Consider the following 57,671-nt stretch of genomic DNA (forward strand, 5'->3'; position numbering starts at 1 on the left):
TACATACCGTTTCTTTTTTTTCAATCTAAGCGCTAATGGTTGTTTGACGTTTATATCAACGGGTTTAGTTTCGCTATTCGCAATGATTTTTGCCATTATGAGCCCCCCTGTTTATATCAAATATAACTTACAATGCATAAACCATTTACACATAGTAATCTATTTACAATTAGTAAATACTGTATTTCTAGTATACATAGAGAGGTCCCGTTTTTGCAAGCGTTTTCTTTATTTTCAAAAAATAAAAAAGACAAAATTTTAGTTTTTTCTCTCTCTTTTTCATTTGTATTACAAAGTTAATAAATCTAGTTTAAAACTTGGCTACATGATCCTATAAATAGAGGCTCTTTCTTCTTTGCTGAATCATAAAAATGATCAACAATGTCCATCATATAGACACCGTGTTCAGCGGGAGCTATCGGTTCCTCATTAAAGATAATACAGTTTACAAAGTGTTCAAATTCATTCTTATAGAATGTGTTCTTATCTATTTTCGGACTTATATCCACACACGTACCGTTTATTTCAGAATAGATTTGTAAGCTGCCATTTATCAAACTGGCTCCGCCTTTTGTACCAATTAATTCTACGAAGGTTTTCTCTTCTGCTATATTGGCCGCCCAACTAAATTCAAAACTCACTGTACGTCCACCCATAAGATTTAAAAATCCTACGGCACTATCTTCAACATTATAGATTCCGTTAATGCTCCTGCTGTATCCCGGGCGATCTCGGGATAATGTTTTATCGTAGTTTGTAACGGCGGAACCCATTATGTATGATGGATCAGGCATACCCATTAAATACAAGACTAAATCCAAATAATGTACACCTAAATCAATCATCACACCTCCACCAGAAAGCTCCTTATTCGTAAACCATGTCCCCCTGCCTGGTATACCGCTTCTTCTAATCCAACCAGCTTTTGCTTGATAGATCTCTCCTAAAAATCCTTTATCAATATAATCTTTTAAGAATACCGCTTCATTTGTAAATCTATTATTTAATCCAACCATTACCTTTTTCCCTGATTTATTTTTCGCATCCAAAATACGTTTTGCTTCCTTCGCATTGATCGCTAATGGTTTTTCACAATGGACATTTACACCATTCATTAATGCAAAAATCGCTATTTCAGCATGTAACGAATTTGGAGTACAAATGCTGACAATATCTAAATTTTCTTTTCTTATCATTTCAACATAATCATCGTACACATTTTCAATCCCGTATTCACTTCCTACTTTTTTGGCCTTTTCTTTATTTACGTCACATATAGAAACAATTTCAATATTAGGAACATTACTATATCCTGATATATGCTTTCTTTCAGCATTTCTTCCGGCACCAATTAATCCATATCTAAGATTTCTAAACATACTATTTTCCTCCTAAACTAATAAGTTTTTCATATATGAAATTGTATAATTCACACCTTTTTCTCCTAATTCTCCAGTCCAAATGAGGGAATGTGGTTCGATACTAAGCCCTCCATCATATCCTTTTACTCTTAATAGAGAAAGAAAAGTTTTCCAATCTGTCTGATCAAGCCCTGCTGGCGGATCATCTACTCTTTTTCCATCTACCATTAATGAACCTTTTAAATGAACATGTTGGAAACGATCACCCCAGTCCATCGTTTCTTTTAAGTAATCTCCTCCATCATAACGACAGTGTGAAGGATCATATTTGATTCCTAACTCTGTTACATGTCCATGAACCACTTTCCAAGCCTCTGGTGTGTTAACAAAGTTGCCCTTCCGGCAATTATAAGTAGAAACAGTGACATTCTTTGATTTTGCAAATTCAACTAATCTCGATAAAAATCGAATTGCAGCCGTACAATTCTCGTAATAAGAAAGATCGGGAACATAGTTAACCCCGCAAACAAAATTCGAACAATTTAACTCACTTGCTGCATCAATCAATTTAAAACATTTCTCAAGTTCGCTCTCAATTACCTGACCTTTTTGATCAATACGCAAAGATTTCCACCTACCAATGGATCCAACCTGAATGTCATATTGTTCGACCCATTTTTTAAGCTGAAATCGATCGTTATAAAAACCTTCAACATCATGACCATCATTAATACAAAACTCCAAAAATTGAAGTCCTTTGTCCTTTGCACTTTGAAAACTTTCTTCAGTTGGCTTTGCAATGATTCCTAAGTTCATTTTCTGGCACCCTTTCAAAAGTTAAATTCTCATTATTTTTTAGTAATGTTAAATCTAATCTTCTGTTCATTTCTTTTTCAATGAGGTCGATAAAATTTTTATCAACTTCGGTTATTAACGCTTTTTGGTATATTTCAACTAACAGTGTCGTACTAAGGTTTTTCATTAAACTCTCTCCTCACAAAAATCCTATAAATCAATGGTTTATTATTTATAAATGATTTATTTTATGTTAACATTTTTACAGAAATCAATCAACTAATTTTCAGAAAATGATTGATTATTTTCACAAACTTTCTATTAGACCTAACTTGTCCTAATGTATATAAAATTTATTTTTTACCATTAAAAACATCAGCTATATGAGGGAATCCCATTTAACTGATGTTCTTCAAACATTCATGTAGTTACTAAACAATTTTATATATTATTCTTTTTCTAACTTGAGTTCATTTTTGATGAATGCATGATATGCAAAAAACATAATAATAAAGCTTAATAAACTACCACTAAAAAATGGGATTAATCCAGGTATATGATTCATAAGAAACAATACAGCCAAAACTCCTGCACACATTGATACTGTTGAAAAAGGGTTTAGTATCATTAATAAAAATGAGACTTTCAATACTTGTATGAGTTTCATTTCATAATGAATAAAAACTGGAATTACATATAGAAGTGTAAGGGAATACAGAAGACTTACAGTTAAAAGCAAATAATAAAAAATATGTAACCATCCACCTCTAAGTTGATCTATTATTCTTAAATCTATGTATAAAATGACTCCTAAAAACATGATAATAAGTCCTAGAACATTACTTTTTAGAAAATTCGTTTTAAATGCTAACCAAAACGTTTTAAAAACAGGGATATTAACCTCTTTCATGATCCACTTTCTAATGATAGAGAACATGGCAATAGTTGCTGGAAAAAATCCAAAAGCAATTAAACCTACGATGGTAAACAATATCCAGAGAAGATTGACATAAGCAAATTTCATAATCCAATTACAAATTCTATAAATCGCCCACATAACGCCTTCCATGATTCCACCTCTTTTCTACATTTTCACTTTTAAAAAGATAATAAGCTATATTTTTACACCAGTTAAATAGTTTACTTAATGTAAATTATTTAACTATAATTCTATCACACTCGAAACAACCCTTCAATTATCATTTTGATTATTCTGTAAATTAAAAGATAGAAGGTGCATCGCTTAACGAAAGCCTTCTGAATGAAAATATGATTGAAGAACTTGGTACACAGCTTACCATTTATCCCCGTTTAAACTTTTACATTACAGGTCAACAGCACATCTGAACCCCATATTTCCTGTAGAACTATCAGGTGTGTTCTTTGTTCTAGCTGCTACTCTATAACGATTGCAGTACGATTGATGGCAGAGGTACGAGCCACCTTTCATTATTTTTTCAGTTCCATGCTCGGAGCCCTTTGGATTTAGTATAACCTTCTCATTTGGATGAACATTTTGAAACCAATCCGAGCACCATTCCCATACATTTCCTGCTACATTGTACAACCCAAATTCGTTAGGCTGGAATGCATCAACTGGTGCTGTTGTTACGTAGCCATCTTTTGCTGTATTTTTCACTGGGAATTCCCCTTGCCAAATATTACATAGATGTTTTTTCTTATGTGTTAATTTATCGCCCCATGGATACCTTTTTTGAACGAGGCCGCCACGAGCAGCATACTCCCACTCAGCTTCCGTTAATAGCCTTTTTCCTGACCATTTGCAGTAAGCGACAGCATCGTTCCACGATACATGGATAACAGGATGGTTCATTTTATCTTCAATTGTAGAATCTAGCCCTTCTGGTTGTTTCCAACTAGCTCCTTTTACCGCTAGCCACCATGGTGTTTGTTGTGGGGAACCAACCACTTGACGCTTTGCTTCATCTGATATGAATAAATGAAATACAAATGACCAACCGAACTTTTCTGCATCCGTCTTGTAACCGGTCTCTTCAATAAATTCTTTAAAATGTTCGTTTGTAACTGCAAAGCGATCTACGGCAAATGGCTTGACATATACATTCCTAACTGGCCCTTCCCCATCTGCTTCTAATCCATCTTTATCATTTGTTCCCATTAGGAACTCTCCACCAGGAAGTTCGATAAGATTTTCATCATGCCTGCGTTTGGTAGATTTCATAACTATTCTAGGCTCTATTTTTTCCATCATTAGGCTACCATTTAGATTCCGTTTAGCTGAGCAACATGCTTTCTCATTCATACGATCACCTCGTAATTTAATCATTTAACAAAATACAAACTCTGTTATGTAAACCTCTGATTCTTATAATTGTTATTATACTAAAGTTAGATAGGGGGTGTCTCAAGGTCTGTTTCGGCCTTGGACACCCCCTTTGCTTTATTTTATATCTAGTGATGTCCCACTGGACTTTCATACGCCATGAATGAATTGATTCTCGGTCGTTTATTCTTCTCTGCCTTACTCCCAGGGAAAGTAACTTTCAATTCCTCCCCCTCAACTGCAGGGTCCTGCTCTCTCGAAGTCAAAATACTAATTAATTTTTGGCGATACTCTTCTCTTTTTTCAGGTTCTTTTTTGACGAGATTCTTAAGTTCATTAGGATCTTCTTTTATATTGAAAAGTAGCTCATATCCGTCTGTTTCATACCAAATATATTTCCAGTCCCTGTCTGTTACCATTAATGTACGATGACGGTCCCTGCCAAATTCTCCTAATAAAAATTCTCTAACCGATTGAGAAGTGTCTTTCACAAGCGGAAGTAAACTTCTACCATCAATTCCTTCTGGGATCACACCACCGCCAATATCAACGAGTGTTGGCAAAATATCCTGTAAGCCGACCATCGAATGATTTATACTTTCCGCTTTCCATTCCGTTCCTAAACGTTCATCGCCTTGATAAGGAGGCGTAATAATTAATGGAATATTACAAGAGCCTTTTAAGAAAGTAGATTTTGCCCAAAGGTTATGATCACCTAAGTTGTCACCATGATCCGCTGTAAAAACAATCCACGTATTATCTAACATTCCCTCTTCCGATAACGTACCAATGATACGATTAATTTGTCTGTCAATATGTGTAACCGATGCATAAAACGCACGTTTTGCTTGTTCCTTTTGATGTTTTGTCTTCCCTTTTCCAAAAGCTAGACTCATTTGATGATAGATAGGATGTTCCTCAACCCAATCCCCCATCGCAGATTCAGGTATTTCCTCCCCTTCATACACATAAAGATCGTTCATCAATGGTGTTAGTGGTGGATGTGGAGCTGTGAATGAAGTCCATAAAAATAACGGCCTCGTCCAATCACGTCGTTTTATTTGTTTACATGCTTGTTCGCCAATCCACTCTGTTGGATGTAAATGATCTGGTAAATGCCACGGTGAAACCGCATATTCATTCATCGATAGTCCGTGCGCAAATGCTTTTCCTGGATAACCTTGCTCCGCTAACCAAATTTCATAATCGTCGAGTTGCTTGTTTTCACCAAGTAATCTACCTTCCTCACAAAGAAGCATTTCTTCGAAGCCGTAATGTTTTCTTTCTGGATAAACGTGCATCTTTCCAACTACTTTCGTTTGATACCCTGCGTCGCGAAGCTGTTGTGGCAATGTATCTTGAACAGGGAGCTCAAATCCTGCACGATATTCTTTTAACCCTAAACGATCTCCTTCTAGACCTGTCATCATCGTTGCTCGAGCCGGAATACAAACAGGTGTTGGCGAATAAGCCTGGCTAAACCTCACGCCATGCTCTGCTAGTTTATCAATGTGAGGAGTTTGAATCGCCGGATGACCAGCACAACCTAATAAGTCTGCTCTTAAATGGTCACACGTGATAAAAATGATATTGGGCTTTATACTTTTATTATTACTACTCATTTCATCCCTTCTTTCTATTATTCTTTAATTCATTAATGATGGTAAAAACGTAATAATTTGTGGGAACAAAAGAAACAAAGCAATAATCGCAAAATCTGCAAAAATAAAAGGAACCGCACCTTTATAAATGTCCCTAAGATCACTTCCTGGTACTGTCCCTTTAAGAATGAATAAACTCATTCCAAAAGGAGGAGTAACTAGTGCCACTTCCACTAAAAAGACAAGTAACACACCAAACCATATAGGATCGTATCCTAATGCGATGACCGCTGGAAAAATAATAGGAAGTGTCAAGAACATCGCAGAGATCATTTCGATAAACATCCCTAAAATCAAGTACAATAATATGATTCCCAGTATAATAACGATCGGTTCTACTGGTAGAGATACTAAAAACTGTGACAAGGTGGTTGGAATTCGAGAGACGGATAAAAAATAACTAAAAACAAATGCCCCTCCTACCAAAATAAAAATCATACACGTCGTTTTCATCGTTTCAATCATACTGTTCTTCATAATTTCCCATTTGAATCCATGTTTCAATAGGACCATCACGAACACCACAAAGGCCCCCATTCCCCCAGCTTCTGTAGGTGTAAAAATACCGGAGTATAACCCAGCAACAATCGTAAAGACCAATATAGCAAAAGGACCTATCCCTTTTAACGACATCATCTTTTCTTTAAATGTCGTGTTAGGTTGTGCAGGTGCGATGTCTGGTTTTCTTTTTACTAAAATATAAACCAATATCATATAAACTGTGGCTGCGACAATGCCAGGGAGCAGCCCTCCGATCAATAGCTGCCCAATAGACTGTTGTGTAATAATGGCAAAGACAATCATTAATATACTAGGTGGAATCATAACGGCTAATGGGCCAACAGAGGCAACAACACCATAAGCTAACTTTTTATCCACGCCCGTTTTCACCATTTCTGGAAAGGCAATCTTCGATAATGTCGCTGTCGAAGCGGGACCTGAACCTGAAACGGCACCAAACCCTGCTCCTCCAAAAATCGTTACTTGCGCCATTCCACCAGGCAAATGCCCCACCCACTTTTTGGCCGTATCAAATAGTTGAGTGACAATTCCACAATAGTAAGCCAAAAAGCCCATTAGGATAAATAACGGGATTGCCGTAAAATTATAATCAGAAAGAGCTTCATAAAAGGTGTTCCCCATAATAGAAAAGCTAGATCCGGAACCTCTTATTAATGCGAACCCAAGAAACCCAACAAGAATCATAACAAAACCAACAGGAACCCTTAAAAAAACAAGGATCACCATGACTATTAAACCTAGTACTCCGATAAGCTGTGGATCAAGATTCATACCCTTTCCCCCCTTATGTAAGTAATAAACAAACTACGAAACCAACTGTTCGTCTTGCTTCTTTTTGTTTTCTTCTTTGACAAAGAGACATACGAATATATCGAGCAATAACCTTATACAAAGAGTCGCCATTCCTAATGTAATAAAGGCTTTAGAAGGCCATAGAGGCAGTTTTAATAAACTATTCGCATTATAATCTTGATTAACAAAGGAGGACCACGCCTGTAATCCGCTTTGCCACGCAATGATTCCAATCACAAACAACCCTACACCATACCCCAACAAGTGAAAAAATTTCTGGAATTTCTCAGGCAAATAGTCGGTCACCACTTCAACTGTGATATTCCCCTTTTGACCTTGAACATAGGAAAATCCTAGAGCAACTAATGCCACAAAACATTGAACAACCATTTCATAAACACCGACAATAGGAGCACCAAAAACATTTCTCATAAAAATATTAATGGTGATTAGAAACATAATAAAAAACACGAGAAATCCACCAATAAGTAAAAAGGTAAGCTCTAGTTTCATAAACGATCTGTTGATTGTGTTAAGCACTTTTCCCATTTATAGAACCCCTTCCTTTACCACACTCTTTATTCTATATATAGTTCTCAAGGTAAGCTGTATTAGAAGCAGCTTACCTTAAGAGATGAATCTATTACTTAAATGGGTTTTCTTGTTCGTATTTCTCAACTAGTTCTTTATACGTATTTAAAACATCTTCACCAGGTAATCCCTTGTCTTCTTGCTCTTTGATCCATTCATCCCAGACATGTGTTGTAATAATATCCATCATAAAATTCAAATCCTCTTCAGTTGGCTCCACAATGGTCCCACCTGCTTCAATGAATTTCTCTTCATACTCTTCTTCCGTCACTTGATAGAGCGTGTGGAACGATTCAGGCTGAAATTCCTCTTTTACTTCCTCAATAACCGCTTGAAGATCGGCAGGTAAACTGTCCCAAACCGTTTTATTCATCGTATACAGACCCGTTGTCGTTCCCATCGGTAATTTCCATGCATGTTTGGCAGATTCATGAAGACCGAAACTCATTGCTCCTTGAGCGGAGAAAAGCACAGTATCAACAATCCCTCTCGTTAATGCATCATACGCATCAGTTAAATTCATGCCAACTGGAACCATCCCTAACTCTCCTGCTATTTTTGCTTGAGTTGGAGAATTCGTAAGAACCTGTTGTCCTTTCAAATCATCGAAACTAGTTAGAGAATCTGTTGAAATGAAATACATAGGAGGAGCTCCAAAGTTCCCAATGTTTACATTTCCATGATTCTCAAGTTCTTGGTTCACTTCAGGAATTAGTTGGCGAAGCTCATTTGACGCTTTAACCGCAGTCCATGCATTTTCATGTAACCCAGGATTTGAAGCAATCGTATTTAACGGTAGCTTCCCAGATTGCCATGAAGGAAACACAACAGCAACGTCAGCTATTCCATTGCCAACCGCATCAATTACGTCAAAACCATCAGACAAACCACCATTGTAATAACGTTCAAATTCAATTTGTCCTTCACTTCTCTCCTCGATTTCATCCAAATACGCATCCCATGCTAGAGTTAAAGGAATACCAGGAGGGGAATGGGTACTAGCTATTAAGTTTATGGTTTCCCTAGATTCAGCTTCTTGACCAGGATTCTCTTCGCTAGTCGTCGTCTCTGTGTTTGTGCTTGATGAACAACCGATTAACCCAAAAAGCGCCAATGAAAGAATAAGACTTTTAGATAGTTTTTTCATACATATAACCCCTTTTTTATTATTTTTTGATAACGCTTTCAATTAATCTTATAAAAGAAAACCCTTTCATACCTATTTAACTACTCACATCCTTTTTTAATTTATAAGTTTATTGTAAATTCAATTATCAATATCGTCTTTGACGAATTTTCTGAATTCTTAGCATATTTTATTCTCTCTTTATCTATCTTCTAATACGAGTAGCTTTCGCTTTCTAGTAACAACAAAAAAGGTGTAAATCACCTAAGGCAGACGCTAAAGTGAATTACACCATCATTCATTTAATTTTATTTAGATTCAGTTCCAGCCATAGTTTTATTCAACTGCTGGTATGCTTCATTTATTTCAGTTATAATTTCTTTACCTCCAGTAGATTTCCACTCTTCAACAGCCTTTTCAATTGCTTCCATCGGCTCTTCCCCTTTAATAACGTTCACCATAGTTTCCATCCACCGGTTATTAATAGTCGTACCAATAGTAATTTCTGTTTTAGAAACAAGCCCAACAGCAGGATTGTTCACGAGATATTTTTCGTTATTTTTAGTAAAGGAATGAAGAGCAGCAGCTTCCTCCGCATCTGTCGTTTTCAGGATCATATACTTAGGATCATTCCGCCTTAAAAAAGAAAAAAGCAATTGAGACGGGGCATCTTTGGCTGCAGCTTCAAGGGACTGATAGTTATCATCTGAAATTCTCGCATAGTGAATTCCTTCAATCCCATGACTTAACAAATCATGCCCCTCATCTGAAAGCATATAATCTAACATTCCTAATATTTTTTCCTGTTTTTTTAAATCGATATTTGCATTAATCACAATTTTATGTTTTCCTGTCCTTGCAAAAATTCCACGTTCCTGATTTGGCCCAATTAAGGGAGAGAGCTGGACTAGTTCTGCTTCTGGTGAATTTCTTACTAATGCTGGTATGGAAACGGTATGAAAAAGCCGAGCAATTCCTAATTGATTTCCTTGTAGCATCCGATAAGAATCATTATCTAAGTTGTAAAGAAAATCTGGATCAAGTACTCCCTCAGCATAGGCTTTTCTTAAAAAGCCAATAAAATCTTTTATCTCGTTCGTTTGGATTTGCATCGGAAATAGCTTTCCATTATCATCTATCCCCCAACCATTAACTAGTCCAAATCCCGCCATGAAAAACAAAGCTGTATCTCCAAAACCAAAATTCCCCATAGGATTAATATCTAGTGTAAAGCCGATTGTATCTTGATTACCTGAATTATTTGGGTCTTCGTTTACAAATACTTTAGCAACTTCGTAAAACTCGTCAACAGTTTCAGGCATCTCCAATCCAAGAGTGTCTAACCAGTCTTTACGAATAACAATTGATTCTAAAACCTCTGGAATATATACTGGAAAACCAAAGTATTGATCCTCAGGATTGTAGAGCTGATAAGCTGTTTCAGGGATATATGTAAAAAGATTAGGATAGTCGCTAATATAAGGTTTCACATCCATAAAAACACCGCGATCACGCCATCGTAGAAACTGGTCATTTGTCACAAAAAACACATCAGGAAATTTATTAGAAGCTGCAGCAACATTTAACTTTTCTTCGTAGATTGGCGTGGGAACCCACTCAATATTCAACTCCATCCCTAAACGTTTATTTAATTCTTGTATGACAGGATGATTGGAATTCCACCCTCCTGATGTATAGCTCCTAATCATTATGTTGATTGTTGTTTTTTCATCCACTTCATCTTCGGTTCTATTATCCAACCATGAGCATCCGATCAGATTACTTATTAAAACTAAGATACAAAAAGAAGACAACCATTTCTGCATTTTGATTATCCTCCTTCTCCAAATTTTTACAACCAAACGATTTACTTACAAGTTATTCGACGGACCGCTAGATTGGCAAACGAACGAAAACAACGGTTTCTTCATCGTGGTTGGCTGCAATACTTACCCCGTATTGCTTGCCATACTTAAGTACAATTCGACAATGCACATTGGCAATTCCTAAACTTTGTTGCTTACGGTATTCCTCATGTACATTATCTGTAATAGAAGAAATTTTTCTATTCAGTATTTCGATTTTCTTATCATCTATTTTTAAACCTGTATTCGTAATTTTGATGACCAACTCCCCATCTTCGTCATGTGCCGAAACAATAATTGACCCTTTTCCATCATTTGGTTCAATTGCATATTTGATCGCATTTTCCACAAGAGGCTGAATCATCAATTTTATGACAGTACACTCTAAAAATTTGTCGTCTACATTTATTTGACTATGAAAAGTAACAGGAAACCTTACTTGAATAAGTGCTAAATAATGTTTGAGATGTTCCAGTTCCTCCCTAAGTGTAACTACTTTCGTTACATTTTTCGCTGTGTAACGATAGAAGTCAGCTAAATTGCGAGACATTGTAACGATTTGAGAAACATCTTCCATATAAGCAATACTTTTTATGATATCCAAAGAATTGTAGAGAAAGTGTGGATCTATTTGATTTTGTAACGCTTGAATAATCGCTTCCTTTTCTCTTAATAATAGATTTGCTTCCCTTAATTCCAAGGAAGTAACATTACTAAGTAATTCATCAATTTGTTCAACCATATTATTAAAACTGCGATTTAAATGAAAAATTTCGTCATTGCCAGACATTTCTGGTGCACGAACATGTAAATCTCCTTTTTCTACACGTAACATAAATTGTTTCAAATCTAAAATAGGCTTTACAAAACGATTTGTAATCCAAGGAACAATGATCACAATACTTACAACAATGATGAGAAGTGTTATTAAGATGATATTAGGTGTATTTTGCATAGCAGAAGCCATTTTATCTAATGGTACCGTGTATACAAAAGTCCAACCTGTTGATTCTGACTTAGAAATAGAGACTAGCTGCCTCTGACCGTACACGTTTTGAATCGAGGCTTTTTCTTCAGAGGATAAATTAAATTCGACGAGATCTGTCTCGGATCGTGAAATTCCAAGCCAATCATAGTTTTCGTGATAAACAATCAAATCATCTTCAGAAATAGCAAAAAAACTACCTTCAGAAACTAAATTGGCATTATCAAATATTCTTTCCAATTCATTTAGTTCAAGATCAATCACTAGCTTACCAAGCAACTCTAATGTAACTATACTATAGACGGGAACCTCGATTGACACGACCCGAACGTCGTTAACAATCGGATAATTAATAATATGTGTCGGTAATACCCTTATATCATGATGAAAAGAGTTACTGTACCAGGGCTCCCCTGTATAGGAATGATTCCCTGATAACGGGAGGTTTGTCATTTCAAGAACTTTCAAGTCAGTAGTAACTAAAAACATCCCCACAATTTCAGGATAATTTAAGGCAATATTTTTTCTCAGTTCATTTTGGATTGAATCGATTTCACTTGTACTAAATTCTCGTTCATTTTTCATCCATGATTGTAACAGGTCACCAGTCAACAAGGACGATGTTGATTTGCCTAATTGAACCATATAAAATTCAATATGTTGATTTAAGCGTAATGTTGCTTCATTCGAAAGTCGGTAAAAATCATGTTTTACACTTTGAGTATAATTCACATAAGAAATGGAAGCCATTAAAAAAACAGACAGTAAGGCTACTGTAAAAAAAGCAACAATTAATTTCGTTTTTATTGATAGTTGTTGGTGTAACTTGTAAAAGAGATCTTTCATAAGTTCATAATCTTCCTATATTCTTTTGGGGAATACCCATTTATCTGCTTAAATACCCGATTGAAATGAGGTGGTGAAATAAATCCAACCATTTCAGCTATTTCGTAGATTTTCAAATCATTTTCCGTAAGTAATTCCTTCGCTTTGTTTATTCTTACTGTATTTAAATAGTTTACAAACGTTTGTCCAGTATGTTTTTTAAAAAGCAGACTAAAATGGGACACACTTATATTAAAGCGATCTGTTACGTCCATCATACTCAAGTCTTTATAGTAATTTTGTTGTAAGAATTCACACGCATTTCGAATAACGCTTCTTGAATCATTTTTAAGAAGATCTGTTGAACACTTCATCCATTGTTCAAGTAATTGCTGAAAATGACTACGCACGCCTTCCTTCTCCACATCACATAAAATCTTTCGTTCAAAGTCTGGAAAAATACTCACAATTAGGTCGTTCATTTTGCCTGAGAATATTTTCAATAATACATGACGCTCACCAACACTGAGAGTTTTTGTATCATAGAGAGATTTGATTAGTTTCAAAAGTTCCTTCAAAAAATCATGACCACTATGATCTTGTATTTGATTTATAAACTCTTGAATTTCTAATAGAAAAGCATGCATAGTATGGTGATATTTCAACCGATCTATAGTACCCTTTAACGCATTGAGAACCTCTGATTCAATAACTGGTTTAAGTAAAAAATCAGAGACGCCGTAGCGGATTGCTTGTTGCGCATATTCAAACTGATCATAACCAGTGACAATAATCGGGATGATAGGCAAATTACGCTCTTTAATTTCCTGAACAAGCCACAGTCCATCTTTTTTAGGCATCTTGATATCAGTTATCACAATGGTTGGCCATACCTCAAATATTAAATCAAGAGCTTCTTCGCCATTTCCAGCTTCTGCGACTACTTCATAACCACCGTCTATACTTTCTACCATTTTTACCATTGCTCCACGAATCCACTGTTCATCCTCGACAACCATTACTTGATACATTTTCATCACCACACATTATAGAAATTGCGAGAAATAAGGAAAAACTAACAGTAAGCGTTTTCATTCTTAGGTTGGAAAGCATCTACACTACTCGTTGAATAAGTAAATGATACTCTTATTTTTGTGATACTAAAATTTATTATAGCATAATAAATTTTAGAAAAATCAGCAAATTAATTATTTAGTCCTATCATAGACCTTCCTATTCTATTTAACGCTCTGCTACCTCCCCCACAGACTTAATCCTTAGTCATGTTTGATTCTACACATACTTCACTAGTTTCCCTTGTTAACGTTTTGTAAAAACCTCAAGGAAACCAATACTCTATAATTTAGAGAACTGGTTTCCTTAATCTTTACAATCTAGTTACTAATCTTTTAGATGTGAACGAAAGGTCTAGCCATCATTCAACTACAAACGTTGAGACCAATTCCTCACTATTTTTGAAACCGATTCTAACTGCTTTTGCCCGAATCGTCATTTTTCCCTTTTCAAGAGTAAGTGGCCCTTGATAAATTTTCAAACGTGGGGCGGGACCTTCTTCGGTTGTATAAATGATTGTAGCACCTAATGTCGCACTATAAAGCATAATGGCACATGAAAATGACCGCCATTTATCACCTCTACACCTGGAAAACGATCATTAATCGGAATAAATAGCGGGTCTACTGTCCCATGCCGAAAGAGGAGTTTCAAACTGATAATCCGTTTTAAAATTATTCGTACAATAATATCCATCATTCGTAAATATTCCGTGAACGTTTTTACATACGCTGGAGGGACTACTGTATATGGGGTTGGTAATTCTGGCGTGAATTCATTTTCATGCGTTGTCCGCATTTGATGAGCCCCAATATATGTCGGATAATTGGAAATTTGGAGATAATAAATGTATAAAAAACACCAACTGCTAAGTGTGTTGGACTATTACAACCTAAGCTGCTCCTGCCCCTACATCTTTTTTCGTACTAAGCTGGACTTTATAATAAAAGAACGTTGCTACCACTACGATCCCTGCACAAACGAGATACATCATTTGATAATTTGTATAAAAAGCAACAATACCGAGTAAGACGGCTCCTACTCCCATACCGATATCAAAAAATAAATAGAATGTCGAAGTGGCCACACCTCTCCTTTCACTTGGAGAAGAGGCCGTAACAAGTGTAATAAAGCTTGGTTGAAGGGTCCCATAGCCTATGCCTATGACTGCCCCCATCGCAAGAAATGCAAATGGACTTTGTACAAAACTTAAGCCTACCCACCCTAAAAAATAGATAACAAGAGACGGATACACAACATAATTTGCACCAAATTTATCAAAGATCCTTCCTGTAAAGCTGCGTGTCGCAATCAACATAACCGCATACATCACAAAAAAATAACCAGCAATATTCCCCAGCCCAAGACTCTCAGCATAAATAGGAACATAAGATTGAATCGTCGATTGTGCTAATATTAAAACAAAGCAAACAAATGCGATTGGTAATGCCTTTTTTTCAATCATGCTTTCCCATTTTAATTTCCGCTTAGTCTTGTCAAAATTAGGAACAGGAACTTCCTCTACTTTCGCCATTTTTGCAAATAGAAAAGCTGCAATTGTATAAACTGAACAAATAGCAAACAGGACAGTGAAGTTATATGTTGAAACAATCATTAATCCTATTAATGGCCCTAACACCATGGATAAGCTCATAGATAAGGTAAAGTAACTGATTCCTTCCCCTTTTCGGCTAGCTGACGGGATCTCTGATGCGATGGCCATTGTAGCAGTGGACACCATTCCAAATGCAGCACCATGTAAAATGCGTAATACTAATAGAAGAAAAATACTATTAATACCTAAATACGCTATGTTTGTAATAGCAAATAAAAGTAAGGAAGCGATTAAGATTTTCTTCTTCCCTAATTCATCTATCCACTTCCCTGCAAAAAATCTTACGAAGATAGCCCCTAGCGTAAAAGCCATTAACGTGAGCCCTATCTCTTTTTCACTTTGTTTTAATACATTAATAACATAAAGCGGCAACGTCGTGATTAACGTGTTGACTGTCATAAACAGAAAAAAATTACATAAACACATGCCAATAAAATCGCGATTCCATAACGGTACTTGTTTTTCCATTTCCTCTCCACCCTCAAACGTATTTCTATCGTTACGTCCTAAGTAGAAAAAACTTTCCAAAGGAAAGCAACGTTCCTTTGGAAAGTCCCTGACGGATTCTAAACGTCTACGTGTTACTTACCAGCTTTTTCATGAATACTATCAAACTGTGCTGTATTAAAGATGTTATGCTCTGACCACGCATCGTTTGGATTCTCTTCTACTGGCCATAATTTCGGTCCATAATCCGGCGCAAAGTATAATGGTGAACCTCCATAAATTTCAACGCGGTTTCCACCTGGTTCAATTGCATACGTCGTGAACGCCTCACCTAATGCATGTTTAAACGGTTTCATTTCTAATCGGTAGCCATTGTCTACCACATAGTCAGCTGTTTCTAGTACTTGATCACGATTTTCTACCGCGTAACAAATATGATTTAAGTTTCCATGTTCCTTTTTAAAGTCAGCAAACATTGCTACTTCATGGTTCAAACTAGATACGGCTAGAATGGAACCAACTTCTGTTCCATTTGGCAGAACGACACCTTCATTGTATTTAAATCCGAGCTCTTGATAATATTGATTGTGACGAGAGACATCACTGCTCCAAAGCGTAACATGGTCTAAACGTCTTACGGATGCACCGCGGCTTGGATTTTTTTGTGGACGAGAGCGCCATTTACTTTGCTTCTCCTCTGGAATGACAGCTAAATCAACATCCCAGAAAATTTCTTCTAAATGGCCTTCTGGTGATAAAAATTGATATGCTCTTCCATGTCCAAGGTCGCCTTCAATCCAGCCTTTTCCATATCCTTTGCTTTCAATGAACTGAACAGCTTCTTGCAAATCTTCTTCACTTTCTGCACGCCAGCCAATATGTCCAAGTCCATGTGTTGATCCTTCTGTTATCTTCAAGCTATGGTGGAAAAACTCTCCCCATGCACGAAGGTATACTGAATTTCCTAATCTACCTGATTCTTCTAAGCCTAAAATCTCTTTGAAAAAAGTTACAGACTCTTCTAGTTTTGGACTATAAATTTCTAAGTGTGCTAATTGTGAGATAAAATGATTTCTTTTTGGCATGATCATTCCTCCGATTTTCGAATTATTTATATTAGACAAGTTTTGCCCTATTTTTCTATTAATCTTAAATTTAATACGCCTCTGCCATCTTAATAGTCGTTTCATCAATCAGCTGATTCATATTGCATTCTTTTGGCAGCTTTCCTTCACTCATTAACAATTCCCATTCAACTAATGTATTCGAAGTCTCGACAATTAATTTGCAGCGTTCAAAACGTCTTTCCGAAAAAGTGGTAAAGGCCTCCTCTAAAGGTAAGTCTTGTTTTAATAATTCGGCAAGTACAACTCCGTCTTCGATTGCAATCGCTGCTCCCATTGCCATATGAGGTGTAGTAGCATGGGCTGCGTCTCCAATAATTAAGACACGTCCACGATTCCATGGTTTATCCAAAAGGAGTGTTGATATGGGACGGTATACCACTCCTTTCGGGTCTACAATCTGATCTCGTAACTCAGAGATAAACCCACCGAACTCCTCTAATGTTTCTTTCATTAACACATGAAGCTGATCTTCAGGCTTCCATGAATTGTCAGGTTCTTTCGTTACAACAAATACATAAACAGTATCTTCTGACATCGGCACGATACCTGCTTTGTTTTTCTTTCCAAAATACATCTGTAACGCATCAGGCATATCTTTTGGACGGTTCATCTTATATCTCCATACGGCTTGACCTACGAATTTCGGTTTCAATTCTCCAAATACCAAATTTCGAACTTTAGAATTAATCCCATCAGCTCCAACAACAAGATCGTAGTCACCGATAGAACCATCCGTAAACTCAACATAGACGGCATCTTCATTTTCTTGAATCACATCTACGGTAAGACCTAATCGAATGGTCACACCCTTTTTTATTGCTTCAGCGTATAAAATATTGTGTAACTCTTTTCTCGATATTCCACAATTTATTTTATGCTTTCCAGCTTGTTGAGCTGGGAGTTCATGAAAAGCATGCCCTTGGGGACTACACATTTGTAATCGTTCATAAGACTTTCCACGAGCTATCACCTCATCAAGTACCCCAATATCATCTAAAACACGAACAGCATTCGATTGTAAAATAACACCAACACCATAAACATCATATTCTTTTTGAATTTCAACAATTTCTGTCTTGATGCCAACATTCTCTAAAGCAATAGCTGTTGATAACCCTCCAATGCCCCCTCCAACGATTAAAACCTTTTTCACGTTTGCCATAAATATCCTCCCTTTCCTTATCTAAGTCGTTTCTCATTTTCTTTTTGAAAAAATTAGGTAAGTTTTTAGCGAGCACTTACAAAATGATTCGTGTGGTATAATCTGTTAATCACTTCCTTTAGGTAATTACTTAAAGCGGTTACAAAAATATCTTAATTCAATGAGCTAGGATATTAGTCCTTATTGGCTCCATCCACTTACTCAATTCAATGCAAGGATCATGCCAACTTTTTAAAGCCGTATAATCCCTTTAGTTATAGACTTAGAAGGTTAGTCATCTGCAAATTGTCCGTTTTCAAGACAAATCAACCATTAACAGTGTGTAAATTTTGTACACGTGTAAACCAATAGGACAAAATAATGTATTTCCACCAAATCGTATGTTCAATAAAACGTGTTTTAAACAAATTTCCCCGCACAACTGTACGAGAATCTCACAGTTGTGCGGGAAAATTACTCTACTTTTCTTTTACTCTTCTATAATTGCCACAGCTCTCGTCCAGCCAGCACTACCACCTTTAATTTTGACTGGAAAGACAGAGACTTTAAAACCATAAGGAGGTAATTGATCTAAGTTTGCTAGTTTTTCAATTTGACAGTATTCTTTTTCTTTCCCTACAAAATGGGCAGCCCATAATACATCTGGTCTAGGATTACTTTTATAATCCTCTGCTTGTACATAGAAAGGTGTATCCCAGCCCCAGCCATCTGTTCCCATTACTTTAATTCCCTGTTCAATTAGCCAGCGAGTAGCATCTGCAGAAACACCCACATGGATTTGCGCATAATCATCTTGATACATTTTTTTATCTGCATCACAGCGAATCATGACAATATCATATGGCTTTAACTTATACTCCATTTGAGCGAGTTTCTGTTCTAAGTCTTGTATCGTTAACTCATATCCTGGTGCTTTATCTGTAAAATCTAGCACAACCCCATCACTATAAAACCACTCAAGCGGCAATTCATCAATAGTACGACTAGGTTTCCCTTCACTTGTCGGCCAATAATGCCAAGGTGCATCAACATGGGTTCCCGCATGGCTCGTTAAAGAAAGACTTTCACCTGCCCCCCATTTTCTTTCAGGGAAATCTTCTGGCTGCAAGCCATATAGTTTCGCAGCTAATTCTGCTCCATCATCATGTGATTCATAGCGAATGGAGAAAGGAAGTGGGTCCTTTAACTCTTTATCGATTGGAACACTTATATCAACCATTCTGACTCCTTTTCGATTACTCAACCTTACTCATCCTCTCCATCAAAGATTCAATTAATCTGGAAGTTAGAACCCCTTGTTATCAAGGGGTATCAAGAGTTTAATAGCTCATCACTACACTAATTATTTACCAGCTTTTTCATGAATACTATCAAACTGTGCTGTATTAAAGATGTTATGCTCAGACCAAGCATCATTTGGATTTTCTTCTACTGGCCATAACTTTGGTCCATAATCCGGCGCAAAGTATAATGGAGATCCACCATAAATTTCAACGCGATTTCCACCTGGCTCAATCGCATACGTCGTAAACGCCTCACCTAAAGCATGTTTAAACGGTTTCATTTCTAGTCGGTAGCCATTGTCTACCACATAGTCAGCTGTTTCTAGTACTTGATCTCGATTTTCTACCGCGTAACAAATATGATTTAAGTTTCCATGTTCCTTTTTAAAGTCAGCAAACATTGCTACTTCATGGTTCAAACTAGATACGGCTAGAATGGAACCAACTTCTGTTCCATTTGGCAGAACAACACCTTCATTGTATTTAAATCCGAGCTCTTGATAATATTGATTGTGACGAGAGACATCACTACTCCAAAGCGTAACATGGTCTAAACGTCTTACGGATGCACCGCGGCTTGGATTTTTTTGTGGACGAGAGCGCCATTTACTTTGCTTCTCCTCTGGAATGACAGCTAAATCAACATCCCAGAAAATTTCTTCTAAATGACCTTCTGGTGATAAAAATTGATACGCTCTCCCATGTCCAAGATCGCCTTCAATCCAGCCTTTTCCATATCCTTTGCTTTCAATAAACTCTACAGCTTCTAACAAATCTTCTTCACTTTCCGCACGCCAGCCGATATGTCCAAGTCCATGTGTTGGTCCTTCTGTAATCTTTAAGCTGTGGTGGAAAAACTCTCCCCATGCACGCATGTACACGGACTTCCCTAATCTACCTGATTCTTCTAAACCTAAAATATCATGAAAGAATTTAACAGATTCCTCTAGTTTTGGACTATAAATTTCTAAGTGTGCTAACTGTGAGATAAAATGATTTCTTTTTGGCATGATCATTCCTCCAATATTTGTTTTTATAGTTTCTTATTTTCAATCAAACTGGATTTCTTTTTATCTAGTAGAACTCTTCAACCTATCAATTGTTGGATTGTCAACAATGTCTTCCTTTGCAATTGTATTTTTTAATGTACCTAAACCTGTAATTTCTAACTCGATTTCATCCCCAGGCTCTAACCATCGATGAACGTCAGGCCCTAATTCTAAGATGCAACCAAATCCAACGGTACCTGACCCAAGTAAATCTCCTGGATACAGGGTAACCTCCGCAGATGCTCGTTCAATCATTTGTGGAAAGCTATAGTAAATATCTTTAAAGTTTCCTTCTGTAACGATTTTTCCGTTGATTTTTGCCGTCATTTCTAGGTTATATCGATCATTCACTTGATAAGGAGCCAGTTCATCTTTCGTGACAATGTATGGGCCAATCGATGTAGCAAAATCTTTCCCTTTGGCAGGGCCTAAATGAACGGCCATTTCTTGCATTTGCAAATCTCGTGCTGTCCAATCATTCAAAATGGTGTAACCAAAGATATAGTCTTCAGCCTCTTCTACTGAGATATTTTTTCCTTCCTTCCCGATAATGCAACCCATTTCCAATTCAAAATCGAGCCTAACGCATTTTTTCGGACGAGCAATGGCTTCATTCGGTCCTTTGATTGCATGATGATTTGAAAAATAGAAAACTGGGATTTCATACCATTCCTTTGCCATTGTATGACCAGCTCGTTTCGTAGCATTTAACACATGTGTTTCAAAGGCTACAAAGTCTCGAAAGCTAGTTGGATTAGGCAACGGGGCTACTAGTTCCACTTCCTCTAAATCAAATATTCCTATATCAACATGACGTTTCAAATCTTCCACAACCGAGAGATAGTGATCATGTTTTTTGATAAATTCCAGGACCGTAGAAGGTAATTTTCCTTCACTTACGTAATTCATGTCTATGACATTATTTCCTTCAACCCAGCCCGCACGAACATCTCCGTTTGCATGTTTAAAACTAACAAATTTCATGAATTCACCCCTCCTTTAGTCATCGTTCATTCATTTATTTCGTCAATTGCTCCTTCAAGAAATCAAACATTTCATATGTCTCTGTAAAATTATCAACTTGACAATGAGCAGATCCTGAACTGCTTTTCGGAACAATTTTCATCTGTCTTTCGCAAGTTAGATCATTATAAAGATCATAGGCATTTTTCACCGTATTCTGACGATCATCTTCCCCATGGAGAATATAAGTTGGCATGCTGATCTTTTCAGCGACACCTCTTAAATTAAATCTATCAAGCTCTTTTCTCGTATCTGCCATGTTATCTTTACCCATAACATGCATGATAATCCTTGCTAATGGATGATCATCAGGGCGCTGGGACCATGTGTAATTATAGTCATATACAGCTCCCCAAATCGCGCATGCTTTAAAACGAGGTTCAAAAGCCGCTGACCTAGCTGCCATATAGCCTCCCATCGACACAGCCATAATCCCAACACGTTCAGGATCAATATCAAGATTATTGACAGCCCATTCATACGCCGCCGTACCAGCAACATTATAGTCATAACGTGAGTGAATATGATTTAAGCGCAAAGCTCCACCTTGCCCAGGTCCATCTACTGCCAGAAAAGAAATACCGCGTTCATTTAACTCTTGCGCTGGTCCAAAATATAGCTCCTCTGCCGTTGAATCTAGACCACCAAACATAATAACTAAAGGACTGTTTACTTTGTCCTTCACAGGAAAGTAATATCCAGGCAAATGCGAATTTTCATAAGGAATTTGGATCGCTTGAGGCGGATTGTCTAACATTTCTGCCCCTTTTCTAAATGCTTCCACCCCTTTTAAATAAGTAGGAATTTTTCGTTCGTCATCTGGCTGCAAAAAGAATTCAGCTGTTCTAATGTAATTCGATGCATTTAAATAAGTTGTTCTAGCCGTTTCAATACGACCTTGATCTAATGCTTCATTTGCTTTTGTTAATGTTTTATTCCCCATATTCATCCATGCAGAATGAAAACTCTCGTAATCTCCTACTTTGATTTCACTAGCCACCTCTAGAATTTCGTTTACTTCACCTCCGCCAGATTGAGCTTGACACATCATGCGAACGACTTGATACGACCACATATAGTTTTCAGGAAAATAATGAAACATGTTTACCACTCCTCATCAAATTATGTAAAGTAAAAGCTCTTATCAATTCCAACAATAATTAGGGTTGTGCTTTCACCATTCGTAAATTTACTTTGCAATTTACGTGCCAACTTTTTAAGTCCGCAGTATAAATACCGTACAAAGCTTTAAAGTCCGTATATTTCTCCTGTTTACGTTACAATTGCAACTTAGTATAACGCTCATAGACTGTTTGGATTTTGCACACATCAATGTACAAGATCCAATGTTGTGTATTATGTGTGTTATTTTTAAACAATTTTTATCTAAAAACCCCCGAATACTAGAAGAACTTTCCTTTATCATCGTATCCCAACAATAAAGAAGCACTGAAAAGGTGAAAGTCGACCTTTTTCAGCACCGTCACAACAAACTGTTCTCTTTTTGCACAATTTTCTAAAAAATCACCTTATTTGTATTGTCAAATGCACAAACAAAGATTAAGATAAAGACAAATTGTATGTTTTTTGTTCACTTTTTGATTCCACCTTTTTGAATGCGGTTACATATCCAGGTAAAGGAGTTGAGAATACGTTGATCGTTACCAAGCCACCAAACCTATCGACTAAGTATCTAACTACAGCCTTCGAAGAAGTGATCACAAGCTATAAAACCTTACTGAAAGATTTAGAACTTAACCTTTACATTGTTAACCGTGATCATTCTGTTATTTGCTATTTTAATAGAAGCAACATGAAGATTCTTGAACAAACAAATGAGCCTCTCCCTTGGCTTCAACATGTGAGGTCTGATCTAGACATAGCTATCAATGGAACAGCTAAGGGTATAAAGTTTTCAAAAGATAAAGGGGTAATCGTATGCCCTATTAAGATTGACCATCATGTTGAATGCTATCTGTGTTGTCCATATGAGAGAAAGCCGAACCCAACACTTTTCTTCTCCATACGGTTACTTTCAAAACACATTAGCTTCCGTATTACGAATCAAATCAATATGGAAACTATTTTTCTAAAAAATAAATACCATGAGAAAATATGTGTTGCCTCAAGTGAGGGTTCATTTACCATTAATAAATTTGGGGAAATCACGTATATGAACCAAAAAGGACTAGAAATACTTGAAATGGAATCAAAAGATATCTTTGGAAAACATGTTTCTGACATTTTTGAACACGACAAGCAGCTTTTAGAAGTACTAGAATCTAGTAATGGCTGGGTGAATCGTGACTTTTTTATTTATAAACCTAATAAACGCATTCATATCGTTAAAAGTGCCATTCGATTAGTAGATGATCGAAAACAACTCGTCGGCGGGATCTTCCTTTTTAGAGAGATTAAAACAGTTCGTAACTTTGTAGCGAATCTTGTTAGTACAAATACGATCTATACGTTTGATGACATCCTATTTGAGAGCAACAATATGGCAGAGGTCATTCAATTAGCAAAAGCTGCTGCCAAAACAGATTCAAGTATATTAATTGAAAGCGAAAGTGGAACAGGAAAAGAACTTATTGCACAAGCCATTCATAATTATAGCAACCGATGCAATGGCCCATTTATTACCATTGACTGTTCTTCTATCCCCCATGATCTAGTAGAAAGTGAACTTTTTGGTTATGTCCAAGGAGCATTTACGGGCGCTAAAAAAGGTGGCAATATTGGGAAGTTTGAACTTTCTCATGGAGGCACAATCTTTTTAGATGAAATTGGAGAAATGCCATTAGACATGCAATCTAAGTTATTACGAGCGATCCAAAGTCGAACCATTACAAGGGTCGGTGGCAATGATCCAATTCCTGTTGACTTTCGAATTATAGCTGCTACCAACCGAAAGTTAGAAAACGAAATACGGCATCGGAATTTCCGTCTTGATTTATTTTATCGACTTAATGTCATTCACATAGCTCTACCTCCTCTACGGGAGAGAGTGGAAGATATTCCTACTCTTGTCAATTTATTTATCGAGAAGACATCAAAAAGAGATAATCGTCCTTCCCCTGCCATTTCTAACCATTGTATACAACTTCTTAAGTCTTACAGATGGCCTGGAAATGTACGAGAATTAGAAAATATCATTGAGCGAGTGACGATTTTGGCAAATGAAGAAATTCAATTAAAGCACTTCCCTAAATATATAAGTGAATTACAGCCCGCTACTCTCGCTGTAAAGGAAAATAAACCGAATCCAATGTATGATACTGATACCGAAATGGTAAGACAAAGCGCTGAAAGACAATTGATTTCAAATACCCTTTCAGAGCTGAACGGAAATAAAAGTCTTACCGCAAAAAAATTAGGTATATCCCGTTCCTCCCTATATAACAAACTAAAAAGTTACAACATTACGATATAGATATGGAGGTGAATACGTTAATGACAACAAAAAAATTGAGTATTTCGTCAGAAGATTTTATTTCAACATTTCAAAGCATTATCGAAAACAACGAAGACATGATCGAAAACCTTAACTTAGACATGTATGTATTTCATTCAGACAATAACTTTGTTTGTTACTATGATAAAGATACGAGACTTATAAGTGACGAACAAACAAAATCAGCAGCATGGGTAAATCCCCTTATTAACAATAAAGCAAGTATCGATCACATAGTTACTGATAGCGGTGTCAAACAATTTGTTTATTCATGTCCCATTTTTATTGATCAGCATTCAGACTTTCACCTGATCGTCCCCTGTCATAAGAAAGAAGATGAGTTACATTTTTCCTTGCAAATACTAGCTGATTACATTGGCTACTTAGTGGTTAACCAAAGAACGAAGGAAGATATTTTTTTGAAAAGTGAATATCAAGAAAAAATATGTGAAGCAACGAGTGAAGGGTACCTAACTATTAATAAATATGGTGAGCTTACTTATTTAAACCGAGTCGGCGGCAAAATTCTTGACGTCGATCCGAAAAAAGCAACAGGAAAACATGTCTCTGAGTTATTTGATTATTATGAGCAAATGATTGAAGTCCTTCATACGGGTAAAGGCTGGGAAAATCGTGACTTTTTTATTTCAAGACCAAGCAGGCGTATTCAATTGGTGAAAAGTTCGATCCCCATCGTAGACGATGATAATCAAGAACTTGTTGGCAGCATCTTCATCTTTCGGGAAATGAAAGTCGTCCGGGATATGGTAGGAAATATTGTCGGCAATAAAGCTAGATTTGATTTTGCCGATTTTAAATACAAAAACAGTGAAATGGTTGAATTTGTTGAATTGGCTAAATCAGCAGCAAAAACCGACTCAAGCGTTTTAATCGAAAGTGAAAGCGGGACAGGGAAAGAGTTAATCGCACAGGCCATTCATAATCATAGCCACCGTTGTAACGGTCCATTTATTACGATTGATTGCTCCTCTATTCCTCGTGATCTAGTTGAGAGTGAATTATTTGGGTACGTAGAAGGCGCTTTTACCGGCGCTCGGAAAAATGGCCGATTCGGTAAATTCGAACTCGCTCATGGTGGAACCATTTTCTTAGACGAAATCGGAGAAATGCCGTTAGAGATGCAATCTAAATTACTTCGAGTCATTCAAAGTCGTACGGTTACAAGAATAGGTGGCAACAAACCGACTCCTATTAACTTTCGAATCATAGCGGCAACAAACCGGAATTTAGAAGAAGAAATCGACAACGGCAACTTTCGTCTTGATTTGTTTTATCGATTAAATGTCATCCATCTATCGATTCCGCCATTACGAAATAGGCTAGAGGACATTCCTATATTAGCTAATTTATTTATTGAAAAAACAGCGACAAGAGAAGGACGCGTTCCCCCTTTACTAACGGATGAGGCTCTATCTGATCTAAAGAAATATTCGTGGCCTGGAAATGTGAGAGAACTAGAAAATGTGATGGAAAGAGCGACACTTTTAGCTGAGGATATCATTACATCCATCCATCTGCCCAAACATATTTCCTCTACTCACACCATCACAAATAACTCGACTTGCATTCAAAATGAGATCGGAGAAACATCAATGGAATGGGAAAAAGTTGAACATCAATTAATAGTGGACACCCTAGAGAAAGCAAACAATAATAAAAGCAAAACTGCGAAAATATTAGGGATTTCGAGATCCGCTCTCTATGATAAGCTGAAAAAATATCAAATAAAATAAGTGACCGTTTCAACTAAACATTGGTGTTAATCTTTGCATCGATAGGAGATATTTCCAAAAAACCACAACCGCTTTAAAAATAACGGGTTCCCTTGAGAGAGAGAAAACAAGTAAATCACATAGCTTTTAGAGATGTAATTAGCACGCTAATTCGCATCTCCTTTTTTCGTTGTTATATTTATTGTACGTTTGCGTTTTCGCATGATAAAGGGGTGCTATAGTATCTGTTAAAATAGCATCTTTTGCTTCTAAACATTGATATAACAAGAGCCAATAAGCGGAATTTTTTCTGTTAGACTGCAGACTAGAGACGGTTCGGGGGATATAAGCGGAGGTTTTCCGATTAAGCAATGCAAAATTACCCATTTTCACGTTTTTCGAGTCAATAGTCGGAATCTTTCCGTCTATTTAAGCTATTTTCAGTGCTACCTACTTCCAAATTAAGAGAAATTTCTCCGCTTATTTATCAAATTGCTTTAGTGTCAGCGTCTAATTAACTTGTACAATCGGGTAGCTTTAGATGAATAAGGCTAGGTTTATAGACCAAAAAGGATCAGATTCTAAAATCTGATCCTTTTGTTTTGTAATTGTATTGTTTGTTATTCCACTTAAACCTATGTTAATGTCATGTTGAATTGCATTTTCTCCCTCTCAACCGAAGCCGTTAGCTTTCAAAATGGTTGTGGTTTTCAGTGGTTCCTTCAAAGGAAGAACCAGGTTAAAACTATATAGCTTTTTTATTATTATCTTCGTTACAATCTTTTTTCCAAATTTCCTCCAACTCCTCAAGAGTTTTCCCTTTCGTTTCAGGAACAATTTTCCAAATAAAGACCATAGCTACTAGACTAATCAAACCGTAGATGGCAAAAGTCATTGGCCCCAAAAGGTCATTTAATGGCGGAAACGTAGACGAAATAGTTAGATTCGCTAACCAATGCAACGCTACTGCAATGGACATAGCCTGACCACGTATTCGATTTGGGAAAATCTCAGAAACGACGACCCACGTTACGACTCCCCAAGACATTTGGAAGCTTGCAACATATAATAAGATGAAAATTAATGTTGTTAACCCGAATATATTCATAGACGCTAATGTTGCGACACAGAATAAGCTGATTGCACAACCAATTGCTCCACCAATGAGTAAGGGCTTTCTACCCAAACTATCAACAAATAAAATTGCCAAGGCCATGAATATGATATTGACTATACCAACAATCACCGTTTGGAGCATTGAAGCCGCTGGTCCAGCGCCCATTGCTTCAAAAATACGGGGAGCATAATATAAAATAACATTGATTCCGATTAATTGTTGAAATATCGCAATCGCGATACCAATAAAGATAACGAGTTTCCCATAGTCAAAGAGATGTGCTTTACTCATATCTTGTTTATTTAATGAGTATTTTATATCGTCTAGGATATTTTGTGCTTTTTGTTTGGAACCGTTTACTTGTTGTAGTATAGAAAAGGCTTTAGTATATTCCTGTTTACTAGCAAGATACCTCGGTGTTTCTGGAACAAAAAACAGTAATAATAAAAATAGCAAAGCAGGAATCATCTCTGAAGCAATCATATATCTCCAGCCAATATCATCAATCCATGCCGTACTTTGACCAGCAGCGATCAATAAGTTGACTATATATACCAACAATGCACCAATTCCTATCGAAAGTGTATAAAGTGCTACAAATTTTCCTCGGCTTTGTTTAGGTGTAATTTCACTAATATAAACAGGAGCTATTGCCGAAGCCATCCCAACTCCGATCCCACCTAAAACCCTATAAAAGTTAAACATTAATAATAACCCCATCGTTGGATTATCCCTTGTAAAAAACAACAGTTCTGGATAAGCACTACCTAATGCAGATATAAAAAACAAAACGGCAGCTAGAATTAATGTATGTTTTCTTCCTATTTTGTTTGCAAGGAAACCGGAAATGATTCCACCGATCACGCACCCAATTAAGGCACTAGAAACGGTTACCCCATGAGCAAAGGACCCTAGCCCCAAGCTATCGATTAAGTATCGTTGAATCGATTGTTCCGCACCGGATATTACAGCGGTATCATAACCAAATAGAAGACCAGCTAATGCAACAGTTGAGACAACTGTAAGTATATAACGGTTACTTTTTTTCGAGTTTTCTTTCATTGTTTCTCCCCCTACAACCTTCTTTTTAAGCGTTTTCACAAAAGCTATTAATTCGAAATTAAGAATAATCCCTCCTCTTTTGTGTCAGCTAAAACTTTGTAATTTTATTATATCTATTGTCGAAAACGCCGTCATTAAAGTAAATTGCCAAACAATTTAAGTATATTGCTTTCTACTATATGGACGTAGTTTCGAAAATAATTCGGAGACAAAAGATAATGGAACTGAACTAAAACAAAGAGTAACCGTAGGCTGGCTACTCTTATTTAGAAAAATCCAACTTAATTTTTCCCTACAAACTTATCTGCGTTTTCTTGTGTAACAAGTTGAAACGGAATATCAATACTCTCTACTTGTTCACCATTTGCTGCTTTGACAGCTGTTTGAATACTTCCAGCCCCTTGTCCTTTTGCGTCTTGGAAGACCGTTATTTCAAGTTTTCCAGCATTCATATATTCCATTGCATCAGGTGTAGCATCAATCCCGGCAATGATAATGTCATCTAACTTCCCTGCCGCTTCAATCGCTAATAGTGCACCAATGGCCATTTCGTCACTATTGGCAACAACGGCGTCAATTGTCCGACCTGATTGAAGCCAATTTTCCATTAACCTCATCGCTTCCGTACGGGACCACTCTCCAGTATTTTGTGCTACTACCTCCATTCCTGGATGTTGATCCACAATTTGATGATTTCCTTCTGTTCTTTTCACCTGGTTTTCATGTCCAAGTCCACCCTCAATAATCGCAATGTTCCCTTTACCTTCTAACCATTTTGCCACCTCTTCCATTTGCATCAAGCCAGCTTTAATAGAAGTTGAACCAACGAATGCTGTGGCTTCTTCAATCCCATCAAATGTCTGATTTACCACAACAATCGGGATGTCTGCATTGTTTGCCATAGTAACGATATCAGGAGCAGCGACCGTATCTACTGGCATTAAAACGATGGCATCTACGTTACGAGATACATAGTTTTCAATTTGGTTCAATTGTCTTGCGCTATCATCTTGGGCATCTGAGAAAACAAATTCAATGTCAGGATGTTTTTGAGCTTCTTCATTCATCGCATCATAGATATATGTGCGGAATGTATCACTCACACTAGAAAGAGCAACCCCTATCACCTTTGTGTCTCCACTAGAACCTTCTGAGGTTGCTTCTTCCCCGCTGCTACCGCAAGCAGTCACCATTAACAACATAACCAAACTTAGAATTGCAGCAAAAATATTTTTCTTTTTCATCACAAAACCCCCTTAAAATTCTTCATAATATGAAAGTAAATCTATCCTTTTTAACACTTGTGATTCTTCCGTATGAATGCGCTTTCAACGAACCACAAAAACATATTTATTATATTTGATTAGTCTGTTTCATTTATACACTACGGGGTATCGAGATACATATATTTAGTTAATCTACATATATCTCGATACATTTTGTTTTTCTGGGGGATTCAACTATCACTGTAACTTATTTCGGTTTTTCTGTCTTCAATCTAACGCTAGATCTTCACCTGTTCTTTACGCAATAACGTTTCTAAATAATCATACGTTCGTTTCGCAATTGGATATGGTTTGTCAAAAGGTGCAGGGTACATATCTTGTTCCACGATTGCCCAGCCGTTAAATTTAATATCTTTTAATACTTGGACAAATGCTTCCATATCAACAACACCTTTTGCTGGTTCACACATGATGTCTTCACTGACCGCCTTGGCAAAAGACCATCCTTCTTCCTGCATTCTCTTTCTAACTTCTAAATCGCAGCTTTTCAGATGCAGGTACGGGATTCTAGCATGATGTTTTTTCATAAAGGCTACTGCGTCACCATCTGTATAAGCATGATGTCCTGTATCTAAACAAAGGTTCACATTGCTATCTCTTAGCAATCTTTCAATTTGTTCCTCTGTCTCGATATGGCTTTGTGCATGTGGATGAAACACTACTTCCAATCCATATTGAGACTTCGCATGGTTTTTAATTTTATCAACATTGCTCACAAACTGAGCCCATTCTTGTTCATTTAATTCGGGAGATCGTACAAATTCGCCTGTAAATAAATCTGTATAACAATCATCAATTAAAACGACATATTGAGCAGACGAAAACTTTAATTGTAATTCACTCATTTCGTCGAGCAAAGCGATAAGTTCATCTGTTTTTTCATTAGAAGTTAAATCCCCAACTAAAGTCGTAGCTGTTAAGGTTAAATCTCTTTTCTCTAATTCTTCCTTTAATTTACTATACTCATTTGGAAGGTATCCCCAAGGGCCTAGTTCGATTCCTTTATAGCCTGCTTTCTCCATCTCGTCTAAACATCTTTCCCATGGAGTTTGTTTTTCATTTTCTGGAAACCATACTCCCCACGAATCCGGTGCAGAACCTAATTTTACATTCATACTGTAACTCCTCCTTTTTCGCTTACATCAACCCAGTTCTTCTCTTCCGCAGATTTTAAGATAGCATCTACAGTTTTATCAATGCTCGCTCCAAACGCAAAATCACAAACATATGGAGTACCATTTGATACGGCAGAAAGTAATTCATGTGCCTCTAATACTTTCATATCGTTATAACCAATCGCGATTCCTGCGGCTGGGTAAAATGCAGAATAGCCTTTGTGTTCAGGACTTAGAAATACTTGGCGGAAACCTCTGTCTGCGGCATGATCAGACGTAAAATACACATTCACTTCATTCATTCTTTCAAGAGAATAATACACAGTTCCTTTTGTCCCTTGAATTTCATATGTTAAGTAGTTCTTTCTACCAGCTGCAATTCTGCTTGATGAGATCATTCCAAGTGCACCATTTTCATAGTTTGCTAGGATAGAAATCACATCATCATTTTCCACTTTCGCAAGTTCGGTTGAACCCGTTGATACTGGTCTTTCTTCAATAACGATTTTTGATAGAGCATTTACACTTTCAATGTTACCGAGAATATATTGAGACACACTTAGCAAATGTGAGCCAAGGTCCCCTAGCGAACCAGAACCGGAAAATTTATTAATATGTCTCCATGTAATTGGAAGCGATTCATCCAATAATCCATCTTGATCATACGTCCCAGTAAATTTAACAATCTTGCCTAGCTTACCTGAATCAACGAGCTCTTTGATGTAGGCGTTAGCAGGGTTCATTACATTGTTATATCCAACATAATTCACTACTCCTTTTTGCTTTGCAAGCTCTGCCAATTCTTCTGATTGGACAGCAGATAAAGTTAACGGTTTTTCACAATAAATATGTTTCCCGTTTTCTAGTGCCGCTTTTGCGATTTCATAATGAAAGGCATTTGGTGTCGCAATATCAACAACGTCTACCCTTTCATCTGTCACAACTTCCTTCCAGTCTATTGTATACCGTAAATAGCCTAACTGCTCACTTGCAGCTTTGGCTGCGCTTTCACTTACATCAGAAACGACTTCAAAAACTGGTTTGCCAGCTTCAGGTCCAAAAGCCATTAAAGCGTTAATAAAAGCATTCGTATGAGCCTTTCCCATCCAACCTGCACCAACTAGTCCAATTCTTACATCCATGTTTATTTCCTCCTAATGACTTTTTTATATTGTTGTTTACAAGTAAATCTTATTACAGTCCTACACGTAAGTCATTAATCTATATTGCTTATTCATTTAGGAATCTTGCTCTCCGTTTATTATCTTTTTTATAAAAGATGAAACTTAGTATAAAATAACGTTATCAAGAAACAGTTGGAGGTTTTTATGAAAATAAAGGACAAAGGAACCTTACCCCAATCAAAAATGTTTTTTACTATGGCAAATGACTTTTCAAAGAAAGCTCTCTATTACCTCATTTACTCAGGGACCTTTTATTGTACCGAAAAATACAAGATAAGCAGAGATACCTTTCATAGCTATTTATTTATGTATATAAAAAAGGGGAAAATGAAAATTGAATACAAAGATCGTCAATTTATCGCAACGGCAAACTCTTTTGTTTTTCTCGATTGTTATGAGCCACACGTTTACCAAGCTGAAGAAGAAACCGTTTTTGATTGGTTTCACTTTTCCGGCAATTCCAGCAAAGAGTATTTCGAATTGCTTTATGAAAAGAATGGTTGCGTCTACTCTTTAGCCAACAATTATCTTATCCCTGAATATATGAATCGAATTTTAAAAATGACGGAACGTAATGAAGTAGATGAGCATGATGTGTCCATTTATATACAAAAAATACTTTATGAACTTAATCAAATTTCTACTGTTTTTGACGATTCAACGGAAAAAAAGATAGAACAAGCAATTCATTATATTGAAAATCACTATAAAGAAAATATTAAACTAGAGGATATCGCAAATCATGTGTATTTAAGCCCTTTTTATTTTACTCGAACATTTAAAAAATATATGAACTGCTCACCCGTTCAATATTTAATAAACTATCGGATTAATAATGCGAAGAAATTACTTCACAATACGAACCTTACAGTAAATGAAATTTCAAATACATGTGGATTCAATAGTACGTCTCATTTTGTTACAACGTTTAAAAACCATGTTGGTATGTCGCCAAAGAAGTTTCGGGATATTGAATTCTAATTCGTAATGTAACCATTTCACAAATTCAGGGTGAAATGGTTATTCTTCATTCCCCCCTCCTTCTTCTATTCACAGAAATATTCAAAAATTGTCACTGGCTTTCACTGACCTTCACTGGCCTTCACTGAGAGATCTCACCTCTTCTAATTCGTATTTATGAGGTTTGCCCTTTCTTTTTACTAGATGCTATTTTTTAGTTATTGAATGAGTAATCGGAGGGCTGACTATGAAATCAAAAAAAGAAAATCAGAAACTACATTTAATTGATACAGATATCCACGAACGAGTTCTTTATGAAGATTTAATTATGTATCTAGACAATCCTTGGAAAAAATACATTACAGATTGTAACTGGATGCAGGAAAAGCATATGCCCTATGTTCAACCGGCGATCGCTGGTGTTGACCGCGCGGATGCACGCGTTCCAGATGGTAGACCAGCCGGAACCGATTTGGAATTTATGAGCAAGCAACTATTAGAACCATGTGGACACGAGATTGGGATTTTAACAGGAGCACTCGATCCTTCCCCCTCTTCCATGCACGGCTGGTATGAGATGGCAACAGCCTTAGCATCCGCTTATAATGATTGGCAAATTGAAAACTGGTTAGAAAAAGATAAGCGTCTCTATGGTTCGGTTCACATTGCTGCTGGTGATCCGGTGGCTGCCGTACGAGAAATTGACCGTGTTGGATCACACCCAAAAATGATTCAAGTGTTATTACCGATTGATGACATTATGTGGGGTGACCCGTATTATCATCCAATCTATGAAGCCGCCCAGCGTCATGATTTAATGATAGGCATGCATCATAATGAACCACCTATTTATTTTGGAAAGTGGCCACGTTATTTTATTGAATGGCACACGTTAATCCCAACCGCACACATGATGCAAGTGACGAACATGGTCTTTAACGGAGTGTTTGAAAAATATCCACGACTGAAACTGATGATGATTGAAGGCGGTTTCACTCATGTGCCACATTTGATGCGGAAAATGGATCAGCAGTATAAAGATTTACGTCATGAAGTGCCTTGGATCAAGCGAATGCCAAGTGACATTATTAAAGAGCATATTCGCTTTACAACTCAGCCACTTGAAGAACTAACAAAGAAAGAGTTCTTACAGCTAATCGATCAAATGGGGACTGATGAACTTATTTGCTTCTCGACTGACTACCCTCATTGGGACTATGATTCACCATTTGAAGCGTTACCTCCTAATCTTGACGAGAGCTTACAGCGAAAACTTTTTTCTGAAAATGCTAGAGCTTTTTATCCGAAGCTTCCCCAAATCAGAAAGGAGGATGCTTAATGAAACAAGTCGTTTGCAATGTTACGGATCTTCAGCCAGGAGAAATCATGGAAGCTGAATTTGATAGAAAAAGCATTGTCGTTTGCCGCACAATGGATGGTGAATTTTCCGCATTCCTTAATCGCTGTATACATCAAGGAGCACCTTTATCAAAAGGAATGTTATGCGGAACCTCTATCGATACAGATCAAGTTGGAGAATATGACTATCAACGCGAAGGAGAAGTCCTAAGGTGTCCATGGCACGGCCGAGAGTTTGATGTAAAAAATCGTGGGTGTATGCTAGCAAACTCAAAATATAAATTAAAAGATTTTAAGGTTGAAGTTGAAAATGAACAAGTTGTTGTGTGTAAATAAATCAACTAGGAGGACTGATCAGTGATTACGCAAATGTATATAAATGGCGAATGGGTTCATTCCCAATCCGGACAAACAAGAGACATTATCAACCCATATAACCAAGAGGTGATTGCGGTTGTAGAAGAAGGCAGCAAAACCGATGCCGAAATAGCCATTGCAGCTGCAAGAAAGGCGTTTGATAAAGGGGAATGGAGTCATACGTCAGCGACAGAAAGAGGATACATTTTATTTCAAGTAGCGGAAAAGATCAAGCAATACAAAGACGAGCTAGCTGAGCTAGAAACATTAAATACAGGAAAAACTCTCACTGAAAGTGAAGCGGATATGGATGATATTGCAGCCGTGTTTCAATACTTTGCAGGGTTAGCAGATAAAGACGGCGGACACGTTATTGAGTCCCCTATTCCTGATTCAAGTAGTCGAATTGTTCGTGAACCTGTAGGGGTTTGCGGGCAAATTACACCGTGGAATTATCCACTATTACAAGCAGCTTGGAAACTGGCTCCAGCTCTTGCCGCTGGAAATACGGTCGTGTTAAAACCAAGTGAAATCACCCCATTAACGACCATTAAAATGGCAGACATTTTTGACGAAGTAGGGATTCCTCCTGGAGTCGTCAATGTCGTTTTAGGACCAGGCGAAAGTGTTGGTGCAAAGTTAGCAGAAAGTCTCGATGTTGACCTTATTTCATTTACAGGCGGAGGGACAACCGGTCGAAAAATAATGCAAGCAGCAGCGATTAATTTCAAAAAAACCTCTCTTGAATTAGGAGGAAAAAATCCCAATATTATCTTTGCTGATGCTGATCTTGATGTTGCTATTGATTACGCAATGAATGCCGCATTCTTCCATGCAGGCCAAGTTTGCTCAGCCGGATCGAGGTTGATCGTACATGAGTCGATCCATGATCAGTTTGTAGCATTACTCATTGAAAAGGCAAAGCATGTTACTCTAGGGAATGGGTTTGACGAAAAAACAGAAATGGGACCTGTTATTTCAAAAGAACATATGGAAAAGATCGAAAACTATATTGCATTAGGGGTAAAAGAAGGTGCAACAATTGCAGTTGGTGGAAAGCGCTCCCCTCTTCCTAAGCTTGCAAATGGGAATTTTATTGAGCCAACTATTTTCACAAACTGTGACACGAGCATGCGGATTGTCCAAGAAGAAGTATTCGGTCCTGTTGTAACAGTTGAGACATTTTCAACTGAAGAAGAAGCCATTCTACTCGCAAATGATAGTGTTTACGGCTTAGCAGGTGCGGTTTGGACGCAAGACTTACATTTGGCTGAGCGCGTCGTAAAAAAATTAAGAATGGGAACGACATGGATCAATGACTTTCATCCATACATCCCACAAGCCCCGTGGGGAGGCTATAAACAATCTGGAATTGGACGAGAACTAGGATCCATCGGCTTAGAAGAATATACTGAAACGAAGCATATTTATCAAAATAGTAACCCGAAGCCATTAGGTTGGTTTAAATAGTGTTATGGGTTGTCTTTAAAAAGTCATGAACTAGCAATAATGTATGTATCACACCTGCTTTCTGTCGAAGTTGAGTGGTATTCTGTCGATAATGGGGGATTTACTGTCCAAAGTCGACTATTTACTGTCGCTTTTCCTTGATTTACTGTCAGATGGATATTGAAGGGGTTATTTAATGAGTTGGAAGAAGCCGATGTTTCCTCTGGGACGGTACTGACATGCGGCTTCTTCCCACCATATCCAAAAAAGAAAAACGATCCTACTATGAGAATCGTTTCAAAACATTCCTATTTAATAGCTTTACTTACTTTCAACTTTTTCCCTTTAACCGTCGTATTTTCCATCGCTTGTAACACGACCGACCCTTTTCCATTTAAAATATCGACATACGTTAACGTATCCTGAATAGTAATAATCCCAATATCATCTGCAGTTACACCTGGAATCTTGGCAATGGTTCCAACAAAATCAACTGGTCGAAGCTTTTTCTTTTTACCTCCAGTAAAATGCAGCTTCATAATATCTTTATTAATACGTGCAGTTTTGTTATTTTTTACAATTCGACGTCCACTCAATTTTTCGTCAAACGCACTTTTAGAGCTGATTACTTCGTGCTGACTTGGTATTTCTAAAGGTGTTATCTCATAACTGATGTATTTCTCAATAGCTTTCACATATTTGCCCTCACTTGCTGTTGCAAACGTAATTGCTTTGCCTTTATTCCCGGCACGGCCGGTTCTACCCGTTCGATGAACATAGCTTTCTTTTTCCATCGGAACATCATAATTAATTATGAGAGTCACATTATCAACGTCAATCCCTCTAGCAGCTACATCGGTTGCAACTAGATAACGAAAATCGCCATTTCTGAAACCATTCATCACCGCAAAACGGTCTTCTTGCTCTAATCCTCCATGGAGCTTTTCACATGGATAGTTAGAATCCTGTAATTCTTCAAATACTTGATCAACATGTTCTTTTGTGTTGCAAAAAATGATACAGCTATCAGGATTTTCAACGATGGTTACATCTTTTAGTAGAGCAACTTTTCCTTCTTCTCTAACGTCAATAATCCGGTGCTCAATCATACTCGCCGTTCCCTCAGTTGCTTCGATCTCAATATGAACGGGTTCTTTCATATACTTATGGCAGAGAGCTTCCACATCTTTAGGCAGCGTAGCTGAGAAAACCATAGTCACTCGGTTATCAGGTAATTGTTGAATGATCTTTTCCACATCATCAATGAAGCCCATATTTAACATTTCATCTGTCTCATCTATAATCAGGTACCTGATCTGATCTAAACTTAATGTTTCTCTTTCAATATGGTCCGTCACTCTCCCTGGAGTCCCTACAACGACATGTGTTTTCTGCTTCAACTCTTCTTTTTGTTTTGCAAAAGGCTCTTTCCCGTATAAAGCCGTCGCTTTAATTCGTTTAAACCTTCCGATATTTGTGATATCCTCTTTCACTTGAGCAGCAAGTTCTCGCGTCGGAGTCAAAATCAAGGCTTGGGCCTTTTTCTCTTCCCATTCGATCATTTCACAAATAGGAATCCCAAAGGCTGCAGTCTTCCCACTTCCTGTTTGTGATTTTACGACAAGGTCCTGTTGATCGATTGCTCTAGGAATCGTTTTTGCTTGGACCTCAGTTGGAGAGCTAAATTTCATTACCTTAAGGGCTCTTTTTATCGCATCGCTTATTTGCAAATCTTCAAAATTTGGTTTATTCATGTGCAACCTCTTTTACTGGTTATTGTTTTCATATAGGTTCTCTCAAGGAATTCATCATATGCAAGCCAAAAAGCAGAACCTATTTTTACATACAAAAAAAAGGACCCTTACTAGAGCCCTTTCCCTTATTTATGCTTTGTTAACGTTAACAGCTTGAGGTCCACGTTGACCTTGCTCAACGTCGAATGTAACGTTTTGGCCTTCATCTAATGATTTAAATCCTTCGCCTTGGATAGCTGAGAAATGTACGAATACATCGTCTCCACCTTCAACTTCAATGAAACCGAAACCTTTTTCTGCGTTAAACCATTTTACTGTACCTTGTTGCATGTGTATAATCTCCTTATGTGGACAAAGCCACTATTTATTACTATTGTTGCTCAAATGATATCAAAGGCGAAAAGTTTAAATACTAATTCGTGATTTGAAACAGCCCGAACAAAAATAACTTCTTAAATATAGCATAGATATTTTTATAAAGCAATCCCTTACTTGTATTAAAAACGACTGAATAGAAAAATTGATCATACATTTTTCATGAAAGAACCAGGTTTTTCAGCTTCTAAGATTCCCACTCGCCTCTTCAATCTATGATAAATTAACCCATAGATAGAAAGTCTCATCAAGAAGAGATCGCAAAAAGGCTGCTCTTTTGAACTAATTTAGCCCGCTATGAACTAGGTTCATAGCGGGCTAACGATGTGCACAAACTTCATATATGAAACTTATTTTTCTTAAAGCTTTTCTCCATTACTTCCAATCACATTTTTATACCAATCAAAACTCTTCTTCTTCAAACGCTTATTTGAGCCTTTGCCTTCACTATCTCGATCTACGTAAATAAAACCATAGCGTTTTTTCAACTCAGCAGTTGAAGCACTAACTAAATCAATTGGACCCCAGGATGTGTATCCAATTAGATCCACCCCGTCACCGATGGCTTTTTTCATTTCTGCAATGTGAGCACGTAAATAGTCAATACGGTAATCATCTTGAATCGTTCCGTCTTCCTCAATAACATCGACAGCACCTAGCCCATTTTCAACGATGAAAAGTGGTTTTTCATAACGATCGTACAATTGGTTACAAACAGTTCTTAAGCCAACAGGGTCAATTTGCCAGCCCCACTCAGATGCTTTCAAGTAAGGATTCTTAATACCAGCTAAAAGATTTCCTGATGCTTGTTGCTTCAAGTGCTCAGGGTCTGTACTTGCCACAAAGGACATATAATAGCTGAAGCCAATATAATCGACTGTATGTTCGCGAAGGATCTCTAAGTCTCCATCCTCGATTTCAATCTCGATGTCGTTTTCAATCCAATAATTTTTCATATAAGAAGGATAGTAACCTCTTGATTGCACATCAGAGAAGAATAACGTTTTACGATCCTGCTGCGTTGCAGCAAACATATCTTCCGGCTTTGATGTGTATGGATATGTGATCATCGAAGCAATCATACAACCAATTTGTAAATCAGGGTTGATTTCGTGGCCTACTTTCACGGCCAAAGCACTTCCTAAAAACTGATGGTGAGCTGCTTGGTAAATATCTTGCTCATTTTTCTTCCCATCTTCAAATAATAGTCCGCCACCAGTAAACGGCGCGTGCAGCAACACATTGATTTCGTTAAACGTCATCCAATACTTCACCTTTTCGTGATAGCGCTCGAATAATGTTTTTGCATAACGCTCGTAAAACTCCACAAGTTTACGGTTCTTCCAACCACCATATTCTCTTACCAAGTGCAAAGGCATTTCATAGTGGGAAATTGTAATCACTGGCTCAATATCGTGTTTTAACAATTCATCGATCACGTTCTCGTAGAAAGTTATTCCCTTTTCGTTTGGATGTAGCTCATCTCCGTTAGGAAAAATCCGTGTCCATGCGATCGAGAAACGGAACGCCTTAAAGCCCATTTCGGCAAATAATGCGATATCCTCTTTATACGTGTTATAAAAATCTATGCCTTCATGATAGAGATTAAAATCCTTCATGGAATAATCCGGCGGACTCATAATACCATTCGGAGAAACGTCAGCCGTTGATAACCCCTTCCCATCCGCTTGAAAATTACCTTCTAATTGATTTGCCGCTACCGCACCACCCCATAGGAAGCCTTCTGGGAACTTTGCTAATTTACTCATCCTTTTCACCTCTTATATTAATCTAAGTTCTGTCCATTTGATTCAATCGCTTGCTTATACCAATGAAAGCTTTTCTTTTTCAGACGCTTTAACGAACCATTTCCTTCATTATCTTTATCTACATAAATATAACCATATCTTTTTTTCATTTCTCCAGTTGAAGCACTAACAATGTCAATCGGACCCCAGCTTGTATACCCGATAATCTCGACTCCATCTTCAATCGCTTCTCCCATTGCATCAATATGCTTTCGTAAATACTCGATACGGTAGTCATCACTTACTTCGCCCTCTGCGTTCACTTCATCTATAGCACCTAAGCCATTTTCTACAACAAACAAAGGTTTTTGATAACGATCGTACAATTGATTTGCTGTAATTCGGAACCCTTTCGGATCAATCGTCCAGCCCCATTCTGATTTTTCTAAGTATGGATTCTCGATAGATCCAAAAACGTTACCAGCTGTTTGGTTTTTCAATACTTCTGGATCTGTGCTCGTTGCCCTACTTGCATAATAGCTAAAGCCGATATAATCAACGGTATGTGTTTTTAATAAAGCTTCGTCTTCGGCTTCCATCTTAATCGCAATGTTATTTTCTTTAAAGAAACGTTTCGCATAACCTGGATATGCTCCGCGAGATTGCACATCAATAAAGAAAAACGATTCCCGATCCTTTTCCATCGCGTCCATAACATCATTAGGATTACACGTATACGAATACGTCATGCCTGCTGCAAGCATGCAGCCGATCTTTGCATCCGGATTGATTTCGTGACATGCCTTTACCGCTAAACTACTTGCAACTAACTGATGATGGGCTGCTTGATACTTGGTTTGCTTTTGATCTTCCCCATCCTCAAAAACTAGTCCAGCACCTACAAAAGGCAGATGTAGAAGCATGTTAATTTCGTTGAACGTCATCCAATATTTCACTTTATCCTTATATCGTTTCAAAATCGTCTTCGCATACGTTTCAAAAAAACCTACAAGTTTGCGGTCTCTCCAGCTTCCGTATTTCTCAATAAGATTGACTGGAACATCAAAATGAGCAATTGTAACAACAGGCTCAATCCCATGTTTTCTGAGCTCATTAAATAAGTCATCGTAAAATTGTAAGCCTGCTTCATTCGGCACTAAGTCATCGCCATTAGGGAAAATACGAGCCCAGGCAATCGACACACGCAATGCTTTAAAGCCCATTTCGGCAAAAAGAGCAATGTCCTCTTTATATCGGTGGTAAAAGTCAATCGCTTCATGTGAAGGATAAAATTCACCTTCTAGCGGTGTAAATTGGTCAAGCTTGCCTAACATTACATCCCAACGTTTCTTCCCTGTTGGCAACAAATCTACCAAGGTTAAGCCTTTCCCATCCTCTAGATACGCACCTTCTGTTTGATTGGCAGCGATCGCACCACCCCATAAGAAATGTCCTGGAAATTGATAAGTAGACATAACAACACTCCTCCCTATTAAGAGAAACCAGAAGGAAGGTTGATGGTACCTTTTCCTTCTGGCTTCCGTCATAGTTCTTATTTAATTAATGTGATTAAACTGTCACCATGTTTCACTTCTTTTTCTTCTGTTGTCATTAAGTTATATCGATCTGAATTCGTGACAATGACAGGTGTCGTAATGTCAAACCCAGCTCCCTGAATACCCTTAATATCAAACTCAATTAGAAGTTGTCCTTTTTCCACTCGGTCTCCTTGTTGAATATGAGCCGTGAAAAACTCACCTTGAAGTTGAACCGTATCCATTCCTACATGAATTAATAATTCTGCTCCATTATCAGAGATAATCCCAACAGCATGCTTTGACGGGAATAACGCTGAAATCGTTCCTGACACAGGTGCAATTAGTTTACCTGCCGTCGGTATAACAGCAATCCCATTACCAAGCGCCCCTGTTGCAAACGCCTCATCTTTCACTTCCTTAAGTGGTAATACCTCTCCATAAAATGGACTTGAAACGACTTCACCTTTTACTTCTACTGCACTGTTAATTATTGTTTCTACTACTGGTTCTACAGGAGCTTCAGTAGCTGCTACTTCTGCTTTCTCAAGCGGAGTTTCTTCTTTATTTACCCCACCAAATAAATACGTTAAGACTGCACCTAAAACGAATGCAACAACCATCGCAATTAAAGCACCCCATACGGTCATATCAAGGCCATTTGGCCCAATAAATGATGGGATCATGAAAATTCCAAGGCCGCCAATCATATAAGTTTGTGTTCCAAAAAATCCAATGATTCCACCACCAATACCTGCAGCGATACAGCTGATAATAAATGGTTTTTTCTTCGGTAGTGTAACCCCGTAAATTGCAGGCTCTGTTACACCAAAGATCCCTGAAATAAATGCTGGAATACTAAGTGATTTTAATTTTTTATTTGTTGTCTTTAGATAAACTCCAAGCACCGCACCAATCTGTGCAAACGAAGCTGCAAACATCATTGTTAATACTGGATCAGCACCAAATGTTGATAGGTTGTTAATGACAACTGGTACAAGACCCCAGTGTAAACCGAAAATAACTAACACTTGCCAGAAACTTCCAATAAACAAACCTGCAATAACTGGACTTAAATCATACACAAACACCGTTGCTTGACCTACAATTCTTGCCGCCCATGTAGAAATTGGCCCAATGATAATAAATGTTAATGGTACAAGAACAAGCAATGTAAAGAATGGCACTAAGAATGTTTTTACAACATCAGGAATAACTTTCTTAAACCATTTTTCTATCTTCGCTCCAAAGAATGTTGCAAGAATAACTGGAATAACTGAAGAAGCATAACTCATTAAAATAACTGGAATACCAAAGAATGTTACAAACACAGGTGATTCAAACATCGTTCCTGCAAATAATACGTAAAGCGGGTCACCTGTCATCAATGTATCAACCGCTGGATACACTAACGACGCACCAATGGCAATCCCGATAAATGGCGATCCACCAAACTTCTTCATCGCCGTGTAACCTAAGAAGATTGGTAAGAAATGAAACAATGAATCCCCAACGATATTTAAGATTTGATACGTTCCATCATTCGCATCTAGCCAACCAACTGATAAAAACAACGCAGTAAATCCTTTAATCATCCCTGTTGCTGCTAGAACACCTAAGATTGGTGTAAAAATACTTGCGATTATATCGATAAAGCGACTAAAAAGGCTCCCTTTATTCTCGTTTGCGTCTTCCTCATTTTGCTGCGACTGATCAGCGAATCCGCCAACAGCAACAACCGCTTTGTACACGTCAGGAACATGATTCCCGATAACGACTTGATATTGTCCACCACTTTTCATAACGGTTACAACATCATCCATATTTTTTAAAGCCTCTGTTTGAGCTTTGCTTTCATCTTTTAATTTAAATCGTAATCTTGTAATACAATGAACAACACTTTTCACGTTCTCTTTCCCGCCAACTTTTTCAATAATTGACTTGGCTAATTGTTCGTATTTCATGACTAACCCCCACTTTCTCATTTATCTTTCGTATTTTTGTAAATAAAAAACCTGATCCGATTAAGCGCACAAAAATAACACTTGTGCTTCTCATCAGACCAGGTTAAGCCCACTTAAGGTAACATTCCTAGCTAAAATATAAAGTTTTGATTAAGGTAACGCTTTCTTTTATAGAAAAAATGATTGCTGTTGCACTTTAAATTTTGCTTACTCTTCCTCAGCTTTGCTGGTAACGCTGTGTAACACGATGAATATGCAGCGTTAAATAGATGATCTCATCCTTCGAAATCTCCCACTTATAGCTCTTTTCTAGGTACACTTTAATCTTTTCACTGCACCGAAAGGCTTCAGGATATTTTTTATTCAGCTGTTCATAGAGGAAATTGTCTTCTGTTTCCTCCACTCGCTCTTTCCTTACAAACCTCATCGCGAAAAAGCGCAGATGAGTGAGAAAACGTTCATAGTTAATGGAACTTTCATCTAATTCCATTCCGAAATGGTACTTTACGATATTTAAGATATTATTGACCATTTCTGTCACTTGAACAGCTTCAGCCATATTCTCACCAGATAACTGGCTATTGACTAGATGAAGAGCAATAGATGCCGCCTCATCTTCACCAAACAAGATTCCGGTTTCTTCTTGAATAATAGCTAACGCTTTCAAAGATACTTGAAACTCAAGCTTATAATGCTTTCTTATTTCCCATAAAAGAGGGTTCTTTAAGTGAATCCCCTGCTTATGCCTGCTAATGGCAAAACTAATATGGTCTGTTAAAGCCACATACAGATGATCATCCAATTTGTATGGCAATCGCGATTTAGCATAATCTAAAATCTTAGACGATATATTAAGATATCTTTCAGAAGTATCGTTTAACAGCTTCGCTAACTTATCAGAAACACCGTGCTTTTCTAACACAAAGGTTTTCTCGATTTTGGATGTATCAATTGGTTCCCCGGCCTTTTTTTGAAAGGCAAGTCCCCGTCCCATCACGACAACCTCTTGGTTTTGTTCATTATTCGCTATTACGACATTATTGTTAAACACTTTTTTAATCTTCATCATCAAACCCGCCCTACTTCTGTTTTGTTTCGGTCAGTCTGTAAAAAGGGTATAAAAAAAACCCAACCTTGTATACAGAATACCCCATTAAGAGCCTCCGAAACAAACTTAGGTTTTGCCTGCCGAACAGTAACAATCCGTCTAAGAAAATATTAAATTGAAATCGCTTACTAACTTTATACCATGACAAAATAATCATTGTCAACAACCTTTCAAAAAAAATAATTTTTCATTTTTTCAAAACTAGTTTATGCTTTATCCATAGATATTATAGAGTCATAGAGAGGAGAAAACTATGAAATTAATCACAACAGATATGGATGGGACATTATTAAACGAAAAAAGCGAAGTTAGCACAGAAAATGCAAAAGCAATCCGAAAGGCACAGGAATTAGGGATCGAAGTCGTGATCGCAACAGGTCGTTCTTATAAAGCTGCGGCAAAACCCTTAATGGAAGCAGGCTTATCTTGCCCAATCATTTGTTTAAATGGAGCACAGGTGTATTTAAAGAACGGAGAATTAATTCGTAATATCGCATTAGACAAGGAAGCATGTAGAAAAATTGAACTCGCGTGTACGAGTGAATCAAGTTATTTTGAAATCTTCACAAGTGCTGGAGGCTACTCTATCAATCGGGATGCATTTATTCATATATTGGTTGATGTCATGAAAGCCCATTATCCTAACGTTGAAACAAACGTCATTAAAGAAAAAGTAAAGCAACGTTTCCAAGATGAAAAGATTCAAACCGTTGATGACTTTGATCATATTTTCAATAATGACGAAATTGATGTCTTTAAGTTCCTTACCTTTTCTTTAGAAGAAGATGTTCTGCAAAGAATCCGTGAACAGTTAAAAGATGAACATGACCTTACCATAACCTCATCCGGTCACCAAAATCTTGAATTTAACCATCGTGATGCTAATAAAGGAGCTGCTCTTGCTTTCTACTCTAGCAGACAAGGAATTGAGCTAGAGGATGTCATGGCCATTGGCGATAATTTTAATGATTTTTCGATGCTTGAAATAGCTGGGTTCAGTGTCGCAATGGAAAATGCGGCTTTAGGCATTAAAAAAATCTGTAACTTCACAACAAAAAAGAACTCTGAACACGGGGTCGCCTTTGCGATTGAAAAAATACTTAAAGACGGTATCAAGAAGACTGTTCGGTAAGGACTCTACCACTTCAAATGTGTGCTTGCAAAAAATAACGTTTACAAAAATCCTTGCTAGCTAAAAAAAACCATGTTATAGTTATCGCAAATAAACAAACAACCCATTTAGGATTGTAACTGTTCACACAGGCAAAACCTAAATCACGTATCTATGAGACTAGTATGTCTTCCCGACGTGATTTAGGTTTTTTTATTTTATCCTAGTGAATGAGTATTCATTTTAAATTTAACATGGAGGTTTTCTTTATGACGAACTATCAATTTCCCGAAGGATTTTTATGGGGCGGTGCTACAGCTGCCAATCAAGTAGAAGGTGCGTATCTTGAAGACGGCAAAGGGATGAACCTGGCAGATGTGATGCCTGGTGGAAAAGTCCGTTTAAATGTCATCTCAAAACCCGGATTCGATTTTAAAATTGATACAAAGAAATACACGACATACCCAAACCACGAAGCGATCGATTTTTATCATCGTTACGCAGACGATATCGCATTATTTGCTGAATTAGGATTTAAAACATACCGTATGTCAATCGCTTGGTCTCGTATTTTCCCTAAAGGAGACGAGCTTGAGCCAAACGAGGAAGGCCTAGCATTTTACGACCGTGTATTCGACGAGTGCTTAAAGCATGGAATCGAGCCAGTTGTAACGATCTCCCACTATGAAATGCCTTTATATTTAATTACTGAGTATGGTGGTTGGAGAAACCGTGAAGTCATTTCATTCTTCGAACGCTATGCCATCACTTTATTTAACCGTTATAAAGACAAAGTAAAGTACTGGTTAACTTTTAACGAAATCAATGGTGCTACACATCTTCCTATTATGAGCCTTGGGTTCTCCCCTGCTACAGAAGATGTTCGTCTTCAAGAAAGCTTCCAAGGGTTACACCATCAGTTTGTTGCGAGCAGCTTAGCTGTTAAGGCTTGTCACGAAATCATTCCTGGCTCACAAATTGGTTGCATGTTAATTTATATGCCTGTATACGCATATGATTGCAATCCGCAAAACGTCCTACATGCCATGAAAGAAGAACAAGTCTTTAACTATATTTGTGGTGATGTTCATGTTCGTGGGGAGTACCCTGCCTTCTCCAAGCGTTTCTTTAAAGAAAATGACATTAACATCAATATGGAAGATGGCGATTTAGAAACACTTAAACAGTACCCAGTTGACTTCATTTCTCTCAGCTATTATATGTCTCGTACAGAAAAGAAAGAGCTAACAAAAGAGGAAAAAGCATCAGGAAACCTCATAGCTGGTGTAAAAAACCCACACCTTAAAGCAAGTGACTGGGGCTGGGAAATTGATCCAACTGGACTACGAATCGGCTTAAATCAACTATACGATCGTTACCGCGTCCCTCTTTTTGTAGTAGAAAACGGCCTTGGTGCATACGACACTGTCGAAGAAGATGGCAGTATCAATGATGATTATCGGATCAACTACTTACGTGAGCATATTAAAGCGATGGGTGAAGCGATTGAGGATGGTGTTGAATTAATGGGCTATACAGCTTGGGGTTGTATCGATCTTGTTAGTATGTCAACAGGTGAAATGTCGAAGCGCTACGGTTTCATTTATGTTGACAAGCAGGACGACGGCAGCGGTACCCTTGAGCGTAAGAAGAAAAAATCTTTCTATTGGTATCAAAATGTGATTGCAACGAATGGAAAGGAATTGGAATAAGAAAAAAGCAGCGATCAAGAGTCCATGTGGCTCTTGATCTTTTTCATACGCAAGGAGGTACTTGTTAAGCCCTAAAAATAGATTTCAATAACTTCCATAAATACTGGCTCCTGTCACCATTCACTAAAAAAATAAGTAGACTGCCCCCTCTGAGACCGTCTACTTATTTATTTGTTTCGTAGAATCTCGGATAATTAATTCGGAGTCAATGACGATAGATTCAGCTGTGTCCCTCGCTTTTTTGTTCGAGCCCGTTACTGCTTTGACTATATCTAGTATCATCTTTGCAGCACTTTCGCCCATCTTACTTTTAGGATGTTGGATTGTCGTCAATTTAACTTCCGTAGCATTGGCCATAAAGGAATCATCAAATCCAACAATTGAAATATCTTCAGGAACTTGAAGATTTTTTTCTCGAATAACATCAAGCAGTCTAATTGCTAGTTCATCATTATAACAAACAATAGCAGTTGGTACGTCTTCACCTACCGATAACTTCTCCTGCAAAAATTCAACTGGTTTCGTTGCTTTCTCTTCGGAGCTATAGATTACGATATTACTCGGATCAACGAAGACCCCATGCTCACGGTGTGCTTGAAGAAATCCCTTCATCCGTTTATTACCTTGTATATCATCCGTTTTGAAGAATCCAATAATATTGGTATGTCCCAATTCAATGAGATGCTTTGTTTGAATATAGCCACCCTTCTCATCATTCATCGTAATGCTAAGTGGATCTAATTCATCATAAAAAGCATTGATCATAATATATGGGATATTTTTTCTTTCTAAGTTTAGATAATAATTAATATTTGGATTAAATAATGCACTTTTAGTTGGTTCAATAATAACTCCATCAAAGCGCTGTGTTAAAATTTTATTTAGTGCCTTTCGCTCGTTTTCATGATTATTATTTGTGCTAAACAAACTAACATGATACCCGTGCTGACTGAGATAAGATTCCGCACCTCTAATAATAGAAGGAAAAATATAATCGGAAATGTACGTCGTGATAATCGCTATATTCTTTTGATTACTCGCATTCATACTTGTTTCAACTTCTGACCGATCTACACAAAACGTCCCCGCACCCTGCTCTCGATATAACCATCCTTGGGTGACGAGCTCACCAATAGCAACGCGGACTGTATGTCGACTGACGTCAAATTGTTTCATCAATTCACTTTCTGAATAAATCTTTTGATGAGGTTGGAACGTGCCGTCAAGTATTTTAGACATAATCGCTTGTTTTACGATATTGTATTTTGTTTCGATATTCATTCACCTCCATAACACGCTGCAGCTTCTCCATTATAAACGGAACCTAATACTTAGGGAAAGAATAAAAAGGAAGTAGAGATTTAATCTCTTAAACCTCTACTTCATTGATGCTATCTTCTCCAAATTGCTTCATTCCACTTTAATTCATTGCGAAATTGTCTTACTTTCGTATCCTTATCGATGACAACTACTTCTATTTTTGCCATATCAGCAAAGTCGTATAATTGTTCTGTCGTTACATCAAAAGAAAATACCGTGTGGTGTGCACCACCAGCATAGATCCAAGCTTCTGTAGCTTCACTTAATGATGGTTGCGGCTTCCACAATACTTTAGCTACTGGTAAATTTGGTGTCTCAATCGTTGGCTGTTCAGCTTTAACTTCATTAATTACAAGACGGTATCTACCACCTAGTTCTATAAGTGAAGCATTTACTGCATCGCCACCTCTACCATCAAATACTAGGCGTGCCGGATCCTCTTTTCCACCGATACCTAGAGGGTTAACAACAATTTTAGGTTTAGTAGCAGTTACAGTCGGACAAATTTCAAGCATATGTGAACCGAGAATCATTTCATTACCAGGCTCTAAGTGGTACGTATAATCTTCCATAAAAGAAGTTCCTTTATTACCAGAAATAATTTTCATAAGGCGTAGTAATGCAGCTGTTCTCCAGTCACCTTCACCGGCAAATCCATATCCTTCTGCCATTAGACGTTGTGCAGCTAATCCTGGAAGTTGCTTCATTCCATGTAAATCTTCAAAATTTGTAGTGAATGCGTTGTAATTTCCTTTAGACAAGAATGCTTTTAAACCTAACTCAATACGTCCTTGCTCAAGGATAGAGTCTCTAACCGCTCCTGGTTCACTCGCTTCTGCTGGGAGATCATATAATTCACTATACTCTTTATAAAGTATATCTAGATCTTCATCCGTTACTTTGTTCATCTCTTCAACTAGATCACCAATACCATAATAATCTACTGTCCATCCAAATTTAATTTGTGCTTCTATTTTATCTCCATCAGTTACCGCAACGTTTCTCATGTTATCACCGAAACGAGCAACGCGAATGTTCGGACCTTCTGTCACACCTACAGCGGTTTTCATCCATCTAGCTAATTTTGAAGTTACATCTTTGCTTTGCCAATGTCCAACTATCACTTTTCTTGAAACATCCATACGAGTTCCAATAAATCCGTACTCTCTGTCACCATGAGCTGCTTGGTTCAAGTTCATAAAGTCCATGTCGATATCATCCCATGGGATATCGCGGTTAAATTGAGTATGCAGGTGAAGCAATGGTTTTTGTAGAGCAGTTAACCCTCCGATCCACATTTTTGCAGGAGAGAAAGTGTGCATCCAAGTAATTACACCCGCACAATTTTCATCTGCATTTGCCTCAATGGCTAGTTTCTTAATTTCATCTGCTGTTTTAACAACAGACTTGAATACTATATTAAAAGGAAGGTCTCCTTCTTTATTTAACCCTTCTACAACTTCCTGTGAATTGTTTGCTACTGCTCGTAATGGCTCTTCCCCGTATAAGTTTTGACTTCCAGTAACAAACCAAAATTCATAAGGTCTTGTTTGTAACATTTGAATTCCCCCTAAAATTTATTATAGAATCATTGCTTAAGTACAATTGTTTCAAGACATAATAGGCTTCGTTCGAAATCGGCGTATGCATATTTAATTACTTAATTCTCTCCGATTGCATCTGCCCATAATATGCATTTCCACCATGCTTTCTTAAATAGTGTTTATCTAACAACGCTTGATCCATCGTTTGGATTTCCGGGTTAATTTGATATGTGTGAAAATTCATTTTCGCTACTTCTTCTAAAACAACCGCGTTATGCACTGCTTCATTTGGATCTTTCCCCCAATTGAATGGAGCATGACTATGTACTAGTACACTAGGAATCTGCATAGGGTCAATTCCCTCAAATGTTTCGACTATGACATTCCCAGTTTCCAGTTCATATTCACCTTGTATCTCTGCTTCTGTCATTCTTCTCGTACAAGGTACGGTACCGTAAAAATAATCCGCTTGCGTTGTTCCTAATGAGTGAATGGGTTTACCCGCTTGGGCCCAGCCTGTCGCCCAAGGAGAATGTGTATGAACAATCCCCCCAATGTCAGGAAAGTTGCGATAAAGAACTAGATGTGTAGGTGTATCAGATGAAGGTTTTAAATCACCTTCCACAATATTTCCCTCTAAATCTAGTACGACCAAATCCTCTATAGTCAACTCCTCATAAGGAACTCCACTTGGCTTAATAACCACTAAACCTGCCTCTTTATTGATACCGCTTACATTCCCCCAAGTAAAAGTCACCAAACCATATTTAGGTAAAGCTAAATTCGCCTCTAACACCTGCTTCTTCAAGCTCTCTAACATTAGTTGTTCAGCTCTCCTTTCAACCAACTCGTAACTTGTACGTATAATTTACCTTTTATAATTAAATATTAACGCAACTTGTACGTATAATCAATAATTTTTTTTAAAGAAGAGAATATAGTTTGTCATGGTCGTCTGAGGAAAACGTAAGTGTTTGCACAGTCCAGCGGAACAAGCATTCAAATTCAAAATAGCAAAAAACGACAGGGATCACTCTCTCCCCTGTCGCGCTATTTATTGATGATTTTCCACCGCCGCCCTTTCGATGGCAAGTCCACCCTTGTAACGTTCCATAAATCGCTCATAACCTTCAACATCTTTCGGGTCTGGAGATACCGTCTTCACTGCTTGACCTACAAATACGTTCTCGTTTAAATACTCTTCCAAAGTTTCTTTTTCCTTTTTGTTAATCATATACGATCCAAGTAGGGCAATCCCCCACGCTCCGCCTTCTCCTGCAGTTTCCATAACCGAAACAGAAACATTAAAAGCAGCGGCCAAAATGCCTTGTCCGACACCTTCAGTTTTAAATAATCCGCCATGACCTAATACTTCATCCAGTTTTACATTTTCTTCTTTCAGCAAAATATCCATACCTATTTTCATCGCTCCAAATGCTGTAAGTAAATGAACACGCATAAAATTAGCAAGATTGAAATTACTACTTGAAGAACGTACAAACAACGGACGTCCTTCTTCAAAGTGGGTCATATGTTCACCAGAAAGATAGCCGTAAGATAATAGGCCGCCGCCATCTGGATCTCCTTGAAGAGCTTGCTTAAATAAAGTTTCATATAACTTATTTGAGTCACCTTCGATACCTATTGCAGCTAAAAATTCTTCAAATAACCCTACCCATGCATTCAAGTCTGAAGAACAGTTATTGGAGTGAGCCATCGCTACCAAATTTCCTGTTGGTGTGGTCACAAGATCAATTTCAGGATAGACTTTGGACAAATCTTTCTCCAATACAACCATTGCAAATGCAGAAGTCCCGGCAGAAACATTACCAGTACGTTTCGCTACACTGTTTGTAGCAACCATACCCGTTCCTGCGTCACCTTCTGGTGGACAAAGCGGAATACCCGCCTGCAGCTCTCCGGTAACATCCAGAAGTTTTGCCCCTTCTTCTGTAAGCACGCCGGCGTTTTCGCCCGCTACCAAAACGTTAGGAAGAATCTCCTCCAAGTTCCATGATAGGTTCTTAGGGTCAATCAATTCATTAAATTGATGGATCATTGTTTGATTATAGTTCTTCGTGTTCAAATCAATCGGAAAAACACCAGATGCTTCACCAACTCCCAAAACCTTCTGTCCTGTTAGTTTCCAATGAACATAACCAGCTAGTGTAGTAAGGAATTGAATGTTACTAATATGTTCTTCCTGATTCAAGATAGCTTGATACAAGTGAGCAATACTCCATCTTTGAGGAATTTGATAGTTAAATAGTTCTGTCAATTCTTTCGAAGCCCGTTCGGTAATATTGTTACGCCACGTACGAAAAGGCACTAAAAGTTCTTCATCTTCGTCAAACGCCATATAGCCATGCATCATTCCACTAAAACCAATTGCCCCAACTGTTTGTAAAGTGATGCCATACTGCTGTTTCACATCGTTAGCCATCTGTTGATAACTGTTTTGAACACCCTTCCAAACTTCCTCCACACTATATGTCCAAATATGATTCACATAGCTATTTTCCCAGACATGACTGCCAGTTGCGATTGGTGTATGATCTTCACCAATAAGAACGGCTTTAATTCGAGTTGATCCAAGCTCTATTCCAAGTACTGTTTTCCCACTTTGAATTGCTTTTTTCACATCAAGACTCATATAATTTTCCTCCAATAGATTCATAGTAATAACAAATTCGCAACCGCTTACATAATCCGTGTAATGAAACCACTTAGGTGATGTTATATCGACCTATATTTCCCCATTAATCAAATTGACTAGCCTTAGATTATCAGCAAACCTTTTCTAAGAATGAATCGAAAAATCTTGTACGTATATATATACGATTTCAACCTTCATAGTACTACAACTGGTACGTACAATCAAGTGCAATCTTGTTGTGGAATGGGACAGCCTCCTCTCAGTCTTGTAAATCAATTAAGAGATCACCTGAATCATTCATTGCTACTAATTAATAAGCGTATCATGATATAAACTATACTATCTCTACCGCTTCATTCCCTTTCACATTCAAGGACAAAGTGATGAATTAAATAAAGGGTTTTGTATATACATATAGAAAAGCTTAAAAGGAGATATATAAGTGAGAGAACTTGTGAACCTTTATTTCTATGAACCCCCGTAATTGGAAAACGTTCCTTTACAAAATTCTCATCCACGGTTCGCTCATTGAACAAAAGAAAACCCTTTCATAAACTACCCCTAAACATAGTAAACTATCATTCCAGCTATAGTTTCTACTATGAAGGTGTTAACAAAGGCATTCTAAATGATATTTTTTTGAACATAAGTCATTCTTCTTTACTTTAGCTGATATTTTATTATAATGATTACATAAGAATAATTATTGTAATTTAGTATGTATTTCTTACGACTAGTTGCATAATTATCTACTACTATATGTAGTTAAAAAAGGAGGAGTAACATATGGACACTAAAAACAACACTACCACTGGAAAATGCCCGTTTTCGCACGGCAGCGCTACTAGTAACAGCTCTACTGTTACAACAAATAAAGACTGGTGGCCAAATCAATTAAACTTGAATATTTTACATCAGCATGACAGAAAGACAAACCCTATGGGTGAAGAATTTGATTATACAGAAGAATTCCAAAAGTTAGATTACGAAGCTCTAAAAAAAGATCTTCATGACTTAATGACAGACAGCCAAGATTGGTGGCCTGCTGACTATGGTCATTATGGACCATTCTTTATTCGTATGTCTTGGCACGCAGCAGGTACATACCGTACAGGTGACGGCCGTGGTGGCGGTGGAACTGGGAACCAACGTTTCGCACCTCTTAACAGCTGGGAGGACAACGGTAATCTAGATAAAGCTCGTCGTCTTTTATGGCCGATTAAGCAAAAATACGGTAACAAGATTTCTTGGGCTGACTTGCTGCTTCTAACAGGTAATGTCGCGATTGAATCCATGGGTGGTAAAACATTTGGTTTTGGAGGTGGACGTGCTGACATTTGGCATCCTGAAGAAGATATCTACTGGGGTTCCGAAACTGAAATGTTAGGTGATAACCGTTACACAGGCGACCGCGAGCTTGAGAATCCTCTTGCTGCCGTTCAAATGGGCCTTATCTATGTGAACCCTGAAGGTCCAAACGGAAAACCAGATCCAATTAAGAGTGCTCATGACATTCGCGAAACCTTTGGACGTATGGGAATGAACGATGAAGAAACTGTTGCACTTATTGCCGGCGGACACACGTTTGGTAAGGCACACGGCGCAGGAGATGCTTCGCATGTTGGACCAGAGCCAGAAGCTGCTCCTATTGAAGCACAAGGCTTAGGCTGGCTAAGCACTCACGGTAGCGGTAAGGGTGCTGACACCATCACGAGCGGGCTTGAAGGTGCTTGGACGGCTAACCCAACAAAGTGGGATAATGGTTACTTTGATTTATTATTTGGATATGAATGGTGGCTGACTAAGAGTCCTGCAGGCGCATATCAGTGGATGGCTGTAGACCCTGATGAAAAAGATCTTGCACCAGATGCTGCAGATCCATCAAAGAAAGTTCCAACGGTTATGTTCACCACTGATTTAGCATTGCGTCATGATCCAGCATACGAAAAAATTGCGCGTCGTTTCCATGAAAGTCCGGAAGATTTTGCCGATGCCTTTGCTCGTGCATGGTTCAAACTACTTCACCGTGATATGGGTCCTAAAGCAAGATATCTAGGTCCAGAGGTCCCTGAAGAAGATCTTATCTGGCAAGATCCTGTCCCAACTGTTGAGTATGAATTAACTGATGCAGAAGTAGCTGAACTCAAAGAAAAAATCCTAAATTCAGGACTTACAGTGAGCGAGCTAGTCACAACGGCTTGGGCTTCTGCAAGTACGTTCCGCGGCTCAGATAATCGCGGTGGTGCAAATGGTGCCCGCATCCGTCTTGCTCCACAGAAAAATTGGGAAGTGAACCAGCCAGATCAACTTGAAAAAGTCCTAGCTGTATTTGAAGACATTCAAAGTCAATTAGATAAGAAAGTCAGCATTGCTGATTTGATTGTACTTGGCGGTAGTGCGGCAGTTGAAAGAGCTGCACAAGATGCAGGCTTTGATGTAACGGTTCCTTTTGCTCCTGGACGCGGTGATGCTACAGAGGAGCAAACAGACGTAGAAGGCTTTGAAGTGTTAGAACCGGTCGCTGATGGCTTCAGAAACTATCAAAAGAAGAAATATAGTGTGAGTTCAGAAGAGTTACTAGTAGACAAAGCTCAACTACTTGGCCTTACTGCACCAGAAATGACTGCACTGATTGGTGGTATGCGTGTTCTAGGTACAAACCACGCTGGTACTGAACACGGCGTATTCACGGATCGTGTAGGCACACTGTCTAACGACTTCTTTGTGAACTTGCTTGACATGGGTGTAGAATGGAAACCTGTGGATGGCGACGTATTTGAAGGTCGCGACCGTAAGTCAGGTGAAGTCGTACGTACAGCAACGAGAGTGGATCTTGTATTCGGATCGAATTCTGTATTACGTGCCATCGCAGAAGTTTATGCTCAAGACGATAACAAAGGGAAATTTGTCAATGACTTTATCGCTGCTTGGGTGAAGGTCATGAACGCAGATCGGTTTGATCTCAAGCTTAAGAAAGCTGAACTAACGAGCAATTAAATATGAGGAAACCGCCGTCGGGAGATTGACGGCGGTTTTTTTGTGATAGAAAACTAATATTAATTAAAACAGGGCTTATTCATGTAAAACAATAATCGAATGTTTTCATTTTTGGGAATAACGTTCGATAAAAACAAACATTGACAATTCATATCTTTTACCTTTTATTCATTCAAAAGACTATCAAATAAATACACTATCTAAATGCTTTTACGTTATAATTAACTATTACTAGTGATTGATTGTTAGGAGGACTTCGATTGGATTTTGTCGCGATAGATTTTGAAAGCGCCTGCCCACTGTTTTAAAGGACTGGATAGGCACCTTTTTTATGCATTTTTCACTTGCGACTCGTAACAACGTCCATTTCCTCATTCCACTTAAACGCGTTGTTTGTAGACTTCCATGAAGTTCTACCTCTTTTGAATTCAAGAATTAAACCTTTTTCCCAAGAATGACTACATTACTCTTCATTCTATCTAACTTAGCCACTCCTTCCTCCAATAATTACAAATTGATTTCGATACAGTTTGAATTCGCCCTTGAAACACAGGTCATCATCACATTCATTGACTTTTCTTCTTCACTTAAGAATGTATCCCTATGATCCACATCGCCACTTACCACTTCAACTTGGCAACTACCACAACCCCCAACCTTACAAGAATATGGTGCTTGAATTTGATTCTTTAATAAAACATCTAGCAAGGTTTCTCCTTCAGGAATGAAGAGCTCCTGTTTTGATTTTGCTAGTTTTACTATAAAAGGTTGTTTTGGTCCTGCATCCTGTGCAGCAAATAACTCGAAATGAATGTTTTTCTTAGGGTAACCATACTCTTTTGCTTTTGTTGTAAATTGTGTAACCATTTCTTCAGGACCGCAAAAGTATACATGACTACCCACTTTTTGTTCTTTCATCAACTCAGTATTCATGCGCTGATCTTCACTTGAAAAATAGAAATGAACGTTCTCTGAATAATGCTTCATTAAAAAATCATAAAAGGCACATAATTCTTTCGAACGAGCCGCATAATGAAGTTCAAACGATTTCCCTTTCCTTTTTAACTCAGCCATCATGGTTAGAAATGGTGTAATTCCAATACCCGCAGCTATAAAGATATGATGCTTCGCTGCAAAACTGAGCATGAAATGATTTTTTGGAA

45 protein-coding genes (1 of these 45 running past the window's edge) are annotated in these 57,671 nt (G+C 37.7%); 9 read left to right on the forward strand and 36 right to left on the reverse strand.

The genetic code is table 11. The features are described from left to right. Positions 1-305: 305 nt before the first annotated feature. The 21 genes from MF646_RS15155 to MF646_RS15255 form a co-directional block, all read right to left on the reverse strand. Positions 306-1,379 (reverse strand): Gfo/Idh/MocA family protein, encoded by a 1,074-nt coding sequence (locus MF646_RS15155; protein WP_250097359.1) that lies wholly within the window; start codon positions 1,377-1,379, stop codon positions 306-308. A gap of 12 nt (positions 1,380-1,391) precedes the next feature. Beyond that, entirely contained in the window at positions 1,392-2,177 is a 786-nt protein-coding gene (locus MF646_RS15160; RefSeq protein ID WP_250097360.1) for a sugar phosphate isomerase/epimerase family protein, read from the reverse strand. Continuing rightward, complete coding sequence (gene sda, locus MF646_RS23505) at positions 2,146-2,343, reverse strand: sporulation histidine kinase inhibitor Sda (protein ID WP_420842517.1); 198 nt, start codon at positions 2,341-2,343, stop codon at positions 2,146-2,148. The genes MF646_RS15160 and sda overlap by 32 nt, the downstream gene beginning before the upstream one ends. Positions 2,344-2,604: 261 nt before the next feature. Beyond that, on the reverse strand, positions 2,605-3,225 hold the full coding sequence (locus MF646_RS15170) for a YesL family protein (RefSeq protein WP_250097361.1): 621 nt from the start codon (positions 3,223-3,225) through the stop codon (positions 2,605-2,607). 255 nt (positions 3,226-3,480) lie between these two features. Continuing rightward, positions 3,481-4,440: a formylglycine-generating enzyme family protein gene (locus tag MF646_RS15175; RefSeq protein ID WP_420842518.1), complete on the reverse strand. Its 960-nt coding sequence runs from the start codon at positions 4,438-4,440 to the stop codon at positions 3,481-3,483. Between the two features lie 149 nt (positions 4,441-4,589). Beyond that, entirely contained in the window at positions 4,590-6,083 is a 1,494-nt protein-coding gene (locus tag MF646_RS15180) for a sulfatase-like hydrolase/transferase (protein WP_250097362.1), read from the reverse strand. 24 nt (positions 6,084-6,107) lie between these two features. Next, entirely contained in the window at positions 6,108-7,415 is a 1,308-nt protein-coding gene (locus tag MF646_RS15185; RefSeq protein WP_250097363.1) for a TRAP transporter large permease, read from the reverse strand. Between the two features lie 33 nt (positions 7,416-7,448). Beyond that, positions 7,449-7,985: a TRAP transporter small permease gene (locus MF646_RS15190; RefSeq protein WP_250097364.1), complete on the reverse strand. Its 537-nt coding sequence runs from the start codon at positions 7,983-7,985 to the stop codon at positions 7,449-7,451. Between the two features lie 94 nt (positions 7,986-8,079). Beyond that, a complete protein-coding gene (gene dctP, locus MF646_RS15195; protein ID WP_250097365.1) occupies positions 8,080-9,174 on the reverse strand; it encodes a TRAP transporter substrate-binding protein DctP in 1,095 nt (364 codons plus the stop codon). Positions 9,175-9,461: 287 nt separating this feature from the next. Then, a complete protein-coding gene (locus MF646_RS15200) occupies positions 9,462-10,979 on the reverse strand; it encodes an extracellular solute-binding protein (RefSeq protein WP_250097366.1) in 1,518 nt (505 codons plus the stop codon). Between the two features lie 67 nt (positions 10,980-11,046). Further along, positions 11,047-12,849, reverse strand: a complete 1,803-nt coding sequence (locus tag MF646_RS15205) for a sensor histidine kinase (protein ID WP_250097367.1) — start codon at positions 12,847-12,849, stop codon at positions 11,047-11,049. Then, a complete protein-coding gene (locus tag MF646_RS15210; RefSeq protein ID WP_250097368.1) occupies positions 12,846-13,859 on the reverse strand; it encodes a response regulator in 1,014 nt (337 codons plus the stop codon). Before MF646_RS15210 ends, MF646_RS15205 begins: the two co-directional genes overlap by 4 nt. 404 nt (positions 13,860-14,263) lie before the next feature. Further along, positions 14,264-14,449 (reverse strand): FN3 associated domain-containing protein, encoded by a 186-nt coding sequence (locus MF646_RS15215; protein ID WP_250097369.1) that lies wholly within the window; start codon positions 14,447-14,449, stop codon positions 14,264-14,266. After that, entirely contained in the window at positions 14,428-14,700 is a 273-nt protein-coding gene (locus tag MF646_RS15220; protein ID WP_250097370.1) for a hypothetical protein, read from the reverse strand. The genes MF646_RS15215 and MF646_RS15220 overlap by 22 nt, the downstream gene beginning before the upstream one ends. A gap of 94 nt (positions 14,701-14,794) precedes the next feature. Beyond that, entirely contained in the window at positions 14,795-15,985 is a 1,191-nt protein-coding gene (locus tag MF646_RS15225; protein WP_250097371.1) for an MFS transporter, read from the reverse strand. 113 nt (positions 15,986-16,098) lie between these two features. Further along, entirely contained in the window at positions 16,099-17,049 is a 951-nt protein-coding gene (locus MF646_RS15230; RefSeq protein ID WP_250097372.1) for a VOC family protein, read from the reverse strand. A 70-nt stretch (positions 17,050-17,119) separates the two neighbouring features. Continuing rightward, entirely contained in the window at positions 17,120-18,253 is a 1,134-nt protein-coding gene (locus MF646_RS15235; RefSeq protein WP_250097373.1) for an FAD-dependent monooxygenase, read from the reverse strand. 469 nt (positions 18,254-18,722) lie between these two features. After that, complete coding sequence (locus MF646_RS15240; RefSeq protein ID WP_250097455.1) at positions 18,723-19,472, reverse strand: cyclase family protein; 750 nt, start codon at positions 19,470-19,472, stop codon at positions 18,723-18,725. A gap of 123 nt (positions 19,473-19,595) precedes the next feature. Next, positions 19,596-20,546, reverse strand: coding sequence for a VOC family protein (locus MF646_RS15245; protein WP_250097374.1), 951 nt, complete (start codon positions 20,544-20,546; stop codon positions 19,596-19,598). A 60-nt stretch (positions 20,547-20,606) separates the two neighbouring features. Then, positions 20,607-21,569, reverse strand: a complete 963-nt coding sequence (locus MF646_RS15250; RefSeq protein WP_250097375.1) for a fumarylacetoacetate hydrolase family protein — start codon at positions 21,567-21,569, stop codon at positions 20,607-20,609. A 34-nt stretch (positions 21,570-21,603) separates the two neighbouring features. Beyond that, positions 21,604-22,710 (reverse strand): alpha/beta hydrolase family protein, encoded by a 1,107-nt coding sequence (locus tag MF646_RS15255; protein WP_250097376.1) that lies wholly within the window; start codon positions 22,708-22,710, stop codon positions 21,604-21,606. A gap of 552 nt (positions 22,711-23,262) precedes the next feature. Here MF646_RS15255 and MF646_RS15260 point away from each other — a divergent pair. Further along, a complete protein-coding gene (locus tag MF646_RS15260; protein ID WP_250097377.1) occupies positions 23,263-25,041 on the forward strand; it encodes a sigma 54-interacting transcriptional regulator in 1,779 nt (592 codons plus the stop codon). A 20-nt stretch (positions 25,042-25,061) separates the two neighbouring features. After that, entirely contained in the window at positions 25,062-26,816 is a 1,755-nt protein-coding gene (locus MF646_RS15265; RefSeq protein ID WP_250097378.1) for a sigma-54 interaction domain-containing protein, read from the forward strand. Between the two features lie 724 nt (positions 26,817-27,540). Here the strand turns inward: MF646_RS15265 and xylE are convergent. From xylE to MF646_RS15285, 4 genes are all read right to left on the reverse strand, one after another. After that, complete coding sequence (gene xylE, locus MF646_RS15270) at positions 27,541-28,974, reverse strand: D-xylose transporter XylE (protein WP_250097379.1); 1,434 nt, start codon at positions 28,972-28,974, stop codon at positions 27,541-27,543. A gap of 281 nt (positions 28,975-29,255) precedes the next feature. Then, complete coding sequence (locus MF646_RS15275; protein WP_250097380.1) at positions 29,256-30,218, reverse strand: sugar ABC transporter substrate-binding protein; 963 nt, start codon at positions 30,216-30,218, stop codon at positions 29,256-29,258. A 260-nt stretch (positions 30,219-30,478) separates the two neighbouring features. Further along, a complete protein-coding gene (locus MF646_RS15280; RefSeq protein WP_250097381.1) occupies positions 30,479-31,375 on the reverse strand; it encodes a sugar phosphate isomerase/epimerase family protein in 897 nt (298 codons plus the stop codon). Next, positions 31,372-32,517 (reverse strand): Gfo/Idh/MocA family protein, encoded by a 1,146-nt coding sequence (locus tag MF646_RS15285; RefSeq protein ID WP_250097382.1) that lies wholly within the window; start codon positions 32,515-32,517, stop codon positions 31,372-31,374. Before MF646_RS15285 ends, MF646_RS15280 begins: the two co-directional genes overlap by 4 nt. Before the next feature lie 237 nt (positions 32,518-32,754). Here MF646_RS15285 and MF646_RS15290 point away from each other — a divergent pair, with 237 nt between their 5' ends. From MF646_RS15290 to betB, 4 genes are all read left to right on the forward strand, one after another. After that, the gene (locus MF646_RS15290; RefSeq protein WP_275980336.1) at positions 32,755-33,540 is read left to right on the forward strand and encodes an AraC family transcriptional regulator; all 786 of its coding nucleotides are present in this window, start codon (positions 32,755-32,757) and stop codon (positions 33,538-33,540) included. Positions 33,541-33,766: 226 nt separating this feature from the next. Beyond that, entirely contained in the window at positions 33,767-34,858 is a 1,092-nt protein-coding gene (locus MF646_RS15295; RefSeq protein WP_250097383.1) for an amidohydrolase family protein, read from the forward strand. Then, complete coding sequence (locus MF646_RS15300) at positions 34,858-35,214, forward strand: Rieske (2Fe-2S) protein (RefSeq protein WP_250097384.1); 357 nt, start codon at positions 34,858-34,860, stop codon at positions 35,212-35,214. Before MF646_RS15295 ends, MF646_RS15300 begins: the two co-directional genes overlap by 1 nt. 21 nt (positions 35,215-35,235) lie before the next feature. Then, positions 35,236-36,705, forward strand: a complete 1,470-nt coding sequence (betB, locus tag MF646_RS15305; RefSeq protein ID WP_250097385.1) for a betaine-aldehyde dehydrogenase — start codon at positions 35,236-35,238, stop codon at positions 36,703-36,705. Between the two features lie 287 nt (positions 36,706-36,992). Here betB and MF646_RS15310 read toward each other — a convergent pair whose 3' ends face one another. The 6 genes from MF646_RS15310 to licT form a co-directional block, all read right to left on the reverse strand. Then, positions 36,993-38,438 (reverse strand): DEAD/DEAH box helicase, encoded by a 1,446-nt coding sequence (locus MF646_RS15310; RefSeq protein WP_250097386.1) that lies wholly within the window; start codon positions 38,436-38,438, stop codon positions 36,993-36,995. A 129-nt stretch (positions 38,439-38,567) separates the two neighbouring features. Then, on the reverse strand, positions 38,568-38,768 hold the full coding sequence (locus tag MF646_RS15315; protein WP_250097387.1) for a cold-shock protein: 201 nt from the start codon (positions 38,766-38,768) through the stop codon (positions 38,568-38,570). Between the two features lie 404 nt (positions 38,769-39,172). Next, positions 39,173-40,582: an aryl-phospho-beta-d-glucosidase gene (locus MF646_RS15320; RefSeq protein ID WP_250097388.1), complete on the reverse strand. Its 1,410-nt coding sequence runs from the start codon at positions 40,580-40,582 to the stop codon at positions 39,173-39,175. A gap of 17 nt (positions 40,583-40,599) precedes the next feature. Next, positions 40,600-42,036 carry a 6-phospho-beta-glucosidase gene (gene ascB / locus MF646_RS15325; RefSeq protein WP_250097389.1) on the reverse strand — a complete coding sequence of 479 codons (1,437 nt, stop codon included), beginning with the start codon at positions 42,034-42,036 and terminating at the stop codon, positions 40,600-40,602. Positions 42,037-42,113: 77 nt separating this feature from the next. After that, positions 42,114-44,060: a beta-glucoside-specific PTS transporter subunit IIABC gene (locus MF646_RS15330; RefSeq protein ID WP_250097390.1), complete on the reverse strand. Its 1,947-nt coding sequence runs from the start codon at positions 44,058-44,060 to the stop codon at positions 42,114-42,116. Between the two features lie 217 nt (positions 44,061-44,277). Then, a complete protein-coding gene (licT, locus tag MF646_RS15335) occupies positions 44,278-45,126 on the reverse strand; it encodes a BglG family transcription antiterminator LicT (protein ID WP_250097457.1) in 849 nt (282 codons plus the stop codon). 295 nt (positions 45,127-45,421) lie between these two features. Between licT and MF646_RS15340 the strand changes: the two genes are divergently transcribed. Together MF646_RS15340 and MF646_RS15345 are read left to right on the forward strand one after the other, a co-directional pair. Further along, positions 45,422-46,300, forward strand: a complete 879-nt coding sequence (locus tag MF646_RS15340) for a Cof-type HAD-IIB family hydrolase (protein ID WP_250097391.1) — start codon at positions 45,422-45,424, stop codon at positions 46,298-46,300. 248 nt (positions 46,301-46,548) lie between these two features. Beyond that, positions 46,549-47,991, forward strand: coding sequence for a glycoside hydrolase family 1 protein (locus tag MF646_RS15345; protein ID WP_250097392.1), 1,443 nt, complete (start codon positions 46,549-46,551; stop codon positions 47,989-47,991). Positions 47,992-48,150: 159 nt separating this feature from the next. Here the strand turns inward: MF646_RS15345 and MF646_RS15350 are convergent, their stop codons facing one another. The 4 genes from MF646_RS15350 to MF646_RS15365 all read right to left on the reverse strand — a co-directional run bounded on the left by MF646_RS15350 (position 48,151) and on the right by MF646_RS15365 (position 53,508). After that, entirely contained in the window at positions 48,151-49,266 is a 1,116-nt protein-coding gene (locus MF646_RS15350; RefSeq protein WP_250097458.1) for a GntR family transcriptional regulator, read from the reverse strand. A gap of 116 nt (positions 49,267-49,382) precedes the next feature. Continuing rightward, positions 49,383-50,870: an L-arabinose isomerase gene (araA, locus tag MF646_RS15355; RefSeq protein WP_250097393.1), complete on the reverse strand. Its 1,488-nt coding sequence runs from the start codon at positions 50,868-50,870 to the stop codon at positions 49,383-49,385. 97 nt (positions 50,871-50,967) lie between these two features. Continuing rightward, on the reverse strand, positions 50,968-51,675 hold the full coding sequence (araD, locus tag MF646_RS15360; RefSeq protein WP_250097394.1) for an L-ribulose-5-phosphate 4-epimerase: 708 nt from the start codon (positions 51,673-51,675) through the stop codon (positions 50,968-50,970). Between the two features lie 234 nt (positions 51,676-51,909). Beyond that, entirely contained in the window at positions 51,910-53,508 is a 1,599-nt protein-coding gene (locus MF646_RS15365) for a xylulokinase (protein ID WP_250097395.1), read from the reverse strand. 789 nt (positions 53,509-54,297) lie between these two features. Between MF646_RS15365 and katG the strand changes: the two genes are divergently transcribed. Then, positions 54,298-56,508 carry a catalase/peroxidase HPI gene (gene katG, locus MF646_RS15370; RefSeq protein ID WP_250097396.1) on the forward strand — a complete coding sequence of 737 codons (2,211 nt, stop codon included), beginning with the start codon at positions 54,298-54,300 and terminating at the stop codon, positions 56,506-56,508. A gap of 507 nt (positions 56,509-57,015) precedes the next feature. On the opposite strand, the gene MF646_RS15375 is transcribed toward katG, so the two are convergent. After that, on the reverse strand, positions 57,016-57,671 hold the 3' portion of the coding sequence (locus tag MF646_RS15375; protein WP_250097397.1) for a PDR/VanB family oxidoreductase. 298 nt of this gene lie beyond the right edge of the window; only the last 656 of its 954 coding nucleotides appear in the window; its start codon lies off the right edge, out of view; the stop codon is at positions 57,016-57,018.

Origin of the sequence: Halalkalibacter alkaliphilus, from assembly GCF_023555415.1 — a bacterium.
In the GTDB taxonomy this organism is placed as follows: domain Bacteria; phylum Bacillota; class Bacilli; order Bacillales; family Bacillaceae_D; genus Halalkalibacter; species Halalkalibacter alkaliphilus.

Coding starts and splice junctions, on each gene's coding strand:
- MF646_RS15155 (WP_250097359.1), bottom strand. CDS start 1,379: ATGTTTAGAAATCTTAGATATGGATTAATTGGTGCCGGAAGAAATGCT.
- MF646_RS15160 (WP_250097360.1), bottom strand. CDS start 2,177: ATGAACTTAGGAATCATTGCAAAGCCAACTGAAGAAAGTTTTCAAAGT.
- sda (WP_420842517.1), bottom strand. CDS start 2,343: ATGAAAAACCTTAGTACGACACTGTTAGTTGAAATATACCAAAAAGCG.
- MF646_RS15170 (WP_250097361.1), bottom strand. CDS start 3,225: ATGGAAGGCGTTATGTGGGCGATTTATAGAATTTGTAATTGGATTATG.
- MF646_RS15175 (WP_420842518.1), bottom strand. CDS start 4,440: ATGAATGAGAAAGCATGTTGCTCAGCTAAACGGAATCTAAATGGTAGC.
- MF646_RS15180 (WP_250097362.1), bottom strand. CDS start 6,083: ATGAGTAGTAATAATAAAAGTATAAAGCCCAATATCATTTTTATCACG.
- MF646_RS15185 (WP_250097363.1), bottom strand. CDS start 7,415: ATGAATCTTGATCCACAGCTTATCGGAGTACTAGGTTTAATAGTCATG.
- MF646_RS15190 (WP_250097364.1), bottom strand. CDS start 7,985: ATGGGAAAAGTGCTTAACACAATCAACAGATCGTTTATGAAACTAGAG.
- dctP (WP_250097365.1), bottom strand. CDS start 9,174: ATGAAAAAACTATCTAAAAGTCTTATTCTTTCATTGGCGCTTTTTGGG.
- MF646_RS15200 (WP_250097366.1), bottom strand. CDS start 10,979: ATGCAGAAATGGTTGTCTTCTTTTTGTATCTTAGTTTTAATAAGTAAT.
- MF646_RS15205 (WP_250097367.1), bottom strand. CDS start 12,849: ATGAAAGATCTCTTTTACAAGTTACACCAACAACTATCAATAAAAACG.
- MF646_RS15210 (WP_250097368.1), bottom strand. CDS start 13,859: ATGTATCAAGTAATGGTTGTCGAGGATGAACAGTGGATTCGTGGAGCA.
- MF646_RS15215 (WP_250097369.1), bottom strand. CDS start 14,449: ATGCTTTATAGTGCGACATTAGGTGCTACAATCATTTATACAACCGAA.
- MF646_RS15220 (WP_250097370.1), bottom strand. CDS start 14,700: ATGCGGACAACGCATGAAAATGAATTCACGCCAGAATTACCAACCCCA.
- MF646_RS15225 (WP_250097371.1), bottom strand. CDS start 15,985: ATGGAAAAACAAGTACCGTTATGGAATCGCGATTTTATTGGCATGTGT.
- MF646_RS15230 (WP_250097372.1), bottom strand. CDS start 17,049: ATGCCAAAAAGAAATCATTTTATCTCACAATTAGCACACTTAGAAATT.
- MF646_RS15235 (WP_250097373.1), bottom strand. CDS start 18,253: ATGGCAAACGTGAAAAAGGTTTTAATCGTTGGAGGGGGCATTGGAGGG.
- MF646_RS15240 (WP_250097455.1), bottom strand. CDS start 19,472: ATGGTTGATATAAGTGTTCCAATCGATAAAGAGTTAAAGGACCCACTT.
- MF646_RS15245 (WP_250097374.1), bottom strand. CDS start 20,546: ATGCCAAAAAGAAATCATTTTATCTCACAGTTAGCACACTTAGAAATT.
- MF646_RS15250 (WP_250097375.1), bottom strand. CDS start 21,569: ATGAAATTTGTTAGTTTTAAACATGCAAACGGAGATGTTCGTGCGGGC.
- MF646_RS15255 (WP_250097376.1), bottom strand. CDS start 22,710: ATGTTTCATTATTTTCCTGAAAACTATATGTGGTCGTATCAAGTCGTT.
- MF646_RS15265 (WP_250097378.1), top strand. CDS start 25,062: ATGACAACAAAAAAATTGAGTATTTCGTCAGAAGATTTTATTTCAACA.
- xylE (WP_250097379.1), bottom strand. CDS start 28,974: ATGAAAGAAAACTCGAAAAAAAGTAACCGTTATATACTTACAGTTGTC.
- MF646_RS15275 (WP_250097380.1), bottom strand. CDS start 30,218: ATGAAAAAGAAAAATATTTTTGCTGCAATTCTAAGTTTGGTTATGTTG.
- MF646_RS15280 (WP_250097381.1), bottom strand. CDS start 31,375: ATGAATGTAAAATTAGGTTCTGCACCGGATTCGTGGGGAGTATGGTTT.
- MF646_RS15285 (WP_250097382.1), bottom strand. CDS start 32,517: ATGGATGTAAGAATTGGACTAGTTGGTGCAGGTTGGATGGGAAAGGCT.
- MF646_RS15290 (WP_275980336.1), top strand. CDS start 32,755: ATGGCAAATGACTTTTCAAAGAAAGCTCTCTATTACCTCATTTACTCA.
- MF646_RS15295 (WP_250097383.1), top strand. CDS start 33,767: ATGAAATCAAAAAAAGAAAATCAGAAACTACATTTAATTGATACAGAT.
- MF646_RS15300 (WP_250097384.1), top strand. CDS start 34,858: ATGAAACAAGTCGTTTGCAATGTTACGGATCTTCAGCCAGGAGAAATC.
- MF646_RS15310 (WP_250097386.1), bottom strand. CDS start 38,438: ATGAATAAACCAAATTTTGAAGATTTGCAAATAAGCGATGCGATAAAA.
- MF646_RS15315 (WP_250097387.1), bottom strand. CDS start 38,768: ATGCAACAAGGTACAGTAAAATGGTTTAACGCAGAAAAAGGTTTCGGT.
- MF646_RS15320 (WP_250097388.1), bottom strand. CDS start 40,582: ATGAGTAAATTAGCAAAGTTCCCAGAAGGCTTCCTATGGGGTGGTGCG.
- ascB (WP_250097389.1), bottom strand. CDS start 42,036: ATGTCTACTTATCAATTTCCAGGACATTTCTTATGGGGTGGTGCGATC.
- MF646_RS15330 (WP_250097390.1), bottom strand. CDS start 44,060: ATGAAATACGAACAATTAGCCAAGTCAATTATTGAAAAAGTTGGCGGG.
- licT (WP_250097457.1), bottom strand. CDS start 45,126: ATGAAGATTAAAAAAGTGTTTAACAATAATGTCGTAATAGCGAATAAT.
- MF646_RS15340 (WP_250097391.1), top strand. CDS start 45,422: ATGAAATTAATCACAACAGATATGGATGGGACATTATTAAACGAAAAA.
- MF646_RS15345 (WP_250097392.1), top strand. CDS start 46,549: ATGACGAACTATCAATTTCCCGAAGGATTTTTATGGGGCGGTGCTACA.
- araA (WP_250097393.1), bottom strand. CDS start 50,870: ATGTTACAAACAAGACCTTATGAATTTTGGTTTGTTACTGGAAGTCAA.
- araD (WP_250097394.1), bottom strand. CDS start 51,675: ATGTTAGAGAGCTTGAAGAAGCAGGTGTTAGAGGCGAATTTAGCTTTA.
- MF646_RS15365 (WP_250097395.1), bottom strand. CDS start 53,508: ATGAGTCTTGATGTGAAAAAAGCAATTCAAAGTGGGAAAACAGTACTT.
- katG (WP_250097396.1), top strand. CDS start 54,298: ATGGACACTAAAAACAACACTACCACTGGAAAATGCCCGTTTTCGCAC.